Annotated in this window: 45 protein-coding genes, 6 tRNA genes and 3 rRNA genes (2 of these 54 only partly in view); 16 read left to right on the top strand and 38 right to left on the bottom strand. The window is 46.6% G+C overall.

Features of this window, described 5'->3' with window-relative positions; translation table 11 throughout:
• From pheT to ACHZA1_RS13375, 3 genes are all read left to right on the top strand, one after another.
• Positions 1–563, top strand: partial view of a phenylalanine--tRNA ligase subunit beta gene (pheT, locus tag ACHZA1_RS13385; protein ID WP_320052366.1) — the 3' portion only. Its footprint begins 1894 nt before the window's first position; only the last 563 of its 2457 coding nucleotides appear in the window; its start codon lies off the left edge, out of view; it ends in the stop codon at positions 561–563.
• Positions 564–765: 202 nt separating this feature from the next.
• Positions 766–1149, top strand: a complete 384-nt coding sequence (locus ACHZA1_RS13380; RefSeq protein WP_320052365.1) for a hypothetical protein — start codon at positions 766–768, stop codon at positions 1147–1149.
• Between the two features lie 96 nt (positions 1150–1245).
• The gene (locus tag ACHZA1_RS13375) at positions 1246–1881 is read left to right on the top strand and encodes an ATP-binding protein (RefSeq protein WP_320052364.1); all 636 of its coding nucleotides are present in this window, start codon (positions 1246–1248) and stop codon (positions 1879–1881) included.
• Between the two features lie 5 nt (positions 1882–1886).
• Here the strand turns inward: ACHZA1_RS13375 and ACHZA1_RS13370 are convergent, their stop codons facing one another.
• Both ACHZA1_RS13370 and ACHZA1_RS13365 read right to left on the bottom strand, forming a co-directional pair.
• Positions 1887–2222, bottom strand: a complete 336-nt coding sequence (locus ACHZA1_RS13370; RefSeq protein WP_394701036.1) for a hypothetical protein — start codon at positions 2220–2222, stop codon at positions 1887–1889.
• Positions 2223–2303: 81 nt separating this feature from the next.
• Positions 2304–2489 (bottom strand): hypothetical protein, encoded by a 186-nt coding sequence (locus tag ACHZA1_RS13365; RefSeq protein WP_320052362.1) that lies wholly within the window; start codon positions 2487–2489, stop codon positions 2304–2306.
• Between the two features lie 164 nt (positions 2490–2653).
• Between ACHZA1_RS13365 and serB the strand changes: the two genes are divergently transcribed.
• Entirely contained in the window at positions 2654–3895 is a 1242-nt protein-coding gene (gene serB, locus ACHZA1_RS13360) for a phosphoserine phosphatase SerB (protein WP_321426947.1), read from the top strand.
• Positions 3896–4040: 145 nt separating this feature from the next.
• On the opposite strand, the gene ACHZA1_RS13355 is transcribed toward serB, so the two are convergent.
• The 6 genes from ACHZA1_RS13355 to ACHZA1_RS13330 form a co-directional block, all read right to left on the bottom strand.
• Positions 4041–4114, bottom strand: a tRNA-Ala gene (locus tag ACHZA1_RS13355).
• A gap of 6 nt (positions 4115–4120) precedes the next feature.
• Positions 4121–4194: transfer RNA gene (locus tag ACHZA1_RS13350), tRNA-Ile, on the bottom strand.
• Between the two features lie 56 nt (positions 4195–4250).
• Positions 4251–4362 (bottom strand): 5S ribosomal RNA (gene rrf, locus ACHZA1_RS13345).
• A 163-nt stretch (positions 4363–4525) separates the two neighbouring features.
• Positions 4526–7403: ribosomal RNA gene (locus ACHZA1_RS13340) — 23S ribosomal RNA — on the bottom strand.
• 198 nt (positions 7404–7601) lie between these two features.
• A 16S ribosomal RNA gene (locus ACHZA1_RS13335) occupies positions 7602–9121 on the bottom strand.
• Together the 16S, 23S and 5S rRNA genes with 2 tRNA genes alongside form the textbook arrangement of a ribosomal RNA operon.
• 671 nt (positions 9122–9792) lie before the next feature.
• Complete coding sequence (locus ACHZA1_RS13330) at positions 9793–11250, bottom strand: aminoacyl-histidine dipeptidase (protein WP_320052360.1); 1458 nt, start codon at positions 11248–11250, stop codon at positions 9793–9795.
• Between the two features lie 156 nt (positions 11251–11406).
• Between ACHZA1_RS13330 and ACHZA1_RS13325 the strand changes: the two genes are divergently transcribed.
• Positions 11407–11961: a DUF255 domain-containing protein gene (locus ACHZA1_RS13325; RefSeq protein WP_320052359.1), complete on the top strand. Its 555-nt coding sequence runs from the start codon at positions 11407–11409 to the stop codon at positions 11959–11961.
• A 299-nt stretch (positions 11962–12260) separates the two neighbouring features.
• Positions 12261–12473 carry a hypothetical protein gene (locus tag ACHZA1_RS13320; RefSeq protein WP_320052358.1) on the top strand — a complete coding sequence of 71 codons (213 nt, stop codon included), beginning with the start codon at positions 12261–12263 and terminating at the stop codon, positions 12471–12473.
• 449 nt (positions 12474–12922) lie between these two features.
• Here ACHZA1_RS13320 and ACHZA1_RS13315 read toward each other — a convergent pair whose 3' ends face one another.
• The 19 genes from ACHZA1_RS13315 to ACHZA1_RS13225 form a co-directional block, all read right to left on the bottom strand.
• Positions 12923–13240, bottom strand: a complete 318-nt coding sequence (locus ACHZA1_RS13315; protein WP_320052357.1) for a DUF3467 domain-containing protein — start codon at positions 13238–13240, stop codon at positions 12923–12925.
• Between the two features lie 73 nt (positions 13241–13313).
• The gene (gene rpoC / locus ACHZA1_RS13310; RefSeq protein WP_320052356.1) at positions 13314–17594 is read right to left on the bottom strand and encodes a DNA-directed RNA polymerase subunit beta'; all 4281 of its coding nucleotides are present in this window, start codon (positions 17592–17594) and stop codon (positions 13314–13316) included.
• 66 nt (positions 17595–17660) lie between these two features.
• Complete coding sequence (rpoB, locus tag ACHZA1_RS13305; protein ID WP_320052355.1) at positions 17661–21473, bottom strand: DNA-directed RNA polymerase subunit beta; 3813 nt, start codon at positions 21471–21473, stop codon at positions 17661–17663.
• Positions 21474–21576: 103 nt separating this feature from the next.
• Complete coding sequence (rplL, locus tag ACHZA1_RS13300; protein ID WP_320052354.1) at positions 21577–21951, bottom strand: 50S ribosomal protein L7/L12; 375 nt, start codon at positions 21949–21951, stop codon at positions 21577–21579.
• Between the two features lie 35 nt (positions 21952–21986).
• Positions 21987–22514, bottom strand: coding sequence for a 50S ribosomal protein L10 (rplJ, locus tag ACHZA1_RS13295; protein ID WP_320052353.1), 528 nt, complete (start codon positions 22512–22514; stop codon positions 21987–21989).
• Between the two features lie 18 nt (positions 22515–22532).
• The gene (gene rplA / locus ACHZA1_RS13290) at positions 22533–23228 is read right to left on the bottom strand and encodes a 50S ribosomal protein L1 (RefSeq protein WP_320052352.1); all 696 of its coding nucleotides are present in this window, start codon (positions 23226–23228) and stop codon (positions 22533–22535) included.
• 21 nt (positions 23229–23249) lie between these two features.
• Entirely contained in the window at positions 23250–23690 is a 441-nt protein-coding gene (gene rplK / locus ACHZA1_RS13285; protein ID WP_320052351.1) for a 50S ribosomal protein L11, read from the bottom strand.
• Between the two features lie 21 nt (positions 23691–23711).
• A complete protein-coding gene (nusG, locus tag ACHZA1_RS13280; protein ID WP_320052350.1) occupies positions 23712–24263 on the bottom strand; it encodes a transcription termination/antitermination protein NusG in 552 nt (183 codons plus the stop codon).
• Positions 24264–24281: 18 nt separating this feature from the next.
• On the bottom strand, positions 24282–24470 hold the full coding sequence (secE, locus tag ACHZA1_RS13275) for a preprotein translocase subunit SecE (RefSeq protein WP_320052349.1): 189 nt from the start codon (positions 24468–24470) through the stop codon (positions 24282–24284).
• Between the two features lie 18 nt (positions 24471–24488).
• Positions 24489–24561 (bottom strand) — tRNA-Trp (locus ACHZA1_RS13270).
• A 44-nt stretch (positions 24562–24605) separates the two neighbouring features.
• A complete protein-coding gene (gene tuf / locus ACHZA1_RS13265; protein WP_320052348.1) occupies positions 24606–25793 on the bottom strand; it encodes an elongation factor Tu in 1188 nt (395 codons plus the stop codon).
• Between the two features lie 47 nt (positions 25794–25840).
• Positions 25841–25912 (bottom strand) — tRNA-Thr (locus ACHZA1_RS13260).
• A gap of 11 nt (positions 25913–25923) precedes the next feature.
• Positions 25924–25996, bottom strand: a tRNA-Arg gene (locus ACHZA1_RS13255).
• 8 nt (positions 25997–26004) lie between these two features.
• Positions 26005–26087 (bottom strand) — tRNA-Tyr (locus tag ACHZA1_RS13250).
• A gap of 249 nt (positions 26088–26336) precedes the next feature.
• Positions 26337–26636, bottom strand: a complete 300-nt coding sequence (gene hpf / locus ACHZA1_RS13245; protein ID WP_320052347.1) for a ribosome hibernation-promoting factor, HPF/YfiA family — start codon at positions 26634–26636, stop codon at positions 26337–26339.
• Positions 26637–26646: 10 nt separating this feature from the next.
• Complete coding sequence (locus ACHZA1_RS13240; RefSeq protein WP_320052346.1) at positions 26647–27534, bottom strand: tyrosine-type recombinase/integrase; 888 nt, start codon at positions 27532–27534, stop codon at positions 26647–26649.
• Between the two features lie 56 nt (positions 27535–27590).
• Complete coding sequence (gene rpsU, locus ACHZA1_RS13235; RefSeq protein ID WP_320052345.1) at positions 27591–27782, bottom strand: 30S ribosomal protein S21; 192 nt, start codon at positions 27780–27782, stop codon at positions 27591–27593.
• 75 nt (positions 27783–27857) lie between these two features.
• A complete protein-coding gene (locus ACHZA1_RS13230; protein ID WP_320052344.1) occupies positions 27858–28775 on the bottom strand; it encodes a helix-hairpin-helix domain-containing protein in 918 nt (305 codons plus the stop codon).
• Positions 28776–28777: 2 nt separating this feature from the next.
• Positions 28778–31126 (bottom strand): BamA/TamA family outer membrane protein, encoded by a 2349-nt coding sequence (locus ACHZA1_RS13225; protein ID WP_320052343.1) that lies wholly within the window; start codon positions 31124–31126, stop codon positions 28778–28780.
• A 397-nt stretch (positions 31127–31523) separates the two neighbouring features.
• On the opposite strand from ACHZA1_RS13225, the gene ACHZA1_RS13220 reads away from it, so the two are divergent.
• A complete protein-coding gene (locus tag ACHZA1_RS13220; RefSeq protein WP_320052342.1) occupies positions 31524–32261 on the top strand; it encodes an RNA methyltransferase in 738 nt (245 codons plus the stop codon).
• On the opposite strand, the gene ACHZA1_RS13215 is transcribed toward ACHZA1_RS13220, so the two are convergent.
• The 3 genes from ACHZA1_RS13215 to ubiE are packed head-to-tail and all read right to left on the bottom strand — an operon-like array spanning position 32258 to position 37214.
• Entirely contained in the window at positions 32258–33817 is a 1560-nt protein-coding gene (locus ACHZA1_RS13215; protein WP_320052341.1) for an FAD-dependent protein, read from the bottom strand. The genes ACHZA1_RS13220 and ACHZA1_RS13215 overlap by 4 nt on opposite strands.
• Positions 33818–33854: 37 nt before the next feature.
• Complete coding sequence (locus ACHZA1_RS13210) at positions 33855–34607, bottom strand: porin family protein (protein WP_320052340.1); 753 nt, start codon at positions 34605–34607, stop codon at positions 33855–33857.
• Positions 34608–34616: 9 nt separating this feature from the next.
• Positions 34617–37214 (bottom strand): bifunctional demethylmenaquinone methyltransferase/2-methoxy-6-polyprenyl-1,4-benzoquinol methylase UbiE, encoded by a 2598-nt coding sequence (gene ubiE, locus ACHZA1_RS13205; RefSeq protein WP_320052339.1) that lies wholly within the window; start codon positions 37212–37214, stop codon positions 34617–34619.
• Between the two features lie 1061 nt (positions 37215–38275).
• Between ubiE and ACHZA1_RS13200 the strand changes: the two genes are divergently transcribed.
• Complete coding sequence (locus tag ACHZA1_RS13200; protein ID WP_320052338.1) at positions 38276–39037, top strand: SDR family NAD(P)-dependent oxidoreductase; 762 nt, start codon at positions 38276–38278, stop codon at positions 39035–39037.
• Between the two features lie 125 nt (positions 39038–39162).
• Entirely contained in the window at positions 39163–39894 is a 732-nt protein-coding gene (locus ACHZA1_RS13195; RefSeq protein ID WP_320052337.1) for an MBL fold metallo-hydrolase, read from the top strand.
• 11 nt (positions 39895–39905) lie between these two features.
• On the opposite strand, the gene ACHZA1_RS13190 is transcribed toward ACHZA1_RS13195, so the two are convergent.
• Positions 39906–40916 carry a potassium channel protein gene (locus ACHZA1_RS13190; RefSeq protein WP_320052336.1) on the bottom strand — a complete coding sequence of 337 codons (1011 nt, stop codon included), beginning with the start codon at positions 40914–40916 and terminating at the stop codon, positions 39906–39908.
• A 519-nt stretch (positions 40917–41435) separates the two neighbouring features.
• On the opposite strand from ACHZA1_RS13190, the gene ACHZA1_RS13185 reads away from it, so the two are divergent.
• From ACHZA1_RS13185 to ACHZA1_RS13155, 7 genes are all read left to right on the top strand, one after another.
• Positions 41436–41957, top strand: a complete 522-nt coding sequence (locus tag ACHZA1_RS13185) for a nitroreductase family protein (protein WP_320052335.1) — start codon at positions 41436–41438, stop codon at positions 41955–41957.
• A 68-nt stretch (positions 41958–42025) separates the two neighbouring features.
• A complete protein-coding gene (locus ACHZA1_RS13180) occupies positions 42026–42574 on the top strand; it encodes a pseudouridine synthase (protein WP_320052334.1) in 549 nt (182 codons plus the stop codon).
• A gap of 140 nt (positions 42575–42714) precedes the next feature.
• On the top strand, positions 42715–43764 hold the full coding sequence (locus tag ACHZA1_RS13175) for an efflux RND transporter periplasmic adaptor subunit (RefSeq protein ID WP_320052333.1): 1050 nt from the start codon (positions 42715–42717) through the stop codon (positions 43762–43764).
• A gap of 28 nt (positions 43765–43792) precedes the next feature.
• The gene (locus tag ACHZA1_RS13170) at positions 43793–46888 is read left to right on the top strand and encodes an efflux RND transporter permease subunit (protein ID WP_320052332.1); all 3096 of its coding nucleotides are present in this window, start codon (positions 43793–43795) and stop codon (positions 46886–46888) included.
• Positions 46888–48204, top strand: coding sequence for a TolC family protein (locus ACHZA1_RS13165; protein WP_320052331.1), 1317 nt, complete (start codon positions 46888–46890; stop codon positions 48202–48204). The genes ACHZA1_RS13170 and ACHZA1_RS13165 overlap by 1 nt, the downstream gene beginning before the upstream one ends.
• 669 nt (positions 48205–48873) lie before the next feature.
• A complete protein-coding gene (locus ACHZA1_RS13160) occupies positions 48874–49491 on the top strand; it encodes an HAD family phosphatase (RefSeq protein WP_320052330.1) in 618 nt (205 codons plus the stop codon).
• A gap of 37 nt (positions 49492–49528) precedes the next feature.
• Complete coding sequence (locus tag ACHZA1_RS13155) at positions 49529–50401, top strand: TraB/GumN family protein (RefSeq protein ID WP_320052329.1); 873 nt, start codon at positions 49529–49531, stop codon at positions 50399–50401.
• A 72-nt stretch (positions 50402–50473) separates the two neighbouring features.
• On the opposite strand, the gene queC is transcribed toward ACHZA1_RS13155, so the two are convergent.
• The 7 genes from queC to nifJ form a co-directional block, all read right to left on the bottom strand.
• The gene (gene queC / locus ACHZA1_RS13150; RefSeq protein ID WP_320052328.1) at positions 50474–51184 is read right to left on the bottom strand and encodes a 7-cyano-7-deazaguanine synthase QueC; all 711 of its coding nucleotides are present in this window, start codon (positions 51182–51184) and stop codon (positions 50474–50476) included.
• A gap of 79 nt (positions 51185–51263) precedes the next feature.
• Entirely contained in the window at positions 51264–52604 is a 1341-nt protein-coding gene (trkA, locus tag ACHZA1_RS13145; protein WP_320052327.1) for a Trk system potassium transporter TrkA, read from the bottom strand.
• Positions 52605–52712: 108 nt separating this feature from the next.
• On the bottom strand, positions 52713–53264 hold the full coding sequence (def, locus tag ACHZA1_RS13140) for a peptide deformylase (protein WP_320052326.1): 552 nt from the start codon (positions 53262–53264) through the stop codon (positions 52713–52715).
• A 4-nt stretch (positions 53265–53268) separates the two neighbouring features.
• Positions 53269–53694 (bottom strand): Holliday junction resolvase RuvX, encoded by a 426-nt coding sequence (ruvX, locus tag ACHZA1_RS13135; RefSeq protein ID WP_320052325.1) that lies wholly within the window; start codon positions 53692–53694, stop codon positions 53269–53271.
• A 39-nt stretch (positions 53695–53733) separates the two neighbouring features.
• On the bottom strand, positions 53734–54483 hold the full coding sequence (locus ACHZA1_RS13130; protein ID WP_320052324.1) for a response regulator: 750 nt from the start codon (positions 54481–54483) through the stop codon (positions 53734–53736).
• Positions 54484–54485: 2 nt separating this feature from the next.
• Entirely contained in the window at positions 54486–57458 is a 2973-nt protein-coding gene (locus ACHZA1_RS13125) for a two-component regulator propeller domain-containing protein (protein ID WP_320052323.1), read from the bottom strand.
• 85 nt (positions 57459–57543) lie between these two features.
• Positions 57544–57671, bottom strand: partial view of a pyruvate:ferredoxin (flavodoxin) oxidoreductase gene (gene nifJ, locus ACHZA1_RS13120; RefSeq protein WP_320052322.1) — the end only. The gene runs 3406 nt beyond the window's last position; 128 of the gene's 3534 nt are visible here — the last part of the coding sequence; its start codon lies beyond the right edge, outside the window; the stop codon is at positions 57544–57546.

Below are 57671 nucleotides of genomic sequence, written 5' to 3'. Positions count from 1 at the left end.
CGCCTAGCGACTACTTTACGCTTCGCGCCTCGGTAGAACAGCTGCTATCGCGCTTCGGCATTAGCCTGTTCGACCTAAAGGTGGAGGAGAACAGCCTCGACTTTATCAGCGATGGCGTTACCTACCTGCTAAACGGCAAGAAGCTCATCGAGATGGGCGCCGTGGCCAAGAAGTTCCGCAACATGTTCGACGTGAAGAACGAGGTGTTCTTTGCCGAGATCCGCTTCGACCTGCTGATTGGCTTCGTTCGCAAGAACAAGACCACCTTCAAGGAGATATCCAAGTTCCAGGAGGTGCGCCGCGACCTAGCCCTACTGCTCGACAAGAAGGTAACCTTCGCCCAGCTGCGCGAGACCGCCCTTCAAACCGAGAAGAAGCTGCTTAAGAAGGTTGGCCTCTTCGACGTGTACGAGGGCAAGAACCTCCCCGAAGGCAAGAAGTCGTACGCGCTTAGCTTCATCCTACAGGACGAAACCAAGACGCTCACCGACCAGCAAATCGACCGCATCATGGACAACCTGGTGAAGGCCTTCGACCGCAGCTACGGGGCTCAGCTACGATAGGCTGGAGAGAAGTGGTGCGAAGCGACATCCAGCTAGGGCGGAATTATTCGGAAGAATATAGAAACCTAGGTTTCCCCTTAGCCTTGAGGCTTTGAGATAAAGAAACTCCACGAGACCTAACAGGATTTATCCCCCTGTTAGGTCTTTTTCGTTTGCGGCAAGGCCTCTCAAACCAGCCTGCCTACTTTTTGCAGCCTGCACCTTGCTTTTTGCAGCCTACACCCTGCTTTTTGCAGCCTATACCCTGCTTTTTGCAGCCTACACCCTGCTTTTTGCAGCCTACACCCTGCTTTTTGCAGCCTACACCCTGCAATTTGCAGCCTACACCCTGCAATTTGCAGCCTCTACCCTGCTTTTTGCAGCCTCTACCCTGCTATTTGCAGCCTACACCCTGCTATTTGCAGCCTGCACCCTGCTTTTTGCAGCCTACACCCTGCAATTTGCAGCCTCTACCCTGCTTTTTGCAGCCTATTACCCTGCTTTTTGCAGCCTCTACCCAAAGATCATTAACCAACCGCTGTATCCCTCCGTAAACACCCGAAGGGAAGTAGGGGTAAAAACGGCTGAGCCTTTCGGCAGCCCCTAAGAGAAAACTGCTAAAGCAAAATTTCTGGCGTAGGCACCCTCGTCCAAAGCCACATTTCTGCCATTCTGCTATCTTTACGCCAAATTTCAGGAAAGGGTGAGTACCATTTTGCAACATAGGATCGCCGAAGGAGAAGGGCAGCATCTCGACTTTAAGTATGCCGTTACCGATTCCAAGAAGATAGCCCGCTCGCTGGCCGCCTTTGCCAACACCACGGGCGGCTCGCTGCTGCTCGGCGTTAAGGATAACGGCCGGATTGCCGGCGTGAACTCCGACGAGGAGTACTACATGATCGAAACCGCCGCCCAGCTCTACTGCAAGCCCGAAGTGCCCTTTAGCGTTATCCGCTGGGATGTCGGCGGAAAGGTGGTGCTCGAAATCGTCATCGAGGAGAGCCGCAAGAAGCCCCACACCGCCCCCGACAAGGAGATGAAGCCCACCACCTACATCCGCGTAGCCGACGAAAACATGAAGGTGGGCCGCCTGCACTCGCTCTACCTGCGGCAGTCGTGCGGGAAACAGCGCCCCGTAAGCCTTGGCGACCGCCACCAAAAGGTAATCGACTTCGTCACCCAAAACGGCCCATCATCGTTTACCCGTATCTGGAAGAAGCTGCTCCTATCAACTAAAGAGGCCGAGCGCATTGTGCTCGACCTGCTCGCCATCGGGACGCTTACCATCGAGTCCACCCACGAAGGCTCGCTGATTTCCATCAGCCACGAGGAACTGTAGCGCCGCTACTGCTCCAGCTTTTTCATCACCACCACCCTAACAATGGCAGCGTAGGTTAGCGCAAAGTAGAAGGCCGCCGTTGCAGCAAGATGAACCAGCGAGGCCACAAACGTGCGCTCTACCCCGTAGAGGCCGAACACCACCTTGCTGTAGGTAAGCACGAATATCAGCGTGGCAATTACGGTACAAATCCTGATGTAGATAACATTGTTGGTTTTAGGGATCAAATGGGTGTGGCAGCGCTCGCACACGTGCCGCTTATCATCGGCAATGCGCATGGCGTAGCTAAAGGGCACCTTGGCGCCACAAACTGGACAGGAAAACTTCTTTTCTGCAGACATCTTTACAGCATTTCTAGTGTTAAGCAGGCTCAAAGCCACCCGCTTTTGTTGATTAAGCCGAGGACCAGCGGTACAAATTCGCTACTCCCCCCTGCGCCTGTTTCGTCGGATCACCCAAAAGTCCAGCCCGTAGGTTGCCACCGACAGCACCACAAGGGAACCCCACGCCAGGCTATTCTCCCTGCTGAAGCTGGCATCGGTAAGCACAAACAGGTATAGCAGGATAAGAACGCTCACCCCCACAAGGGCATATCGAAGGTATTTCATGCTTAGGTTGATTAACGCAGGGCAAAGTAAGCAAAAACTTTGCACACGGGCTCCCCCGCAAAATCCATCGGCCGATGAGTATGCTAAAAAAAGCGAAAAGGATGATGCCCCCAAACCGCCGCCCCGCATTTTTGGTATATTGTGAAATCAGAGAGTCAGAACTAATGAAACAGAGCATGCAGCAAAAGAAGAGAGAAATTATCCTTCTCAATATTTCAGGGGAAGACAAAGCGGGTCTAACCTCCTCGCTAACCCAAATCCTAAGCCAGTACAACGTACAAATCCTGGACATCGGGCAGGCCACCATCCACGACGACCTCGCGCTGGGCATCCTCTTCGAGGTGCCAGAAGAGTCCGAGTCGTCGCCCATCCTCAAAGACCTCCTATTTAAGAGCTACGAGATGGGCGTCAACGTAAAGTTCACCCCCATCTCCGAAGAGCGCTACAACGGCTGGGTAAACCACCAGGGCAAAGACCGCTACATCCTCACCCTGCTCGCCCGCAAGCTCACCGCCGAGCACCTAGCCCGAACCACCAGTATTATCGCCGAGCAGGGGCTCAACATCGACCTTATCACCCGCCTGTCGGGCCGCACCCCGCTCGATGGCGACACCAGCAAAACAAAGGCAGTGGTAGAGCTATCGATTCGTGGAACCCCCAAGGATATCGATAAGATGAAAAGCGAATTCGTAAAGATATCCGGCGAAACAGGCGTAGATGTAGCCTTTCAGGTCGACAACATCTTCCGCCGCAACCGCCGCCTGATATGCTTCGATATGGACTCAACCCTCATCCAAACCGAGGTGATCGACGAGCTGGCCGAACGCGCCGGCGTAGGCGACCAAGTAAGGGCCATCACCGAAGATGCCATGCAGGGAAAACTCGATTTTAAGGAAAGCTTCATCAAGCGCGTATCGCTCCTAAAAGGATTGGACGAAAGCGTAATGAAGGAGATCGCCGAAAACCTACCCCTAACCGAAGGCGCCGAACGGCTGATGAAAACGCTGAACCGCTACGGCTACCGTACGGCCATTCTTTCGGGAGGATTCACCTACTTCGGCAACCACCTCAAGAGCAAGCTCGGCGTCGACTACGTCTTTGCCAACGACCTCGAAATAAAAGACGGGAAGCTAACAGGAAAGCACCTTGGCGATATCGTCGACGGGCAAAAGAAGGCCGAACTGCTGAAGCTGCTAGCCTTTAAGGAAGACCTACGCCTCGATCAGGTTATTGCCGTTGGCGATGGCTCCAACGATCTCCCCATGATCCAGCTCGCAGGACTTGGCATAGCCTTCCACGCCAAGCCCAAGGTAAAGGAGAAGGCCAAGCATGCGCTATCCACCATTGGCTTAGACGGCATCCTTTACCTTCTAGGATTTAGGGATAGGGAGATGATGGTGGACTAAACGATCTGATTAGCATTAATTACCATAAACAAAAAAGGAGCGACCAAACATCGCTCCTTTTTATTAGACCTGATACATTCAACAATAATATGCACACATAGAATGCAAAAAGGGTTTGCCTATTCAGACAAACCCTTCCTACTTGTGGAGAATAACGGATTCGAACCGTTGACCCTCTGCGTGCAAGGCAGATGCTCTAGCCAACTGAGCTAATCCCCCATTTAGTAGTCTCGCGCGGATTTGAACCGCGGACCCCTACATTATCAGTGTAGTGCTCTAACCAACTGAGCTACGAGACTGTATAGTCATCAGTTTTTTAAAAAGTTCCGAAGTACAAGACTTCGGAACTCTATAGGTTTGGCGGCCACCTACTCTCCCGCTTGGTGTAGCAGTACCATCGGCGCTGGCGGGCTTAACGGCCCTGTTCGGAATGGGAAGGGGTGGAGCCCCGCCGCCTAGCCACCTAAGTCTTCTTTTAGATCCTAGTATTTAGCACCTAGATCTTAGACTTCATAGCATATGCCATTCAATCCTCATATAGCGTCTAATATCTAGCGTCTAAAATCTTATATCTTTTAGATTTTGACATTCTTCGGACGAAGCGGCGTCTGCCCGCTAAGGGCGCGGCCCTCTCGGAGCTCGTTCGGGCAATTAGTACCGCTCGGCTAAGCGCATTGCTGCGCGTACACCTGCGGCCTATCAACGTGGTAGTCTCCCACGGCCCTTAAGGGAAGTCTCATCTTGAGGCAGGCTTCGCGCTTAGATGCTTTCAGCGCTTATCCCAACCGAGCGCGGCTACCCAGCGGTGCTCCTGGCGGAACAACTGGTACACCGGAGGCTCGTCCAACCCGGTCCTCTCGTACTAGGGTCAGACCCCCTCAAACTTCCTACGCCCGCAACAGATAGGGACCGAACTGTCTCACGACGTTCTGAACCCAGCTCGCGTGCCACTTTAATCGGCGAACAGCCGAACCCTTGGGACCTTCTCCAGCCCCAGGATGTGACGAGCCGACATCGAGGTGCCAAACCGCCGCGTCGATGTGAGCTCTTGGCGGCGATCAGCCTGTTATCCCCGGCGTACCTTTTATCCTTTGAGCGATGGCCCTCCCATGCGGAACCACCGGATCACTATGCCCTGCTTTCGCACCTGCTCGGCTTGTCGGCCTCACAGTCAAGCGCCCTTGTGCCATTGCACTCCACGCGCGGTTGCCATTCGCGCTGAGGGCACCTTGGGAAGCCTCCGTTACTCTTTTGGAGGCGACCACCCCAGTCAAACTACCCGCCAAGCGGTGTCTCCCTATCAGGGATTAGGCCCCGAAGTGGCGAAGGGCTGTATTTCAACGTCGGCTCCAACGATACTAGCGTACCGCCTTCACAGCCTCCAGCCTATCCTACACATCGCCACCCCAGAACCAGCGCTAAGCTGCAGTGAAGGTGCACGGGGTCTTTCCGTCCCGTTGCGGGTAATCGGCATCTTCACCGATACTACAATTTCACCGAGCTCACGGCTGAGACAGCGTCCAGATCGTTACACCATTCGTGCAGGTCGGAACTTACCCGACAAGGAATTTCGCTACCTTAGGACCGTTATAGTTACGGCCGCCGTTTACCGGGGCTTCGATTCAAAGCTTCTCTTACGATGACCTCTCCTCTTAACCTTCCGGCACCGGGCAGGTGTCAGGCCCTATACTTCACCTTTCGGTTTCGCAGAGCCCTGTGTTTTTGGTAAACAGTCGCCTGGACCTCTTCGCTGCGCCCCACGTCACCGTGGGGGCCCCTTATCCCGAAGTTACGGGGCTAGTTTGCCGAGTTCCTTAGCCGTGATTCACTCGAGCACCTCAGGATTCTCTCCTTGACCACCTGTGTCGGTTTGCGGTACGGGTGCCCAGCGCCTGATGCTTAGGGGGTTTTCTTGGAAGTCGGATTAGGGACGCTATCCGCTTGCCCGTGGGCTCGCGGTACTATCAGGTTCGGCAGGATCCGGCTATTAACCTACACCCTATACCTACACCCTTCAACCCGGCATTCCGTCGCCGGGCGGTCCTTTCACTCCTTCGTCGCCCCATCGCAGCGCTGGCCAGGGACGGAATATTAACCGTCTGTCCATCGGCATCCCCCTTCGGGTTAGCCTTAGGCCCCGCCTTACCCTGATCCGATTAGCGTTGATCAGGAAACCTTGGTCTATCGGTGGGCGGGTTTCGCACCCGCCTTGTCGTTACTCATGCCTACATTTGCTTTTCCACCAGCTCCACCAGACCTTACGGCCCAGCTTCACCGCCGGTGGAATGCTCCCCTACCATAATTTCTTATCCGCAGCTTCGGCGGACGGCTTGATGCCCGATTATTATCCACGCGCAGCCGCTCGACTAGTGAGCTGTTACGCACTCTTTAAATGAATAGCTGCTTCCAAGCTAACATCCTAGCTGTCGCTGCAGCCGCACATCGTTTCATCAACTTAGCCGCCTCTTGGGGGCCTTAGCTGGCGGTCAGGGTTCTTTCCCTCTCGTCGACGGACATTAGCACCCGCCGGCTCACTCCTGGATATCGCACCACGGCATTCGGAGTTCGTCAGGATTTGATAGGCGGTGAGGCCCTCGCATCCAATCGGTAGCTCTACCTCCATGGTGGTAAGTCCAAGGCTGCCCCTAAAGGCATTTCGGGGAGTACGAGCTATTTCCCAGCTTGATTAGCCTTTCACCCCTACCCACAGCTCATCCAGAAGCTTTTCAACGCTTATTGGTTCGGACCTCCATTCCGTATTACCGGAACTTCATCCTGGCCATGGGTAGATCGCAAGGTTTCGCGTCTGCCCCGTCCGACTTATTCGCCCTATTCAGGCTCGCTTTCGCTTCGGCTCCGTACGTAACCGCACTTAACCTTGCCGGACAGGAGCAACTCGTAGGCTCATTATGCAAAAGGCACGCCGTCACCCCACTAAAGGGCTCCGACCGCTTGTAGGCGCACGGTTTCAGGGTCTTTTTCACCCCCCTATTCGGGGTACTTTTCACCTTTCCCTCACGGTACTGGTTCACTATCGGTGTCCTATGAGTATTTAGCCTTGGCAGATGGTCCTGCCAGATTCAGACGGGGTTTCTCGTGCCCCGCCCTACTCAGGGTTCCTCCCCCGCCCACTCGCCTACGCCTACGGGGCTGTCACCCGCTATGGCACCGCTTTCCAGCGGCTTCAGCTTCGCTCGTGGTTGGTAATGGAGGCCCTACAACCCCCACCCGGCCGTAACCGGATGGGTTTGGGCTAATCCCCTTTCGCTCGCCGCTACTCGGGGAATCACTATTGTTTTCTTCTCCTGGGGGTACTTAGATGTTTCAGTTCTCCCCGTTCGCCTCCGGATTGCTCCGGATACCTGGCCTTCAGCCAGGTGGGTTGCCCCATTCGGGTATCCGCGGATCGATTCGTGCTTGCCGATCCCCGCGGCTTTTCGCAGCTTGCCACGCCCTTCGTCGCCTATAGGACCCAAGGCATCCCCCGTGCGCCCTTTTCTTACTCCTTTCCGCGCACCCGCCGGAGATCAACTCCGTCGCATGCGCCGCTTCGTCCTCAAACGTCAAAGATCTTCTGGTGCCTCCGGGTTTTAAAGCCGGATTTACCGTTTGCGCGCCACCCGCATCCGATGCGGCCGTCTGCCTCGTGGCGCTCAATATCTTTTGGGAAGTGCAGCTCTCAGATTTCGCCCTGATGGCGCTCCAGAAAGGAGGTGTTCCAGCCGCACCTTCCGGTACGGCTACCTTGTTACGACTTAACCCCAGTCACCGGTTTTACCCTAGGGCGCTCCTTGCGGTCACGCACTTCAGGTCCCCCCAGCTCCCATGGTTTGACGGGCGGTGTGTACAAGGCCCGGGAACGTATTCACCGCGCCATGGCTGATGCGCGATTACTAGCGAATCCAGCTTCACGGAGGCGGGTTGCAGCCTCCGATCCGAACTACGACCGGCTTTCGAGATTCGCGCCCCATCGCTGGGTGGCTGCCCTCTGTACCGGCCATTGTAACACGTGTGTCGCCCCAGACGTAAGGGCCGTGCTGATTTGACGTCATCCCCGCCTTCCTCGCAGCTTGCGCTGGCAGTCTCGGTAGAGTTCCCGGCTTAACCCGCTGGCAACTACCGATAGGGGTTGCGCTCGTTATGGCACTTAAGCCGACACCTCACGGCACGAGCTGACGACAACCATGCAGCACCTCGCCGACCGCCATTGCTGGCTATGAAGTTTCCCCCATATTCGTTCGGCGTTCGAGCCTGGGTAAGGTTCCTCGCGTATCATCGAATTAAACCACATGTTCCTCCGCTTGTGCGGGCCCCCGTCAATTCCTTTGAGTTTCACCGTTGCCGGCGTACTCCCCAGGTGGATGGCTTAACGCTTTCGCTAAGCCCCTGACCCTTGCAGGCCAAGAGCGAGCCATCATCGTTTACGGCGTGGACTACCAGGGTATCTAATCCTGTTTGATCCCCACGCTTTCGTGCCTCAGCGTCAATACTCAGCTGGCGAGCTGGCTCCCCAATCGGCGTTCTGCGCGATATCTATGCATTTCACCGCTACACCGCGCATTCCGCCCGCCTCGCTAAGATTCTAGCCCAGCAGTATCAACGGCAGCTCTCCTGTGGAGCAGGAGCCTTTCACCGCTGACTGACCGGGCCGCCTACGCACCCTTTAAACCCAATGAATCCGGATAACGCTCGGGTCCTCCGTATTACCGCGGCTGCTGGCACGGAGTTAGCCGACCCTTATTCGTCTGGTACTTGCAGGCAGGGACACGTCCCTGCGGTTACCCCCAGACAAAAGCGGTTTACGACGCGTAGCGCCTTCTTCCCGCACGCGGCATGGCTGGTTCAGGCTTGCGCCCATTGACCAATATTCCTCACTGCTGCCTCCCGTAGGAGTCTGGGCCGTGTCTCAGTCCCAGTGTGGGGGGCCTTCCTCTCAGAACCCCTAGCCATCGTAGCCATGGTAGGCCGTTACCCTACCATCAAGCTAATGGCACGCATGCCCATCCTTTACCGATAAATCTTTACCCCAAATCCGATGCCGGACCTGGGAGCCATGGGGCATTAATCCGCCTTTCGACGGGCTATTCCCCTGTAAAGGGTAGGTTGCATACGCGTTACGCACCCGTGCGCCGCTCTCAAGGACCCGAAGGTCCTCTACCGCTCGACTTGCATGTGTTAGGCCTGCCGCTAGCGTTCATCCTGAGCCAGGATCAAACTCTCCATAGTAGAAGATGTTGATTTCGGGGAATTGCTTCCCCTGTTGTTTCCTTAGCCCATCAGGATTACGTTAGTCTAATAAATCATCCTAATCGTTTTCTATCTTTTCACTGCACTTCCTCAAAGAACCTATTACTTTTTGCCGCTTCTCAGCGACCCGCTCCCTCATTTGCGGGCTGCAAAGGTAGGCTTTATTTCGAAACTTCCAAGCGGTTGGCCAACTTTTTTTTCGGTTGCCCCTTCGCGGCTTTCCGTCCTAAAACCCTTCTGGGCGGCCGGTGCTCTCGCTACTCCCTCGTCCGTTCCGGCTTACCTCCTAAGCCGCTTATGTTAAAGAGCCTCGCTCCCGTTCCCGCTAGCCCTCCCTGCGAAGGCGCCGTTGTTCCCGATTGCGGATGCAAAAGTACGCCTATTTTCCGATTCCGCAACCCCTACACCATACCTTAACGCGTTAACGAACGTTGCTTGCCTTTGTAAGAGGCCGTTGAAGGGAATGTTTTTTTGAAAAAAGAACCGGAGACAGGTGCTGGTGCAGCACCTAGTTCCGCCTCCGGCAGGCTCGCCCTGCCCCAAAATGGCTCCTTACTATCAGCCGAACCGACTACCTCCTCTTGATACTACTAAAAACTAAAGGCCCGCTTTCGCGAGCCTTTATATCTATTAGAGACATATTTTCTCCACTATTTTACGGGGACATTCTTTAGTGTTTCTACCAAGAAGTTCCAGAATTTATCCACAGTATCGATCTTTACCTTCTCATCTGGTGAATGAGGGTAGCGAATGGTTGGCCCAAACGAAATCATATCCCAGCTTGGATATACGCCTCCTAGTAGACCACACTCCAACCCGGCATGAATAGCCTTGATGGTTGGTACTTTCCCGTACATCTTCTGGTAAACATTCTGCATGGTAGTGAGGATTGGAGAACTTAGATTTGGCTTCCATCCGGGATACTGCCCATCCATCCAAACTTCGAAACCTGCTAAGGTAAACACGCTGGAGATTTGACGCTCAAGGTCGAGCTTTGCGCTATCAACCGAACTACGGAGCAAACAAAGCACCTGCCCTGCCCCACTCTTCACCTCTACACGAGCAAGGTTATTGGATGTTTCTACCAGGCCTACCATCGAATCGCTCATGCGAACAACCCCATTTGGACATGCATAAATGGCATAGGTTAGCTTGTTCTGCGTTTCAGCATCCATCACTTTTGCAGGAACATCGCCTTTGCTTGCCTTAAAGGTTAAGTTTTCGTCAACCAAAGCGTATTCGGCAAGGTAAATTGCTTCAAACTCCTTCACCTTTGCCTCGAACTCTGCGGCCTTTGCTGTAGGTACTGCAACCTTAACGAAGCACTCGCGAGGGATGGCATTGCGCAAGCTACCTCCATCAACGCTGCTTACGCGAACGCCCATGCCCATAACTTCGTAAAGGAAGCGGAACATTAGCTTATTGGAGTTTCCACGCTGAAGGATAATCTCCATGCCGGAGTGCCCACCTTTTAGACCACGGATTTCGAGGTCGTAGCCAACCATTCCGGCAGGTGCAGCCTCTTCCTTATACTCGAACTTTACATTTGCATTGGTGCCACCAGCACAACCTACGTAAAGTTCGCCTTCGTCCTCCGAATCGAGGTTAAGCAGAATATCGCCCTTTAGCACGCCACCTTTTAGCCCAAAAGCGCCGGTCATTCCGGTTTCCTCATCAATAGTCATAAGAACTTCGACTGGACCGTGTGCGATATCTTTAGACTCGAGCACAGCCAACGATGCAGCAACGCCCATTCCGTTGTCGGCTCCGAGGGTGGTCCCGTTGGCGGTAACCCAATCGCCATCGATGTAAGCCTCGATAGGGTCTTTCTCGAAGTCGTGAGCCTTGTCGCTATTCTTTTGGGGAACCATGTCGAGGTGCCCCTGAAGCACAACCCCCTTGCGGTTTTCCATTCCAGCGGTCGCTGGCTTACGAACGATAACATTGCCCACCTCATCGCGGAATGCCTCGAGCCCTTGCTCCTTGGCGAAGTTCATAACGTATTGTGCGGAGGCTTCTTCGTGTCCCGATGGACGAGGAATCTGGGTGAGCGCATAAAAATGCTTCCAAATCAGCTGTGGGTTTAATCCCTTTATGTCTTTATTCATAGTAATTGGATTTCTTGATGCGTAAATATACACTCTTTTTTCAGTTTAGGCCCCAATTAAATTAACATTTATTAGCGGCGCCCTTGCTTAATAAGGCCCCTCAAAATAGTTGTCTTGCCGATAGTTCCTATATTCGCAGAAAACTTGAACCGACTTATGAGGCTAACAAAGTACCTATTTGCCGCACTTATGCTGCTAGCATTCGCGTCAAAAGCGCAGGAGCCATCTCCAATTCGATGGATGACCATTGAGGAGGCGCTGAGCGCTTCGGAGAAGAATCCGAAGAAAATCATCGTTGATATCTACACCGATTGGTGCGGCTGGTGCAAGGTTATGGACAGGGAGACTTTCAGCACCCCTGCGGTGGCGAGCTACATCACCGAAAACTACTACGCGGTGAAGCTGAATGCCGAGAAGCAAGGCTCCTTTACCTACAAGGGCAAGGTTTACTCCCTCGAAACAACCAACGGAAGATCGATAAATACATTTGTGCTTGCCATCTCGAATGGTAGCATTGGATATCCGACAACCGCCTACCTTGATGAGTCGCAGAACGTGCTAACGCTGCTATCCGGCTACCAAAAGCCCCAGCAGCTGCTGCCCATCCTTAAGTACCTCAAAGCCGACCTTTATAAAAGCATGAGCTTCGAAGATTTCATGAAGCAAGAGCAGGCAAAAGCAACGGCACCTCAGGAAACACCGGCACCTTAACATCGGCAGAACGAAAGCAGACATAGCCTCTTGCCGGTAAATGCTCGATGATGGGCTGCTGTGTACCATGACTTTTTTGGGAAGGGAATGTGGTTAGAAATCATGGTTTGACCTGACAGCTTACATGCCCAATGGTATGCAGCCATTTGAGTTGGCCTCGTATCCCAGCACCTCACCGGCTCCTACTACGGCATCGTTGGCGATATGAGTCTCAAATACGGGGCGCCGCAACTTACCGGAGTAGTCAGATAGCAGTTTAAGAGGTGCAATTTACAGCTGCTACCAGCAACCGCTCGCTTATGGCACTTGGATTTACCGTAAGCGCTATCCCCCGACACGCCATCGTAGGCACTACCGCCACCCAACGCCCAAAGGCCCGTGCACAGCCCAAACTTACGCTGCACAGCGGCAAACTGGCAATACGGAACGCAAAACTATCGCAAACTACGTCAAACTGGCAGTACACAACAGCAAACTGGCCCAACATACGCCAAACCGGCAGTGCAGAATAACAAACTGGCGTAACATACGCCAAACTGGCGGTGTAAAACCATAAACCAACACTACATACGCCAAACTGGCAGCACACAGCATCTCGCGCGCCCAACCAAATAAACGGCCATCCCGCTAAGCTCAGCATCGACACATTAGCGAGATGCAGAACAATAGAGTTCCCGCATAAATCAACAAAGGGAAATACCAGCACTCCAACTTTGCGTTGACCTATTTTCAACCAACCCCATCTGGCGAAGCAATAGATACATCACAACGTATTCCCAGCACATTGCCCAGAAGTTCACCCCTCCTTGAAAAAAGAAAACCGCACAGCTATAGGCTAACCCGATAGCTGTGCGATTCCATATTCTTTCGCTTTCTTGGACAATCAACATAAGTACAAAGAGAAATTAAGAACGGCATGGCAATCAGAAGATGCCATACCCGTCTTTACCCGCCCCTGCTGCTAAGCCTGCCCGTTGCTGCTACTCGAAAAAGGCATTGGAATAATAGGTTCCATCTCCTTAATCTTAATTTCGCCGAAATGCTGCTCGTATTTCTGAATATTGTCCTGAAGGGCCATTAGCAAACGCTTGGCATGTTCGGCAGTTAAAATCGTACGAGATTTTACCTGAGCCTTGGGCATCCCAGGCATAATTCTAATGAAATCGAGTACAAATTCAGAGGACGAGTGCGAAATAACGACAAGGTTCGAGTATACCCCTTGAGCCACTTCGTCGTTTAGCTCAATGTTTAGGTCTGGATGCTGATTGCTATCTTCCATTTCATGAATTTATTTCGGGTAAATGTATAAAAAAACCGGGGACAAGCCCCGGTTTCCTATAGTATATCAACGATTACTCTTCGGTAATATCGTCGTGCGATTTCGATCTCATCAGGCCCTGGTAGTCATCCATAGAGCCAACCACTAGCCTGTCAAACTGGCGAAGACCTGTACCTGCGGGGATTAACTTTCCGCAGATTACGTTCTCCTTCATGCCCTCTAGGTAGTCGATCTTACCGTGGATAGCGGCTTCGTTAAGCACCTTCGTCGTTTCCTGGAAGGATGCTGCCGACATGAAACTGCCGGTTTGAAGCGCAGCACGGGTAATACCTTGCATAATCTGGTTCGATGTTGCGGGAATTGCGTCGCGAGCCTCAATAAGCTTAAGGTCCTTACGCTTAAGGATGGAGTTCTCATCCCTAAGCTTACGAGCCGTGATGATCTGTCCTGCCTTAACATTCTTCGAATCGCCGGAATCAATAACAACCTTCTTGTCATAGATCCAGTCGTTTTCGGTCATGAAGTCCCACTTATCCGCAATTTGCTTTTCAAGGAACTTGGTATCCCCAGCATCAACGATTTCCACCTTGCGCATCATCTGACGAACGATAACCTCAAAGTGCTTGTCGTTAATTTTTACACCCTGCAGGCGGTACACTTCCTGAACCTCATTAACGATATACTCCTGAACCTTGGTTGGACCTTGGATGGCAAGGATGTCGCTTGGGGTAGTTGCACCATCAGAAAGCGGAATTCCGGCACGAACGTAGTCGTTCTCCTGAACAAGGATCTGACGTGAAAGTGGCACAAGGTACTTCTTCACTTCGCCAAGCTTCGAGGTTACCACAATCTCGCGGTTACCACGCTTGATCTTGCCAAGAGATACTTCACCGTCAATTTCCGAAACCACAGCAGGGTTCGAAGGATTACGTGCCTCGAAGAGCTCGGTTACACGAGGAAGACCTCCGGTGATGTCACCTGCCTTACCAACTGCACGAGGAATCTTAACCAGAATATCACCAGCCTTAACAGGATTGTCGTTTTCTACAACAATGTGCGCGCCAACTGGTAGGTTATACGATTTGTACTCTTCTCCAGCATCAGAAACAATCTTAATGCCTGGGTTCTTCGTCTTATCGCGCGATTCAGTGATCACCTTCTCGCGGTATCCGGTTTGCTCGTCAGACTCTTCGCGGTAGGTAATACCCTCCTGAACATTATCAAAGGCAATCTTACCAGTAAACTCCGAAATTATAACCGCGTTATATGGATCCCACTCAACTACTAGATCACCCTTTGTCACTTCATCACCATCCTTCATGTAAAGGATAGAACCGTATGGAATTGCGTGAGTGTAAAGAGTTATGCTGGTATTCTTGTCAACGATGCGCATTTCAGCCAAACGACCAATAACAACGTCAACATTTTTACCTTCGCCATCCACCTTTTGAACGGTACGAAGCTCATCGATTTCGATGCGACCATCGTAGCGAGCAATAACCTTAGAGTCTGTAGCAAGGTTACCTGCAGTACCACCCACGTGGAAGGTACGAAGGGTAAGCTGCGTACCGGGCTCTCCGATTGACTGTGCAGCAATTACACCAACAGCCTCTCCGATCTGAACCATTCGGCTAGTCGAAAGGTTACGCCCGTAGCACTTCGCACATACTCCCTTACGCGATTCGCAGGTAAGTACCGAACGAATTTCAACCTGTTCGATTGGTGATTCTTCAATTTCAGAAGCAATCTCCTCGGTTATCTCATCACCAGCAGCAACAATTAGCTTACCCGTGAGCGGATGGAATATATCATGAACGGTAGTACGTCCAAGAATTCTTTCATAAAGCGTCTCAACAACATCCTCGTTATTCTTGATTGCAGTTGCAACAAGACCACGAAGCGTTCCACAGTCTACTTCAGAGATAATTACGTCATGCGATACGTCAACCAGACGACGAGTTAGGTAACCCGCATCAGCCGTCTTAAGCGCGGTATCCGCAAGACCCTTACGAGCACCGTGGGTAGAAATAAAGTATTCAAGTACCGATAGCCCCTCCTTAAAGTTTGCAAGAATTGGGTTTTCGATAATCTGACCTCCTTCGGCACCAGATTTCTGAGGCTTCGCCATCAGACCACGCATACCCGAAAGCTGACGAATCTGCTCCTTAGATCCACGAGCCCCAGAGTCAAGCATCATGTAAACAGAGTTGAAGCCTTGACGGTCTTCCTTAAGCTGCTTTAGCAGAATCTGGGTAATCTTGGCGTTGGTATGTGTCCAGATGTCGATAATCTGGTTGTAGCGCTCGTTGTTGGTAATGAAACCCATGTTATAGTTGGCAACCACCTCATCAACCTGAGCATATCCATCGCGAATGAGTTCCTGCTTTTCCTTTGGAATAAGCACGTCGTCAAGATTAAACGATAGACCACCACGGAATGCCATCCCATAACCAAGGTCCTTGATATCATCGAGGAACTTAGCCGTTTTTGCAGTACCGCACTTCTTGAATACCTGCGAAATAGTATCTCTAAGCGACTTTTTAGTAGCCAACTCGTCGATAAAGCCCATTTCGTAAGGTACATTTTGGTTAAAGATCACCCTACCAACAGTAGTATCGATTAGCTCATGACCAATAACATTGCCATCAGCATCGTATTGTGGGTAGTTAACCTTAATTATTGCGTGAAGTTCTACAGCCTTTTCGTTATAGGCAATAATCACCTCTTCAGGGCTATAGAAAATAGTTCCTTCACCCTTTGCCCCCTTACGCTCCTTGGTAATGTAGTACAAACCAAGAACCATGTCCTGAGATGGTACGGTGATAGGTGCGCCATTAGCAGGGTTAAGGATATTGTGAGCACCCAACATTAGAATTTGGGCCTCAAGAATTGCAGCGTTGCCTAGAGGAAGGTGAACCGCCATCTGGTCACCATCGAAGTCCGCGTTGAATGCGGTACATGAAAGTGGGTGCAGCTGAATTGCTTTTCCTTCTATAAGCTTTGGCTGGAATGCCTGGATACCCAAACGGTGAAGGGTTGGTGCACGGTTTAGCATTATAGGATGCCCCTTGATAACATTTTCAAGAATATCCCAAACAACCGGATCCTTACGGTCAACAATCTTTTTAGCAGACTTAACGGTCTTTACAATACCACGCTCGATAAGCTTACGAATAACGAATGGCTTGTAAAGTTCAGCAGCCATGTCCTTAGGAATACCACATTCGTGCATCTTAAGTTCAGGACCGCCGACAATAACCGAACGAGCCGAATAATCGACACGCTTACCGAGCAAGTTCTGACGGAAACGTCCTTGTTTACCCTTTAGCGAATCAGAAAGCGACTTCAATGGACGGTTAGCTTCTGTCTTAACCGCATTCGACTTACGAGAGTTATCGAATAGAGAGTCAACAGCCTCTTGAAGCATACGCTTTTCGTTGCGAAGAATTACCTCAGGAGCCTTAATTTCTATCAATCTTTTCAGACGATTGTTACGGATAATAACACGTCTGTAAAGGTCGTTAAGGTCAGATGTTGCAAAGCGACCACCATCCAAGGGCACAAGCGGACGTAGTTCTGGAGGAATTACAGGAACCACCTTTAGAATCATCCATTCAGGACGATTGATGCCCTTTGATTCTCTAAAAGCTTCAACAACATTAAGACGCTTTAGTGCCTCACTCTTACGTTGCTGAGAAGTTTCTGTATTTGCCTTGTGTCGTAACGAGTATGATAAATCATCCAACTCAGTACGTTCAAGCAGTTGGTAAAGCGCCTCAGCACCCATCCCTGCAATGAACTTGTTTGGATCGCTATCATCAAGATACTGGTTTTCTTTTGGAAGCGTATCTAGAATATCTAGATATTCTTCTTCAGAAAGTTGGTCCATCTCTTTGATCCCGTCAACAGCCTTAATACCTGCCTGAATTACTACATAACGTTCGTAGTATACAACAGCATCAAGTTTCTTTGAAGGAATACCAAGAAGGTAACCAATTTTATTAGGAAGAGTACGGAAGTACCAAATATGAGCAACAGGAACCACCAACGAGATGTGTCCCATACGCTCACGGCGAACTTTCTTCTCGGTAACTTCAACCCCACATCTATCGCAAACAATACCCTTGTAGCGAATACGCTTGTACTTACCGCAGTGGCACTCGTAATCCTTTACAGGACCAAAAATGCGCTCGCAGAAAAGTCCGTCACGCTCAGGCTTATATGTACGGTAGTTGATTGTCTCAGGCTTCAAAACCTCGCCACTAGAGCGCTCGAGGATCTCTTCCGGAGAGGCTAGTCCAATAGAGATTTTGGTGAAGTTGGTTTTAACCTTATTCTCTCTTCTGAATGACATATTTTGAGCTTATTATATTCGATAAAAATGAGCCAACCCTACAAAAGTAGGGAGGCTCTATGTTTGTTACTCAAGGTTAACGCTCAATCCTAAGCCGCGAAGCTCGTGAAGAAGCACATTAAGCGATTCTGGAATACCAGCAGCTGGCATCGGCTCACCCTTAACGATTGCTTCGTAAGCTTTAGCACGCCCCATAACGTCGTCAGATTTAATGGTAAGAATTTCTTGGAGGATGTTCGACGCACCGAATGCTTCAAGTGCCCAAACTTCCATTTCCCCGAAACGTTGACCACCAAACTGTGCTTTACCTCCAAGTGGCTGCTGAGTGATAAGCGAGTATGGTCCAATAGAACGCGCGTGCATCTTATCGTCAACCATGTGACCAAGTTTCAGCATGTAAATGATACCTACAGTTGCAGGTTGGTCAAAGCGATCACCAGTACCTCCATCATAAAGGTATGACTTACCGTTACGAGGAACGCCTGCCTTATCGGTATACTCGCCAATTTGATCGAGTTCAGCACCATCAAAAATTGGAGTTGCAAACTTAACACCAAGTTCTCTACCTGCCCAAGCTAATACGGTTTCGTATATCTGACCAAGGTTCATACGAGATGGTACACCAAGAGGGTTAAGAATAATATCAACAATTGTTCCGTCCTCTAGGAATGGCATATCCTCGTCACGTACAACTTTGGCAACAATACCCTTGTTACCGTGTCTACCTGCCATCTTGTCCCCTACTCGAATCTTACGCTTCTTGGCAATATAAACCTTAGCAAGTTGAACAATTCCTGTTGGAAGTTCATCCCCAATAGAGATGTTGAACTTCTTTCTCTTTGCTTCTGCATCAAGTTCCTTGAATTTAACAATATAGTTATTAATCAGGTTCTTGATTATATTATTCTTATCCTTATCTGTTGTCCACTTATTCGGATTTACGCTTAGGTAATCGAGTTCAACAAGTACCTTTTGGGTAAACTTAACCCCCTTACCAACAAGTTCAGTTCCGTAATAATCCTGAACTCCCTGAGAAGTTTTACCATTAACAAGATTGAACAACTTATCGACAAGTTTTACCTTAAGGTTGTTAGTCTTCTTTTCGAACTCATCATCAACCTTTTGCAGAAGTACCTTTTCGCTGACTTTTCCCTTCTTGTCCTTAAGAGAACGAGAGAACAGTTTCTTATCTATTACTACACCACGCAAAGATGGAGATGCCTTTAGCGAAGCATCCTTCACATCTCCTGCTTTATCGCCGAAAATTGCACGTAGCAGTTTCTCTTCAGGAGTGGGATCAGATTCACCCTTTGGCGTAATTTTACCAATAAGAATATCACCAGGCTCAACGGTTGCTCCAATACGGATCATACCGTTTTCGTCAAGGTTACGTGTTGCTTCTTCACTTACATTAGGAATATCAGAAGTAAGTTCTTCCAATCCGCGCTTGGTATCACGAACCTCCATAATATATTCATCAACATGAACAGAAGTAAAGATATCCTCACGAACAAGCCTTTCAGAGATTACAATACCGTCCTCAAAGTTATACCCCTTCCATGGCATGAACGCCACCTTAAGGTTTCGACCAAGAGCCAAATCTCCATTTTCGGTAGAATAACCGTCTGTTAGAATTTCTCCCTTTACAACCCTTTGCCCCTTTTCTACAATCGGACGAAGGTTGACAGAGGTACTCTGGTTGGTCTTAAGATACTTTGGAAGTTTGTAAACTTTAATCTCGGGATCGAAACTCACATAACGTTCTTCCTCGGTCATATCGTAGCGCAGATGTATTTCAGCAGCATCTACGTATTCAATAACACCATCTGCTTCTGCCACAATTTGCGTACGGCTATCGCGCACAACTTCGCCTTCCAAACCAGTTCCTACAATAGGAGCATCAGGCTGAAGAAGTGGCACAGCCTGACGCATCATGTTAGATCCCATCAACGCACGGTTTGCGTCATCATGCTCAAGGAACGGAATAAGCGATGCAGCAATCGAAGCAATCTGATTTGGAGCAACATCCATCAGTTTCACCTGCTCTGGTTCAGCGATTGGAAAGTCGCCTTCCATACGCGATTTAATGCGATTGGTAGCAAACGTACCATCTTCATTCAATGGAACACTTGCCTGCGCAATAATCTTTCCAGCTTCCTCTTCTGCAGAGAGGTATACAAGGCCTTCGGTTTCAAAGTCAACCTTCCCTTCTACAACCTTATGATAAGGAGTTTCTATGAATCCAAGATGGTTGATCTTTGCAAAAACGCAAAGCGAAGAAATAAGTCCGATATTTGGACCTTCAGGAGTTTCGATAGGACACAAACGCCCGTAGTGCGTGTAGTGTACGTCACGAACCTCGAATCCAGCACGCTCACGCGAAAGACCTCCAGGTCCTAACGCCGAAAGACGGCGTTTATGAGTCATCTCCGCAAGAGGATTGGTTTGATCCATGAACTGAGATAACTGGTTTGTTCCAAAGAACGAGTTAATAACGCTAGATAGCGTTTTAGCATTAATCAGATCGACTGGCGTAAATACCTCATTATCGCGTACGTTCATACGCTCACGAATTGTACGAGCCATACGAGCTAAACCAACACTAAACTGATTAGCCAGCTGTTCTCCTACAGTTCTCACGCGGCGATTCGACAAATGGTCAATATCATCAACGTCAGTCTTTGAGTTAATAAGCTGGATAAGATATTTAATAATGTTGATAATATCTTCTTTAGTCAACACCTTAGTATCCGAGTCGATGTTAAGATTAAGCTTTTTGTTGATACGGTAACGTCCAACCTCTCCCAAGTCATAGCGCTTATCGGAGAAGAACAACTTGTCAATAACATCACGAGCAGTAGCTTCATCTGGTGGCTCAGAATTTCTAAGTTGCCTATAGATATACACCACTGCCTCTTTTTCGGAATTACAAGGATCCTTTTGAAGGGTATTATTGATGATCGAGAAATCGGCATTTATACCCTCGTCCTTGTGAAGGAGGATAGTCTTTGCTCCCGACTCAAGAATTTCATCAATATGATCGTTCTCTAAAACAACGTCACGGTCGATAATTACCTCGTTACGCTCAATCGATACAACTTCTCCAGTATCTTCATCAACGAAGTCCTCAATCCACGATTTAAGCACACGAGCAGCCAGCTTTCGACCAATAAACTTTTTCAGATTTACTTTAGAAACCTTGATTTCATCAGCGAGATCAAAGATTTCAAGAATATCGCGATCCGTTTCGTAGCCAATCGCACGAAGAAGAGTCGTTACAGGCAACTTCTTCTTACGGTCGATATAGGCGTACATCACGCTATTAATATCAGTAGCAAATTCAATCCACGATCCTTTGAAAGGGATTACACGGGCAGAATATAGTTTTGTTCCATTTGCGTGTACGCTTTGCCCAAAGAACACGCCTGGTGAGCGGTGAAGCTGAGATACTACAACGCGCTCGGCACCGTTGATAACGAATGTTCCCTTAGGAGTCATGTAAGGAACGGTACCCAGATAGACATCCTGAATCACGGTATCAAAGTCTTCGTGTTCAGGGTCTGTACAATACAACTTTAGCTTAGCTTTTAGCGGAACGCTATAAGTTAAGCCCCTTTCAAGACACTCATCCAACGCATAGCGTGGTGGGTCAATGAAATAGTCGATAAACTCTAAAACGAAGTTATTTCGGGTATCTGTAATAGGGAAATTTTCCATGAAAACCTTGTAGAGCCCTTCATTTTTTCTATTTTCGGGCGTGGTTTCCATTTGAAAGAAATCCCTGAATGATTGAAGCTGTATCTCAAGAAAATCAGGGTATGATAGCTGATGTTTCGTTGATGAAAAGCTGATTCGCTGGCTGTTTTTGTTTAGAGACATCGTTTCAAGATTTGTTGAACTAAAGTTAGAAAAAACAACAAAAAGGCTTAGAATCTAATAAAATTAGATTCTAAACCCAAATTACCTACTTACTAGGTAAATGCTATTTAACTTCAACTTCAGCTCCAGCCTCTTCAAGTTGTGCTTTAATTGATTCTGCTTCTTCCTTAGAAACTTTTTCCTTAACTGCCTTAGGAGCGCCGTCAACTAGGTCTTTTGCTTCTTTAAGACCAAGACCAGTCATTTCCTTAACAACCTTCACTACTTGAAGTTTAGCACCACCGGCTGACTTCAAGATAACGTCAAATTGAGTTTTTTCAGCAGCAGCGGCTTCTCCAGCAGCAGGTGCAGCAGCTACAGCAACTGCAGCAGCAGCAGGCTCGATGCCGTACTCGTCCTTGAGAATCTTAGCTAATTCGTTAACTTCCTTTACAGATAAATTAACCAATTCTTCTGCAAATTTCTTAAGATCTGCCATTTTACTTCGTTTTAAAAAAAATTTTGACTAAACTACTATTCTTCTCTCTCAGATAGGGTCTTAACAACACCCGATAAAATATTTCCGCCCGATTGCAGCGCAGATATAACGTTCTTCGCTGGAGATTGCAATAGGCTGATGATATCGCCGATAAGCTCTTCCTTAGACTTGATGTTAACAAGTTCTTCTAGGCTTGCTTCACCGATATAAGCGGTATCCTCTACGAATGCACCTTTAAGAACTGGCTTTTGAAGCTTATTCTTCTTACTAAACTCTTTAATTAGTTTAGCAGGAACATTGTTCTTTTCGGTTAGCATAATCGAAGTGGACCCCTTAAGCACGTCGAACAACTCAGTGCCTTGAAATTCGATTTGCTCGAGCGCCTTACGAAGTAAAGTGTTCTTTACAACGATAAGGGTAATCTCTTTCTCAAAGCATTGTCTTCTTAGTGCTGCGGTGTCTTCCGCATTTAAACCTGAAATATCAGTTAGGTAAAAATGAGGAGAATTCTTGAGTTGCTCGGCTAAACCATTGATAATAACGTTTTTCTCTTCCCTTCTCATAGTAACAAGGTTAAAAAATTACTCGTTAATTGATCTAGGATCAATTTGTAAGCCGGGGCTCATTGTCGAAGAAAGGTAAATACTCTTCATATAAGTACCCTTCGCAGCAGAAGGCTTAAGTTTGATAATTGTGTTCAAGAACTCGTGCGCATTGTCAACAAGCTTATTAGGCTCGAAAGACAACTTACCTACTGAGGTATGAACAATACCAAACTTATCTACCTTGAAATCGATCTTACCGCTCTTAACTTCCTTCACTGCTTTTCCCACTTCCATGGTAACAGTTCCGGTCTTAGGGTTGGGCATCAGACCACGAGGACCAAGGATACGACCAAGAGCACCCACCTTAGCCATTACGCTAGGCATAGTGATGATCACGTCAACATCGGTCCATCCCCCCTTGATCTTGTCGATGTATTCGTCAAGACCTACATAATCGGCTCCAGCCTCAGTGGCTTCTTGCTCCTTATCAGGGGTGCAGAGTACTAATACGCGGGTCTGCTTACCGGTACCATGAGGTAGGGTCACAACGCCTCTAACCATCTGGTTAGCTTTGCGAGGATCTACACCAAGGCGTACGTCGATATCTACTGAAGCATCGAACTTGGTAAAGGATAGTTCCTTTAGCAATTCTGCAGCTTCCGATAACTTGTAAACCTTGCCTGGCTCAACCTTCGATAAAGCTAGCTTCCTATTTTTGGTAAGTTTACTCATTTCTGCACGCAGTATTTATTATTACAATTGAGGGAATTCGCCTTGTACGGTAATTCCCATGCTTCTTGCTGTACCAGCAACCATTTTCATTGCCGATTCCAAGGTAAAGCAGTTCATATCAGGCATCTTGTCTTGTGCAATAGCCCTTACTTGCTCCCATGTAATGGTGGCAACTTTCTTACGGTTTGGTTCAGCAGAACCAGATTGAATTTTGGCTGCCTCTTTAAGTTGAACAGCTACTGGTGGTTGTTTTACGATAAAGTCAAACGACTTATCGCTATAAACAGTAATAATGACAGGAAGAACCTTTCCGGCCTTGTCTTGTGTCCTGGCATTGAACTGTTTGCAGAACTCCATAATATTCACACCCTTAGAACCTAAAGCAGGTCCTACTGGTGGTGATGGATTTGCTGCGCCACCTTTAATCTGCAACTTAATAAGTCCAGCGACTTCTTTAGCCATAGCAGTTTTTACTTAGTTTAACTACTCTTTTTCAACTTGCATAAAGCTCAACTCCAGAGGAGTCTTTCTGCCAAAAATTTTAACCATTACCTTGAGCTTTTTCTTATCCTCATTTACTTCTTCAATGACACCATTGAATCCGTTGAATGGTCCATCGATTACTTTAACCGATTCGCCAACCACATAAGGAATAGAAATTTCCTCTTCGCCTTCTGTAAGCTCATCAATACGACCAAGAATCCTGTTAACCTCCGCATTCCTGAGAGGGATAGGAGCGTTTTGGTTTCTAGGATCTCCTAAAAAGCCGATGATATTAGTAATGTTGGTCAAAATATGAGGAATTTCACCTACTAGCGCCGCTTCAATAAGAATATAACCGGGATAGTGTATCCTCTCCTTGCTGATCTTTTTACCATTTCTAATCTGGTAAACCTTCTCAGTAGGAATAAGCACTTGGGAAACAAAATCAGAAAGGCCTCGGTTACGTATCTCGTTTTCGATATACTCCTTTGCCTTTTTTTCCTTGCCACCAATTGCTCTTAGGACATACCACTTTTTTTCGGTTTCGCTCATCGCTCTTTCCTATTTTTATTACAGCATGCTGTAGATTAACTCCATAAGATTCCTGAAGGTGATGTCCATTGCAAAAACTACAATAGCGAATAGTAGGGAAGCAATCATAACAACTATTGCGCTATTTTGCAACGTACTCCATGAAGGCCAGGAAACCTTATTTTTGAGTTCGTTATAAGACTCTTTGAAATATTCTTTAATTCTCATAGGTCTAATTTTCTGAAGCACGGGAGGAGCGACTCGAACGCCCGACACTCGGTTTTGGAGACCGATGCTCTACCAACTGAGCTACACCCGTAAAAATAGGATTGGTCAGCAAAGACCAATCCTAGAAGTTATAAATTACTCAACAATTTCAATAATCTGTCCAGCACCTACAGTTCTACCACCTTCGCGGATAGCAAAACGTAGACCTTGGTTAAGAGCAACTGGAGTGATAAGCTCAACAGTGATAGTTACGTTATCACCAGGCATTACCATTTCTACACCTTCTGGAAGGGTAATTTCACCAGTTACGTCCAAAGTACGTAGGTAGAATTGAGGACGGTACTTGTTGTGGAATGGGGTGTGACGTCCACCTTCTTCTTTCTTAAGTACATAAATCTCAGCTTTAAACTTAGTGTGAGGAGTGATCGACCCTGGCTTAGCGATAACCATACCACGACGAATATCCTTCTTGTCAATACCACGAAGAAGTAGACCTACGTTGTCACCAGCTTCACCTTGATCAAGAAGTTTACGGAACATTTCAACGCCAGTACATACTGACTTCTTTGGCTCTTCACCAAGACCGATGATCTGAACTTCTTCACCAACCTTAACAACACCAGTTTCAATTCTACCAGTAGCAACAGTACCACGACCAGTAATCGAGAATACATCTTCAACTGGCATAAGGAATGGCTTTTCGTTGTCACGTGGAGGAATTGGGATGTACTCATCAACAGCGTTCATAAGTTCCATAATCTTATCTTCCCACTTAGCTTCGCCGTTAAGGCCACCAAGAGCAGAACCGCGGATTACAGGAGCGTTGTCACCATCGAATTGGTAGAAACTAAGAAGTTCACGAACTTCCATTTCAACAAGTTCAAGCATTTCTTCGTCTTCAACCATGTCAACCTTATTAAGGAAAACAACGATTTTAGGAACGTTTACCTGACGAGCAAGAAGAATGTGCTCACGAGTTTGTGGCATAGGACCGTCAGTAGCAGCAACTACTAGGATAGCACCGTCCATCTGAGCAGCACCAGTTACCATGTTCTTTACATAGTCGGCGTGACCTGGACAGTCCACGTGCGCGTAGTGACGATTCTCAGTTGAGTACTCAACGTGAGCAGTATTAATGGTAATACCACGCTCCTTTTCTTCAGGTGCATTGTCAATTGAGTCAAAGCTTCTCAACTCTGACAACCCTCTCTTTGCAAGTACAGTAGTAATTGCAGCAGTAAGGGTAGTCTTACCATGGTCTACGTGACCGATGGTACCTATGTTTACGTGAGGCTTCGATCTGTCAAATTTTTCTTTAGCCATAACTCCAAATTGTTAAACTGTTAGATAAATTTTATTAAACTCCAAAGAGCCGATGACGAGAATTGAACTCGTGACCCCTTCCTTACCAAGGAAGTACTCTACCACTGAGCTACATCGGCAAATCTTTTCGAGCGGAATACAAGATTTGAACTCGCAACCCTCAGTTTAGAAAACTGATGCTCTACCAACTGAGCTACTTCCGCATTTTTTGTGGGGAGAGCAGGATTCGAACCTACGAAGACATAAGTCAGCAGATTTACAGTCTGCCCCAGTTGGCCGCTTTGGTATCTCCCCTTGCTTAAACATCGCCTGTACAAACTACACTACAGGCTAAATGCCTCCAAATTCGGAGGACAAATGTACGAATAATTTACTTCACCGCAAAGACCTCTCCAGCTTTATTTTATTTTTTCATAAAGCAACCTTTCTTTTCGGAAACAGCCGCAAAAGTACAAAAGAAAAATGTAAGTTTTGGCTTATGAATCAACTAATTTAAAAAAAGGAGGAAGCCCCCTTCCTCCTTTACCGAAAAATCTTACAAGACTAAATATTTCTTGCCCTTTCCTTACTTTTAGTTAGTGATATTTTTAAAGCATCGACACATAGATCGACAGCCTCTTCAAATCTTTTTCCTTGACGCTCAACAAAAATGTCGCTACCCGATAAAGGTATCATCACTTCAACTTTTTTATTCCCCTCTGTGTAGTTTGTGTCCAACTTTAAGTATACTTCAATTGTGGTTATCTCTTCGTTGTACTTGTTCAACTTAGATAGTTTAGCCTCAACGTAATCAACAAGCTTCTTGTCGGCGTCGAATTTGATGGATTGAATCTTGATGTTCATAAAAAACCTCCTAACTGTTTTTGTGGACTCTAGGGTGAGCCTTCATATATGAAGTCTTTATCTTTTCCAACGTGTTGTGAGTGTATATTTGCGTTGTCCCTAACGACGAGTGCCCCAACATTTCCTTTATGCTAAGCAAATCAGCTCCATTATCTAAAAGATGCGTCGCGAAGGTATGCCTTAACACGTGCGGGCTTCTTTTCCCATTAACACCAGCATTTTTCAACATTTCTTTTACAACTCTTTCAACGAGTTTAGGGTATATTTGTTCACCCTTTGCAGTTAAAAAGAGATAAGGTGTCGGACGCTCGCTAAAGAACTCCTCCCTTTGGCTAATATAGCATTTTAAAAGCGAATTAGTACTTGGAATGAGTGGAATTATTCGTTCTTTTTTTCCTTTCCCAAACACTCGCAAAGTTAACGTCTGGCCATCAACATCATCAACCTTTATGCCAACCAGTTCGGCACGTCGAATTCCACAGGTGTAAAGTAGTTCTACAATTAGAAGATTTCGAAAAGATACAAAGTCAGAACCCTCATTACGCGCAATCTGTTCGATAGCATCGTAACCTACAAATGCAGGAAGGCGTTTAGGCTCTTTAGGATGCATAACCTTTGCTGCCGGATTTTTACTTACGACTCCCGACCGCTTGAGGTATATATAAAAGGTATTTACGGATGCAATTTTTCGATTTACAGAGCAAGATGCCAACCTCGATTTTACAAGATTAACGACCCATCCTCTCACAAGTTGAGAGGTAACATCACTTGGAAGAAAGTTCTCAGGGGTATAACCCAAAAAATCCACAAACTGTAAAAGATCCGTTTTATAGGCTTTTACAGTATGTGGAGAATATCTTTTTTCCGCAAGAAGGTACTGTTCAAACTGAGTTATCATACTTTCTAAGATAGCCCTTTTCGACAATCTTGTAAAGGATTCTCAGTTAATTTTCACTACTCCTCTATACGCTGCAGTTGCTGGATGTAGATAGCCTTCTTAATCTGCTCACGACGCTCGATAGATGGCTTAGTAAAATACTGGCGATTTCTTAACTCCTTAAGAATGCCAGTCTTTTCAAATTTTCTCTTAAACTTTTTAAGAGCTTTCTCAATGTTTTCTCCTTCTTTGATTGGAACGATTATCATGGTTACAGTTTTTGTTTTCGAGCCGCAAAGTTACTAAATTTTCAATGTGAAAAACAAGCGTATTGATTTTTTTAATCAATTTGAGTAGTCTACATACTCACCTAACTTTTCCGAAGTAGATTTTGAGATGATTCTATCAGACACAAGCTGCTGTAAATTCCGTATTGAACCTCTCTTCGTCCGAAAATATACAATATTTCGTGCTTCATAAGGAGATATGTACGGATGGCGCTTAAGTGTCTCTACATCTGCAGTGTTTATACATATTTTTGTCCATTTTGAAGGTCTTTTGAGTTGATTCTGTAGAAGGGAGTATTTGGAAGAGTCAATTCCATAAACTTCTAAGAGTTGTTCATTCCTAGCAAAACCTCCTAATCTCCTCCTATAATCGACAATTCTTTTAGCAATAGCAGAACCAATTCCTTTTAGTGTTTTTAAACTGGTAGTATCAGCATCATTAAGGTCGACGAGCTGAAAAACCACAGGCTGATAAACATGCCAGGGTACCGTGTCTTTAGTACTGTTTTGTATAACGATATAAGCAGCAAGCCGCTTGTAATGCTCTCCCGATACTACAAATGATCTCTTAAAATCTTCGGGTTTTCTAAATCGTCCTCCTTTAGCACGATAATTTAGAAGTGACTGTGATTGCTTTAACGAGAAGCCTAGTGCCTGATATTCTTCCAATGTTGCCGTATTGGGGTCGAATTTAAACGGAGTGAAGTTGTTACGAGAATTGGAATACGAAGAAAAATTACTCCAGCCCATTTCTGCGCTACCAATTCTACTTTTTTTCTCAGACAACATCACCTGCCGTTCAAAATCTTTAATCTTTCTCGAAATATCTGGTGTAACTAATACTTTTTGCTTAGGATTGTACGATATAGTAAAAATCATTAGGGCAACAAACACTGCCGATAAGAGGATTATTCCCCTCTGCTCCCATTTGGCGAATGTCAAGAATTCCTTGATATATCGTTTAATTGTTATCACTGTTAAAATGGATAACCAATACCTATGTGATACGAAAAGTTATCACTTTTAGGCATTCGACTAAGCAGAAAACGATTTCCGTATGGTTTTGTAGGATCAATCATCTTAATCCCTACATCAAACCGCACTATAAGATAACCTAGATTCAATCTTAAGCCAAGACCTGTATTTGTCGCTATTTGGCTCAAAAAAGTATCTATCTTAAACGTTTCATTCGATTGCCTATGGTCTCGCGGGAGGAACCAAACATTACCTGCATCAAGAAATACCCCCCCCTCAAGCGACCAAAAAAGTTTATATCGATACTCAAGATTCCCTTCAAGTTTAAAATCCCCCAAGCCTCTCATTACTGAATCAGAAGCAGCACCTGGTCCGAGCATACGAACCTGCCAACCTCGCATACTATTCGCGCCTCCCACATAATAATACTTTTCGTAAGGCAATGCTGAAGAATTACCGTACGGAAAAGAGGCTCCTATCTGAAATCGATACACCACCCTATTTTTAGAGTCAAGACGTTGATTGTAAACTACGGTATAATCAGTTCCAACAAATTGAGCATAGGGCATTCCCCAAATAGAACTCACCGATGAGTTATCTGCACTTTTAATCTTTTTTAAAATCGGATTAAACAAACTAACAACATTTCCACCTGCCTCTATATTTAAAATCGAATAAAAATAACTAGACTGGCTATTAAGTTGTTGCGTATTATAAACTATAGAAAATATACCTGAAGAAATAAAGTGGTTGGAAAAAGTAGCTGCTAACAAAGGCTTGTTTCCCAAATATTTTTTAAGGCTATCATCATTAGACATTTTAATAATACTCAAATTAATAGGAGTATAAGAAATAGCAAACTTTTTTTTAGTCATCCAGCTATATCCAAAACCAAAATTAACTAGGTTTCTAGTGTAATATGGCCGACTTTGAAAATTATAACTTCCAGAAAATTGTGTTTTTGGAGCCTGCAACTTCAGTTTTTTCTGGAGATTAAATGGCATAAGAAATCGAGGAACATATATTGAAGATGACACTCCATATTCTGTAGATTTATTAATCTGGTTGATAACATCCTCTTGTTGATTTCCTCTTAGGAAGTCAATAGTTCCATTAAAATTAAGGTTTAGTTGCTCAGCACCTTTAAATAAATTTAAATGAGAGTAACCTAAATTCCCTGCTACTCCCCAAATTTGAGAAGCTAAATACAGTTCCCCCTCTACCTTATAACCTTGCAGCAACATAGGAGTAAGAAAGATATTGCATACAAGTTCTTTAGCATTTTCAAAGTTTACAGTATTTTTCACATTACTATTAGCAGTCGTATTTTTTTCAGACTCATTGAACTGTATAGTTATTGTTCTAAACATCTTTAAACCCGAAAAATTATTATAGGTAGCATTAACTTGAGAGTTATCGTAAAGTTCGTCAGGTTTTATTTGTACTGCTCTATTTACTAATTCTGAGGTAACATTTTGCCTATTCAAATACTTTATATTTAAACCATTGTAAACGTATGTAGAGAACCTACTCGTATACTCTTTGTCTGTCAAAGCCATTGTTGGCTCATAGTTAGTGTAAACATTCACTTCTTTAACAATGTATTTTTCGTGTTGACTTTCTTCAACAACCCCACTATCAGCATTGTAATTTGAACTATTCTTAACAAGAAGGTTTAACGCCACCCCTTTCCCACCAACAGTAGAATCTGCCTCATAAACGATATAACTCTTATTAAAAGAGTAGTATCCCTCATTTTTAAGGGATGATACGATTCTGTCTCGCTCTTTTTCAAGCACATCAGAGTCAAAAATCATCCCGCGTTTTAACATCGATGACGTAGAATTTTTCCTTACGATAGCGATTAAAGATGAATCAGACCCGCTTATATGATAATTCAATAGCCTATAAGGAGTATTGGTTTGAACATTAATCTTTGCTGTTACGAATTTGTTTTTGCGATATACTAAAGAATCTCGAACAATTGCATTGTAGTATCCCTTTGAATTCAGGTACTGAGTTATACCTTCTAATGAACTAGTGTACAAAGAAGAATCAAATACTGCAGGAGGTGTCCCTATTTTTTGAAGCGTTTTGTTAATCCAACGTTTAAAATGAGTTTTACCAATACTATCCGACAAGTCGTAAATCCACAATTCAAACGGAATACCTAAGAATTTTCTAACTGGTTTCTGCTGAATAACACCAGACAAAGCACTTTTGCTAACCTTCTTATTATCCACTTTCAAGTCAACATCTGTAAGCAAGTAACTTCCCTTGGGAACAAACTTTGTTTGGGAGCATCCAACCAGAATTGCAGCGCACAGCAAGATATAAATTAGTCTTTTCACAAAAGGCAGAGTTACGTTATTAGAACAAATATAGTTGGAATGCGGATAATACTTGGTAGAATATAAAAAAAATGCTCGATTCACATCGAGCACTTTCAACCTCTAAACACCATTGCTACTTTATAGTAGCGAAGTTAACCACTTATCTATTTGTCTTAAGCAATTTAACCGAATTGCTTAATCTTCTCTAGGAACTTTAGCCTATAAGAATTTAGGTGCAAAACTATGAAATTATTTCAATTTTCAACTTTTCAAATACAAAAAAATGCATTCAGTGAGAATTATTGCATGATTCATTGTCCTCCATAGATGTAAATACACATAAAAGTTGATTTAACAACTTATGAATTACCTTCCAAAGAATTAAACATATAGTTTTGCAAGATAATTGCGACAGATGACAAAAAAAGAGATTGCCGAGATTAGAAAGTTAGCCCAGAAAAAATTCAGATACGAGCAGGGCTTATTCGTTGTCGAGGGACAAAAAGCAATAAAGGAGATTATTGATGCTGGATTCCACATAGAAATGTTATATGCTAGTAATCAAAATGAACTTCCCGTAAAGGATGTCATCATGATTAGCACAACTGAAATGGAGCGGATATCCTTTCTACAAACCCCAACCAACTATTTTGCATTAGTGAGAATCCCCCAAAGTATTAATACGTATAGGGTAATCGAAGATGAATTTACGCTAGTACTTGACGAGGTTCAGGATCCTGGAAATCTAGGGACTATCATAAGACTTGCCGATTGGTTTGGAATAAGCACAATTGTGTGCAGTACAAATACAGCCGATTGCTTCAATCCTAAAGTAGTACAGGCAACAATGGGCGCTATAGCGCGACTAAAAATAATTTACTGCAACTTGCAGGAAGTCTTGAAAGATGCAAGAAGTAAAAATATCCCCATATTTGGCACATTTATGAATGGTGATAACATTTACACCATCAATCTACCTCGTTATGGGGTATTAGTTATGGGTAACGAAGGTTCCGGCATAAGCAAAGAGATTGAGCCTCTCGTCACCCAAAGGCTGACTATACCATCGTTTAAAACAGAGAATGTAGAATCGCTGAATGTAGCAATTGCAACAGCCATATGCTGCTCTGAATTTAAGCGACGTATCCTTTAGTGTTTTGCCCAATCGGCGAATTTCTCAGCAACCTTTTCACCATCGATTGCTGCAGAAACAATTCCTCCAGCATAGCCAGCACCTTCGGCACAAGGGTACAGCCCCTCAATTTGAGGATGCTGAAAGGTGTTGCTATCACGAGGAATGCGAACAGGCGAAGATGTTCGTGATTCTACACCCAGAATTAGCGCCTCGTTGGTTACAAAACCACGCATCTTCCCATTGAATGCTTTAAATCCCTCCTGGAGTCGCTTAGAAAAAAACTCTGGAAGCCAGTGATGCATTGACGAAGACTGAACACCTGGATGGTATGATGTTTTAGGTAGATCTTGAGAGAATTTGCCTTGCACAAAATCGGCTAAACGCTGGGCTGGCGAAACAACTCCATTCCCTCCATTTTCAAACGCCAACCTTTCTAGTTCCATCTGCATATGCAAGCCCGCTAAAACGCCATACTTGGAATAAGCAGCAGTATCTTCAATTCGTGTTTCGACAACAATTCCTGAATTGGCAAACCTAGAATTACGCTCCGAAGGAGACATGCCGTTTACAACAACCTCGCTTGCCCCTGTTGATGCAGGAACTATAAAACCTCCTGGACACATACAAAACGAATAAACGCCTCGACCAGCAACCTGATTTACGAGGCTGTAAGCAGCTGCAGGAAGATATTCCCCTCTGCTTGGCATGTGGTATTGTATGGAATCTATCATTGCTTGAGGATGCTCTACACGTACCCCCATTGCAAACGATTTTGCTTCGAGCAAAATACCCTTTTGATATAGCAGATGGTATATGTCGCGAGCAGAATGACCTGTAGCCAAGATTACAGCACGACCTGTTATGGTATCCCCATTGGCAATTGTAACGCCTGTAGCCTTGCCGTCCTTTATAATAATATCGGTAACACGTGCATCAAAGTGTACTTCTCCTCCCGCTGCCATTATTGTGTTTCGAATATTAGCAATAATACGGGGAAGCACATTGGTACCTATGTGAGGATGAGCATCTGAAAGGATGTTTTCGTTAGCACCATGAAAGCAAAGTGTTTCTAGGGCTTTGCGATAGTCGCCGCGTTTCTTAGAACGTGTGTACAGTTTACCATCCGAGAATGTACCTGCCCCACCCTCGCCAAATGCGTAGTTTGAATCAAGATTGATGGACTGATTTCTGTTTAACGAAGCCACATCGCGCTTTCGTGAGGACACATCTTTACCTCTCTCTAGTACAATTGGCTTATAGCCTAATTCAATTAAGCGAAGAGCAGCAAAGAGCCCGGCAGGACCTGAACCAACAATAACTACCTCATCCTTTTTAGATACATCGCCATATTCGAAGTGGTAACTTAGCGTTTGAGGCGCCGCTTCATCAACAAAAACGCGAACCCCCATATTTACCTTAACCTCTCGACTACGAGCATCAATGGAACGTCGAGTAACCATAACATAGGCTATTTGGCTGGGGTCTATATTTAGCTGCTTTGCTATTATGGGCAGGTAGTATTGCTTGTCCGACGCCTGTTTTGGCGTAAGTAACAGATTTAAATCCTGTGGCATTGACTTTATTTTGCCACAAAAGTAACCATTAAAATTGCTATTCGAAGTTAAAAGATATTACTACCATATCGGTGATTATCCCCTCAATTGACTCAGGGAAATACTCATACACCTCTTGCTTTCGGGTTGATAGCATATCCTTTAAGCCTCTTGAGTACTTTATTTCAGTAGCAAACTTGAAGTAGGGCAGATAAAAATCAACGCCAACACCCAACTCAACGTAATAGTTTAACTGATTTAATCCCATATAAACCCCTTCGCTGAATCGCTTACGGGCAGCCAAGTCGTAACGAGGCGTAAAGCCGCCTATAAAGTACGGCCTGATGTCGCTGTGCCGAACGGCACTGTACTTGAAAAGTATAGGCACCTCGATCATTGCAGACTCCACCTTCATACTGTGGTACAGAGAGTCCTTTTCACCAGTATTATGAGCGATTGCATAGAACGAGAAGGCTCGCTGCCCAAACGACATACCCGGCAACACACGAAGAGACCAGCTGCGATTTAGCCTCAACTCCGATATTATATTCACATTAAAGCCGGGAGAAACTTGCGACACATCAGTCCAAAGCAAAACCGTTTTGCCGTTCTCGTCGGTAGCGAAGAATCTTTTGCAATTCACCTCCGCATCCATATTGTTTATGCCTAACGAAAATCCAAAATGAATGCGATGACCTAAATCGTAAGCAGGGTTGGTTAGCGGGCGACTTTTTTTCAGCTGACCACAAGAATGGTTCGCCAAAAATATGGAAACACCCACTAGAAGAGCAATCTTCAACCCTATATTCATACAACTAGCCTATTTCTCGCCAATATAGATATTTGCAACCCCAAAAGTTAACGGTATGATTCTAGCTTTTGTAAAGCCAGCCTCCTTAAGTAAGGCTATAAAATCGGCACCACTTGGAAATGCCTCTACCGATTCGGGCAAATAGGTATAGGCTGAACTATCTTTAGAAAAGAATCGCCCTACAAAGGGTAGTATTTTAAAGAAGTAGAACTTATAGAGCTGCTTAATCGGGAATTTTGTTGGCATAGCAAACTCCAAGACTGCTACTCCCCCACCCGATTTCAGGACACGGTGCATCTCCCGAAGGCCTAACAACGGATTTTCGAAATTGCGAACACCAAAAGCTACTGTGGCAAAATCGAAGGTGTTGCTATCGAAGTTGATGGTTTCCGAATCACCTTGCTGAAGATATATTACATTGTCCAATCCTCGCTCCTTTACCTTGTCGATGCCCACCTCTACCATCTTAACGGCAATGTCGATACCAACGATGTTTTGAGGGTTAAGCTTAGACAGCGCGATGGCAAGATCGCCGGTGCCAGTTGCAACGTCGAGAATTCGAGATGGCTTGTACTTACCAACCTCTTTTACCAACCTTTTACGCCAAAGCTTATCGATTCCTAATGAAAGGAAGTGGTTTAGAAAATCGTACTTAGGTGCAATATTATCAAACATGCTTGCGACCTGCTCCTTCTTTGTCGACTGTGAGTCTTCGTAGGGTTTTACAACCTTTTTTGATGCCATTTTCTTTATGTTATTCTGGAATGCAAAGGAAACCTTCTTTTTTAAATCGGCAATAAAACCGTATGAAACATCATCAATTCTAATTTCACCTTTAGTTACATGTCCCAGCAAAGTAGCTGATACACCACTCTCCCCTACATAGTCAAGAAATTGCACCTCGCGATCGTCAGAAACAACCAGAACGGCACGCCCAATAGAATCATCGAATAAAAAACACTCTGGCGTTTGTTCGGAATCGCTGGTTATATCGAACCCGAGATTCTGGCTTTCGCCCATTGAGAATAGCGAGTAGAAAAGCCCTCCTTTCGAAATTGGAGCGATCGCACTCACCAGCTTTAGGCTAACCAAATGGGGAATGATGCCGCTCGAAAAAAGCAGTTCCGGATCTTGTGCAGCCCCTCCCGAACGAAGGTTTAGCATGTAGATAACATCACCCTTTTGCTTGAAGCCCGACATCAACTCGCCCACCTTCTGATCTAGCCTGGAGACCAGCCCCAAGGACAGCACGTAGGCGCTCGACAGGCAGGCGATCTCTTCCCGCTCAATGCGGCATTGGATGGAAAAGATATCGAAGAACCGGGTCAGTTCGTCAACCACCCGTTGCCCTTCTCCCGCATTCCGAGGTCGCTCGAGGAGCCGGACTAGCGCCAACGCGGGTTTCGCGCCGTATGCTTGATGCTCAAAAATCACCCTTAATGTTGAGTCCAGGTCGCCATCGCCACCGGGCACCAGCGTATTCAACGAAACGAGGAAGCGGCCAACATCCTTTACCGCAAAATACGAGGCATACGGCGAACGGGCAAAGCTGGCCTGATGCGTATTCATGCAGGGATCAAATCGAGCGGCGAGCTGGCTGCCCGATACGTACTCCATGTTTTCGAGCACATCCTGAATTGTGCGCTCGGCTGGCCGACGGGATGGTGCAGCGGCGGTATCGAATTGGGCGAACCCCACCGCCGAGTTGCCGTAGAACTGGTACTGAATGGCGGCAAGGATGATCTCGTCGAGGAGGATGGACGAGAAATGGAGCGTTTCGCCCTTCCGTACAAGAATGCTTTCGCCCACCCCCTCGGAGAGAACCCCGCAGGAGGTGAGGCTAAAGGAGCTGCAGGCCTCCTCGAACCTTTCGGCATCGGAGAATGGGACGATGCACAAAAAGGCCTTCGGCTGGATGGCTGCCGCCAACAAATCGGCATTCAACGAGAGCTTGTAGCCGAAGTGGCTCGCCATTCGGACGACGTACCCAAAGTCGGCCTCATCCCTTACCTGACAGTAGGCAATAGCGGCCCCCTCTGTGCCGAACGAGCTTAAGATACGGAGGAAATCATACTCCCCCTCTAAGCGAATGGCCGACTCCTCGCCTACGGTAACGGCATATACGTGGTACTTCGGCTGCGTAAGCGCCGAGGCCTGCGCATCGTAGGCTGGCTCGACATCCAACGAAAAAAGAATCGGCTTGGTGAGGTTATCGGCCAAGGCCAGCTTCGAGTCCACCACTGCGCATCCGCTCAAGGCGTAGTACTTCGCGGTAAGGTCTATCAGCTTTTCGATATGGAAGGTCGCCCGGTTGTGCGATGGCACCACCCCCGAAAGCAGCGAGAACAGGGGCCTGGGGTTGCTCAGCACGATGGAGGGGAACTCTACCCCATGGGCCGCAATCGTGCTGTGGCGGATTCGGAAGCCAAGGGGCAGCCCAGCGAGCAGGCTATCGGAGGGCGAGTGGGCAACGCAGTAGGTAAACAGCGCCCGAAGGGCGCCCTGCTCGGCCTGGGTAAGCCGGCCAAAATCGTCAACCTTTTCGGCCAAAAAGCGGCTGTACTGGTCGACCTCGTGTCGTGTACTATTCTCTCTGATTGTTGGCATAGGTAGCGCTTTACCTCCAAATATAAGAAATACCTACGAGTTATGTGGCTCTACGCTAATTTATTGGTTTCTGATGTAAAAAAAGCAATCCACGCAGCGCGCCACCTATCGCTCGCGGGTAGCCACGCCAGCGCTGCACCGCCTTAGGCCTTCACCGGCATGGCGCAGCCCGATGGAGCAGCTTCGCGGGCCTTGCATGGCCATTTCTCCGCCTTGCATCCCTACTCGCAGGCCTCCGATGGGGGAATTTCCACCAGCAATTGCTGAAATTAGTCATCCATTAGTGGAATTTGCACAACGAAGTGAGCAAATTAGTCAATCGCTAGCTGAATTTAGTCATTGCGATGAGTAATTTCATCATTAGCTAGTTGAATTTAGTCGAAGTGATGATGAATTTAGTCATCTGCTGGTGGAATTTAGTCATTCATTGGTGGAATTTAGTCGAAGCATTGAGTAATTTAGTCATCTATTGGTGGAATTTAGTCGAAGCTTCGTGGAATTTAATCATCCGTTGGTGGAATTTAGTCAAAGCTTCGTGCAAATTAGTCATTCACTAGTGGAATTTAGTCAAGGCGTCGAGCAATTTAATCATCTACTGGTGGAATTTAGTCAAATCAATGAGGAATTTAGTCATTTGTTGCTGGAATTTAGTCCAAGCATTGAGTACTTCTAGGCTACGACGGTGCAATTTCAGCAGTCCATGGTACTTTTTCGGGAGCTACAGACCTTTGAAGGGACGTAGCAGGGGGAGGCTTACCCAATGCAGCCTCCAAGAGCGCCGATTACGGAAGGGGATCTACCAATACAGCGCCCTCCGAGGTCCAACAGGCCAAGTCAGAAGCAGGTAGCGCGCAGGCAGGGGGCGAGCATCAGCCTGCGATGGAGGGTGGAATTTCTGAGCTAGCCGAGTAATTAACATTTCATACATCTGCCTAGCAGGCAAGCACTTTATGTGGAACGCTGGCAAAATTGCATCACCCCCCAGCAGCGCTATCAAAAACCTTTTCGTACATTTGCCCCACTTATATATACAACCGCTCAATAACACACAAACAGACCAAATGAAAAAAATAGCACTTGTTACTGGTGCGACTTCTGGAATTGGCCGGGCCACTGCTCTTCTTCTCGCAGAGAACGGCTACAATCTTATAATCACCGGACGGCGTACTGAGCTTTTAGACAACTTAAAGAAGGAAATTGAGGTAAAGTTCAAGGCAGATGTTCTTCCGCTTTGCTTCGACATCAGGGATAAGGAGCAGGTGGATAACGCCATTAGCACCCTCCACGAACGCTGGAAAAAAATTGATGTTCTGATTAACAACGCAGGGCTGGCCGCCGGGCTTAGCCACCTCCAGGATGGCCTAGAGGACGACTGGGAACGCATGGTGGACACCAACATTAAGGGGCTGCTGTACATCACCCGTAGGGTTGCCCCCATCATGGTCGAGCATAAGTCGGGCCACATCGTTAACATTGGCTCGATTGCCGGCACCGAGGTTTACGAGAATGGAAACGTGTACTGCGCCACCAAGCATGCCGTAAACGCGCTCACCAAGGCCATGCGCATCGACCTCCTGAAATCGAACGTTAAGGTAACGCAGATACGCCCTGGGATGGTGGAGACGGAGTTTTCCATCGTACGGTTCCATGGCGACGAGGAGATGGCCAAGGGCGTTTACGCGGGCATCACGCCGCTATTTGCCGAGGATATCGCGCAAACCATCATGTTTGTGCTAACTAGGCCTGCCCACGTTAGCATCAACGACATCGAGGTTACCCCTACGCAGCAAGCTAGCGCCATGTATGTAACCCGAAACCTATAGCAAAGCATACCACCAAACAGGAAGAGGCCGCCACGTGCGGCCTCTTCCTGTTTGGGCACCATCTGCATATTATTCGCTATATTGCCGCTCTACAATAACTATTGTTTCACTACACATCAGCTACCATGCTTACAAAAGTTCAATTGGCCATCGCAATGGCCGTTGTTTTGCTAGGAGCCTCGTCGTTTAAGCCCGAGGGTGCCGACACCTTTCCAACAAGCGCAGGCAAGCTCACCGTAACCCTACTGGGGCATGCCAGCCTGCTGTTTCAGGTTGATGGCAAGAACATCTACGTAGATCCCTGCAAGGCATTTATGAAGCAGGAGAACCTTCCGAAGGCCGACATCGTCATCGTAACCCACAACCACTTCGACCATCTCGATGCAAAGGAGATTGAGCAGCTTTCCTCCAGCACCACAGTCGTAGTGGCACCAGAGCAGTGCAGCGCCATAAAGCCGACGGTTATCCTAAAGAATGGGCAGAAAAAAACGATTAGCGGCATAGTTGTAGAGGCAGTGCCCGCCTACAACATACAGCACAAGAACGAAAAGGGAGAGCTCTTTCACCCCAAGGGCGACGGAAATGGCTACGTGATAACCATAGGTGGTAAACGGTTCTACGTTGCCGGAGATACCGAGGATATCCCCGAAATGGCGAGCTTAAAGAAGATTGATGTCGCCTTTCTCCCCGTTAACCTCCCCTACACCATGGATGCTACCATGTTCGAGCATGCCGTAAAGATGGTAAAGCCCACAATCGTATATCCCTACCACTATAAGGGGACGGATCTTACCGAGGTTAAAAAGAGGCTGAAAGGCATAAAAGGCGTAGAGGTCAGAATTAGGAATATCTACTAACCTTCTCGACCCTACTTCTTGGCAAATACCTTATAGAACGCTTCTAATTGCTCCTTCGTTCCAAGCACGAAAAGCTTTCCGTGGGGTTCGAGAGGGATGTCGAGCGTAGGGTTGATTAGAATTTCGCCGGCTGCAGTCTTGTAGCCAATAATGCTCACCCCAGTAGCCCTTCGGATATGCAAATCGTGGATAGGCTTACCCCAGGTCTCCTTCGAGAATATAGAGCCAAGTATCTCCCTGTAGTTGCCCGAGGCGCTATCGTTAAAGGAAAGCAGCCTCCAGAATGCCGAGATGTCGGGTTTTACAACCAGGTTTGCCATAAGGTTGCCCCCAATCTCCTCGGGTCGAATAACCGCATCGGCTCCAGCTTTTAGCATTTTATCGTACGCACTTTCCTGAGAAGCTCTACTAATTACTCGAATAGCAGGGTTAAGCCCCTTGGCGGTAAGAATAACAAAGACATTATCGGCGTCGGAAGGGAGGGTGCATATAATTGCCTTGGCATTCATAATACCAGCCTCGATAAGGCTCTTTTCGTCGGTTGCATCGCCAGCTACCATAACTAGGTCGTCCAGTTTAGGAGATTTCCGCTCACCCTTCCTGTCAACCACCACAATGTCCGAATCGGTAGACATTAACTGATAGCAGGCCGAACGTCCTGTTCGCCCTAATCCACAAATAATAACATGATTTTTCATTTTCTTGATTTTTCTCCGTAGATACTTGTGCAAAAAATACCGCCGAGCATCACCCTCTACAAAAGAATGGCTAATGAGGGTAACAGAATAAGCAAAAACACCAAGTGTTGTAAGAATTAGGAGAGAAGTGAAGATTCGCCCCATGTCGGATAACGGATGGACCTCCGAAAAGCCAACGGTTCCTATTGTAATTATGGTCATGTAGATTGCGTCGAGCAGCCTGTAATTTTCGATGTAAACAAAACCAACGGTGCCGACTGAGATTATCCCTACAATAAGAAATATTGGACGATAAATCTTGGTAACCCTAAAGAAGTTAAACATTGTATGCCAATTTTGCCCCGTAAAGGTAATTAAATTAGCATATAGGCGATATACAAAAGAGAAGCAGCCCAACGTATTGGGCTGCTTCTCTTTTTTTAAGCGATCAATTTCCAACTAACATCTAAGCGATTTATGAACAAACTTTCAATACTCGCTTTTCGTAAACTTCATGGTGTTTTAACAAGTTGAAAGTCTCAAAATAAGCATCCGGTATCACAACGAAACCCTTTTTTGAGAAATTCTCATTCTCTCAGTCACAAATGTATGCTCTTTTTTAGCCTCCCAGCATGGCAAGTTCACCAATTACGACATGCACTAGTAAAAACAAAACAGCCTAAAACATCAAAACACTAAATTTAAACACTATACAAAGCGCAAGCGTTTGCATGTCGCTGTATTTTATGCATTTTAGCATTGCTTTTTTCACGTAACCTTCCATTCGCAATAACCATCCCTACTCTTTTTGAGGTTTACATGACGTTTTAGTACCTTTGAATGACGTCCTAAAAAGCATGAAACATGAACGAAACTATTAAATGCATCTTCGAAAGAAAGAGTGTGCGCCAGTACACTAAGCAACCTGTAGATCGCCAAACGATAGAATTACTCGTAAGGGCAGCAATGGCAGCACCATCGGCAAAGAATAGGCAGCCTTGGTCTTTTATTGCAATTACAGAGAAGGAAATGCTCAACCAACTTTCGGCAAGCCTTCCCTACGCAAAAATGGTAAAAGATGCTTCTTGCGCTATTGTGGTATGCGGAGATCTTTCCAAAGCCAAAGAGGAAGATAAAGACAAGTGGGTGGTAGATTGCTCAGCAGCAACCGAGAACCTACTTCTTGCGGCAGAGTCGCTTGGGTTAGGAGCCGTTTGGACGGGCGTTTACCCTGATATGGATAGGGTTGAACTTGTAAGCAAATGCTTGAATCTCCCAAAATATGTTATCCCCCTAAATGTAGTTCCTGTTGGGCATCCTGAAGGCGAAAACAAGCCGAAGGATAAGTATAAACCAGAGCGACTAAAGTGGGAACGATGGGAATAAAAGCGTCAAGACGAGAATCAGAGAATAATAAAAGACTCGTTTACTTTCTAGCTTATAAGCCATACGGTATGCTATCTCAGTTCAGCAGGGAGGGTGATAAGCACACCCTTGCTGATCTTGGCTTCAACTTTCCCAAAGACGCCTACCCTGTTGGAAGGCTAGATCACGATAGCGAGGGCTTGCTTCTTATCACCAACGACAAGAGCCTAAACAGTCGGCTTCTGAATCCAAAACATCACTACAAAAAAACGTACTTGGTGCAGGTAGATAGGGAGATTACAGATGATGCCATAGAGCAGCTACGCAAAGGAGTTACCATAAACGTTAATGGAGAATACAGAACTCGTCCTGCTATAGTTAATCGAGTTGCAGAGCCAGATCTTCCAGAAAGAGTTCCTCCAATCCGATTTAGGATAAACGTACCTACAAGTTGGATAGAGATAACCATTACAGAAGGGAAGAATAGGCAAATAAGAAAGATGACAGCGGCTGTTGAATTCCCTACTTTACGGCTAGTAAGAAGCGCTATTGGACCATTAGTCATTGACGGCATGAATCCGGGAAATATAAAAGTGCTTACCGAAAAGGAGGTATCAACTCTGATTGATATACAATAACAGGATTAATAATTTCAGCCTTTAAAGCATCTGTAATTTGCCATACAACCAACAATCGGTCAAGAAAACTGCGAAAAAGTAAAAGTTTTCAGGAAGTATCGTGTCTAAAGACCATTAAATAGTGTATAAATCAACAGTCCATGCAATCTACTAAGTTAGTCTACAAAACAACAATGCTAATTCTAGCATGTTCCATTCTACTTGCATCCTGCTCCGATAAAAAGGGAGGAAAAAAGGATAAAGACAAAGACAAGAAACCATTGGCAGTTAATGCGCTTGTTGTCAAACCATCGAAATTAGAGGATGAGGTATCGCTTAATGGTACTCTTTTGGCAAATGAGCAGGTAGAGCTAAAGGCAGAAGCACAAGGGAAAATTATCGTCCTTAATCTTGTAGAAGGATCCTCCGTTCGAAAAGGAGCCCTCCTCGCAAAGCTCAACGATGCAGATCTGCTAGCCACATTGAAACGCCAAAAAGCACAAGAGGCTCAGCAAAGCAACGATGAGAGAAGAAAAAAAGCCCTCCTAGCCGTAAACGGAATAAGCCAGCAAGATTACGAGCAGGCAAAAACTTCGCTCGATGCCATCCGTGCCGATATCCAGATGACCCAAGCCCAAATTGCAAAAACAGAAATACGAGCCCCATTCGATGGAACCGTAGGTCTGCGCGCAGTTAGCTTAGGTGCCTTCGTCAGCCAAAGTAATACAATAGCAAAGCTGATACAAACTCACCCCCTAAAAGTCGAGTTTAATCTACCAGAGCGTTATTCCATGGTAGTAAAGAAAGGTCAGACAATCGGCTTTACCGTGGAAGGGGACAACTCTGAATACAAGGCAAAGATCTACGCAATAGAACCCGAAATAGATCCCATGACTAGAGCCGTAAAGGTTAGAGGACTTGCATCGAATGCGAAGAATATACTTTTGCCAGGTTCATATATTAAGGTAAACATTCAGTTAGAAGGAGGAAATGCGCTTCTTGTTCCTGCTGAAGCAATAGTTCCTCAGCTAGGATCTCAGAACTTATACGTAGCAAAAGGTGGCAAAGCGATGCTCACCAAGGTTAAGACTGGTTACAGAACAGGAACCCAAGTTGAAATAATTGAAGGTATTGCTCAAGGCGATACGGTTATTACCACAGGTTTAATGATGCTCAAAGACGAAAAGCCTGTAAATGTTACTGTAAAATAACCGATTCTTAACCATTCAATTCTTTGCCATGAGCATTTACGCAACAAGTATAAAACGTCCAGTTTTAACAATGGTGTACTCCATTGTTATAGTCCTTTTCGGGTTTGTTGGATTCAAGTTTTTGGGAGTTCGTGAGTACCCCAGCATCGATCCGCCTGTTGTTACCGTAGCGACAACCTATACGGGAGCAAACGCCGATGTTATTGAAGCGCAAATAACCGAACCCCTCGAAGCATCAATCAACGGTATCCAAGGCATCAAGTCGCTTTCTTCGTCGTCTTCGGATGGAAGAAGCCGTATCACCGTAGAGTTTGAGCTTGGTAAGGATATGGAAAGTGCAACCAACGACGTACGCGACCGCGTTTCGCAGGCTATCCGCCTTCTTCCCAAAGATGTTGACCCTCCCGTCGTATCGAAAGCCGACGCCGACTCCGATCCTGTAATAGCATTCTCCATACAAAGCAACAATAGGGGCTTGCTCGAACTTTCCGACTTAGCCAATAACGTGCTCAAAGAAAGGCTCCAAACCATAAATGGGGTAAGCCAGGTTGGCGTTTGGGGTGAGAAGCGCTATGCGATGAAAATAGAGCTCGATCCCGAAAAAATGGCAACCTACAAGGTTACCCCAAGCGATATCAGAAACGCGCTTGCCAAGGAGAATATCGAGCTGCCAGCAGGACGAGTTGAGGGATATAACGTAGAGTTAAGCATCAGAACGTTAGGACGACTAACTAGCGTAGATGATTTTAACAACCTTATTATAAAGGATATTGAAGGCTCCAATATTAAGCTCCGAGATGTTGGCGTTGCCAGCCTAAAGCCCGAGAATGAGCGAAGCGTCAACCGTGGGAAAGGGCTCGTTCCTCAAGTTGCCGTTGCCCTGATACCTCAACCAGGATCGAATCAAATAGAAATAGCCGATGAGGCATACACGCGCATAGCCCAGCTAAAAAAGGAGCTACCAAAGGATATCAGCATTACCCCTGTTTGGGACGTCACCAAAAATATCCGAAAAGCCATATCGGAGGTAGAGGAAACCATACTACTCGCATTCCTGCTTGTGCTGCTGGTAATATTCTTCTTCCTGCGCAGCTGGCGAACAACGCTAATCCCAATAATCGCTATCCCGATCTCGCTTATCGGCAGCTTCTTTGTGATGTACCTTGCCGGATTCTCCATCAACATACTTACACTGCTGGGAATTGTGCTTACCACAGGGCTTGTGGTGGACGATGCCATTGTGGTGCTCGAGAATATCTTTAAGCGCATCGAACGCGGCGAGGACAACTACTCGTCGAGCATGGAAGGAACGAAGGAAATCTTCTTCGCCATTTTGTCGACGACCATCACCCTTATTGCCGTTTTCTTCCCGATTATCTTCCTCCAAGGCGTCACAGGGCGACTATTCCGCGAATTTGGTATTGTGGTGGCATCTTCGATTCTTATATCGTGCTTCGTATCGCTAACCCTAACGCCTATGATGTGCGCCCGGGTTCTTAAACACAAGAAAAGCGAGAGCAAGTTCTACCAGTTTTCGGAGCGATTCTTCGAATGGCTAAGCAGCAGCTACCGCCGGGGGCTCACCCGATTCGTGAGTATCAGGTGGGTTGCCATCGTCATCATGGTTGTTTCGTTCGTGATTATTGTTGTTATTGGGAAAATGCTCCCATCGGAGCTTGCCCCACTCGAGGATAAAGGTCGTGTATCGATAATGGCAACTGCCCCCGAAGGTACCGGATTCGAAAAGATGGATAGCTACATGCTGGATCTGGCCCAAGTTGTTGATACAATACCCGAAGTAGAAAGCATTATAGCCCTAACAGCTCCTGGAAGTGGTAGCGCAAACTCGGGCTTTATCAGAATATCGCTGGTATCGGCATCAGAGCGCTCGCGAAGCCAGCAGCAAATTGCCGACGCGCTATCGGAGGTTACCAAAAAGAACAACTTTGCCAAGTCGTTTGCCATTCAAGACCAGACCATCAGCACAGGACGTGGCGGTGGAATGCCCGTTAGCTTTGTAATACAGGCACCCAACTTTGAGAAGTTGAAGGAGTACCTCCCAAAGTTCATGGATAAGGCGCAGGCAAGCTCGGTATTCCAAACCGTCGACGTCAACCTGAAGTTCAACAAGCCAGAGCTGCAGATTAAAATCAACAGGGATAAGGCTCGCTCGGTTGGCGTAACGGTAGCCGACATTTCGGAAGCGCTACAGCTATACTTTAGCGGCCAGCGCTACGGCTACTTCATCATGAACGGCAAGCAGTACCAGGTGATTGGGCAGGCCTCGCGCGACCTACGCGACGACCCCAACGATATCAAGAGCATATTCATCCGCAGCGATTCTGGTGAGCTGATCCAGCTAGGCGAGCTCGTTTCGACCATCGAGGAGAGCACTCCTCCACAACGCTACCGCTACAACCGCTACATCTCGGCAACCGTATCGGCAAACCCAGCCCCTGGAAAAACCATGGGGCAAGGAATCGACGAGATGCGTAGCATTGCGAAGGAGACGCTTGACGACTCCTTCTCCACCACCCTGTCGGGCATCTCGCAGCAGTTCGAGGAGAGTTCCAACAGCCTTTACTTTGCGTTTATACTTGCAATAGTGCTGATCTATCTGGTTCTGGCGGCCCAGTTCGAGAGCTTCCGCGATCCGCTCATCATCATGTTCACCGTTCCGCTGGCGCTGGCAGGTGCGCTGCTCTCGCTCTGGATATTCGGGCAAACGATGAACATCTTCAGCGAAATCGGCATCATCATTTTGGTGGGTATTGTAACCAAAAACGGCATCCTGATCGTAGAGTTCGCCAACCAAAAGAAGCAGCTAGGCATCAACATTCGCACGGCGGTTATCGAAGCTGCGGCACTCCGCCTTCGCCCCATCCTGATGACCAGCCTTGCTACAGTATTCGGAGCAGTGCCTATTGCGCTTGCCCTTGGTGCCGCCTCTACCAGCCGTATTCCGCTGGGGATTGTCGTAATCGGCGGCCTACTCTTCTCGCTTATCCTAACGCTTTTCGTGATTCCGGCCCTATACACCTACATGTCGAGGAAAACGGCGAACATTAGGCACGACCAGGATCAGGATCATGAGAAATTTGGTGAACAAACATCCATAGAATAATGAAAAAAACGCTACTCATACTCCTTGCTACCGCAGCACTCGGCGGGACTAGCGCCTCGGCTCAAGAGGTGCTTACCCTAAAGGATGCGGTAAGGCTGGGGCTCGAAAACGGGTACTCGATACAAATAGCCAAGAACAGCAGCAGCATTGCAGCCAACAACAACACCTACGGCAATGCCGGCTTCCTGCCCCGCGTTGACGCCACCGTTGGCGGCAACATCAAGGCATCGTCCGACAAGACCACCCGCCTCGATGGCTCCACCACATCGGCAAGCCCCCGCACGCTTAATGCCAACGCTGGGGTATCGCTCTCGTGGACGCTCTTCGACGGCATGGGCATGTTCATCGCCAAGGAGAAGCTCGACCTCCTGCAGAAGCAGGGCGAAACCACCCTCCGGGTAAACATGGAGAACTCTGCGGCGCAGATCATATCTACCTACAACGCCATCGTTCAGCAGAAGCAGCTGATAAAGGTTTTCACCGAAACCATGAGCATCTCGGAGCAGCGGGTGAGGATCGCCCAAACCGCCAAGCGGGTTGGCTCGGGGTCGGATGTTGCCCTGCTGAAAGCCGAGGTGGACTACAAGAGCGACAGCTCGAACCTCGTTCAGCAAAGCCTCGCCCTACGCAACCTGAAGGCCGACCTCAACCAGCTGCTGAGCAGAGCACCAGAAACCGCATTTGAGGTAGAGGAGCAGCAGCCAACGGCTGGCCCCATCGCCTACCCGGATATCGCCGCTAAGGCAATGGAGCAAAACCCCAGCCTGATAGAGGCACGCCAGGAGCTGAGCATCCAGCAGCTGGGCGTAAAGGAGGTAAAGTCGATGGCGATGCCCTACGTGACACTCAACTCCAGCTACACCTTCAACAAGTACAGCTACACCAACGGAAGCTACGACGCGCTCCGTTCGCACGGGCCCTACGTTGGCGTTACGGCAGGCGTAACGCTCTTCGACGGGTTTAACATCCGCCGCAACGAGCGCAACGCGCAGCTGCAGGTAAGCAGCATGGAGGTACGGGTTCAGCAGCTCGAGCAGGAGCTGCGCACCAGCATCCTAAAGACCTACAACGCCTACACCACCGCGCAGTCGGTTGTGGAGATCGAGCAAAAGTCGCTGGAGCTGGCGCAGAAGAACCTCACCATCGCCCTAAAGGCCTACGAGCAGGGGTCGATCAGCGACATCGACATGCGCGAAACCCAGCGCAGCTTCGTGGATGTATCGTACCGGCTGATCAACGCGCAGGTTAACCTGAAGAATACTGAGGTGGAGCTCCGCCGGATATCGGGCACCCTCACCCTCCCCGACCAGCAGTAGAAAGCATACGAAAAGGCGAACCGGATATCGGGTTCGCCTTTTTTATTCCCCAACCGACACCGATTTTCCCGTTCCGCCATAAGGCAGCATGCCAATTCGAAGTCCGTTTTCCCCTTTGCAGCACGACGGAAGCCCACCTGCTCCTGCGTTTATCCTTCTGGCGCCCTTCGGAACCCCAACGGCTCTTCGTTTCTGGGCTTTGTCAAATTTGTATTTTTCATCACATAAAGCGCAATAAATTTTGCAAGTGTATTTTTAATGCATAAAGTAGCATCGCAAAATTTACAAATGTATTTTACATCACCAATACTGTTATACATAAAATGCAAATGTATTTTTCAAGGCACAGTTCTCATCACAAAGAATACACTTGTATTTTTCATGCCGCAACTATCTTCACTAAGAATACAGCTGCATTTTTCACATCAACTATTGTCTTGAAAAATACATAATGATCGAAGGGGCTAAACCACGAGTAGTTGCCCTGCTGCAGCCGTACGATACCCCCAAACGGGTACAGCTTGCCCTTTCGGCGATTGGCAGAGGACTGTCGGCAAAAGCAGTTAACCTCCTGTAGCTTTTCGAAAACACATTAACGCTTTCGGATGCCCCTCTGCGGCGAGCCAAAGGCAACATTTGCTACATTTGCGGCTCACCAAAACTCAATTCATGAGCAACATCAAAACAATTATCTTCGACCTCGGCGGGGTGCTTGTCGACTGGAATCCGGAGTACGTGTACCGCAAGATATTCGACAACGACGAGCAGAAGATGAAGTGGTTTCTCACCGAGATCTGCCCCTACAGATGGAACGAGCCCCAGGATGCCGGCAAGCTGTGCCAGGTGGCTACCGCAGAGAAGGTGGCCGAGTTCCCCCAGTACAAGGAGTGGATTGAGGCCTACTACGGCCGCTGGGAGGAGATGCTGGGCGGACCGCTCCACCAAACGGTGGAAATCCTGAAGACGCTGAAGGAGAACCAGGAGTACCAGCTGCTGGCCCTTACCAACTGGAGCGCCGAAACGTTTCCAACGGCCCAAAAGCACTTCGACTTCCTCGGCTGGTTCGACGGGGTGGTGGTGTCGGGCGAGGAGAAGACGCGCAAGCCCTTCGACGACTTCTACCAGATCCTCTTCGACCGCTACTCGGTAACCCCATCGGAGGCCGTATTCATCGACGACAACAAGGCCAACGTAGAGGCAGGGCAGCGCCTCGGGCTCAACGCCATCAACTTCCGCGATGCCGAGCAGCTAAAGAAGGAGCTGGCCGCCTTCGGGGTAAACCTCTAGCAAAACCTGCACTAGCCAACCATTCGACAATACCACTATGACAAAGAAGATACACCTACGCAAGGCGCTACTAGCAGCAGGGCTGCTGCTCCTGGCAGGCGGCGCTGGCGCACAGCAGAGCTCGCTGCTCTGGAAGGTTACCGCCAAAGGTGCCGCTAAGCCAACGTTCATATTTGGGACCATCCACGCGCTGCCCCAGTCCAAGTTCTTCTTCCCCAAGGCAGCCGCCGAGGCGCTGAACGCATCCGACCGGCTGGTGCTCGAAATCGACATGGACGACGCCCAAGAGCTCTCCTCGCTTCCCGCGCTGATTGCGGCCAAGGGAAAATCCATCAAGGATTTCATGACGCCAGAAGAGCTAGAGAAGGTATCGCGCTACATGGCCGATTCGGCAGGCATCCCCTTCGAGCAGGTGGCCGCGCTTAAGCCGTTCGTGTTTACCAGCCTGCTGCTATCGAAGGTGGTGGGCTCTACCCCCGCCAGCTACGAGGAGTACCTGCTGGCGCAGGCAAAGCAGGCCAACAAACCCATTGACGGCATCGAAACGGTTGCCGAACAGGTGGAAGCCTTCGACCGCCTGCCGTTCGACAAGCAGGTGAAGCAGCTGGTGGAAATGATCTCCGACATGAGCAAAACCAGGCAGCAGTACCAGCAAATGGTGGCGGCCTACACCTCGCAGCAGCTCGACCAGATTGCAAAAATGTCGAAAGAGGAAAACAAGGAGTACCCAGAGTTCGATCAGGTACTTATCACGGATAGGAACACCAAGTGGATTCCCCGACTAAAAAAGAAAATTGATGCCGGAAGCTGCTTTATTGCCGTTGGCGCGGGGCACCTTCCCGGCAGCAACGGCATCCTGGAGCTGCTGAAGAAAAAAGGCTATACGGTAGAACCCGTTGCCATTAAGTAAGCAGGCATGATAAACAAAAAAGCGCAGGGGATAACCTCTGCGCTTTTTTGATTTATGGTAGAAACAAGTTCACTACTCGCTGCATTTCACCATTTCAACGTACTCGTCGTACCCCCTCGCCCTTAGCAGGCAGGCGTTGCACTTGCCGCACCCGTAGCCGTAGCGGTTCATGGTTAGCTCAGCATTGTAGCAGGTAAGGGTTTTATTAATGATGATATTGATATCCCCGCAGAGATCGGCAAGCATAAAGGTCTCCGCCTTGTTAAGCCACATGATTGGGGTTTCGATCTCGATGTCCACCTCGCTAGCCATATTCATGGTAGCCTTTGCCGACTGGATGAAGTCGTAGCGGCAGTCGGGATAGCCCGAGTAGTCGGTTTGGCAAACGCCAGTAACAAGCGTGTCGAAGCCTATCTTTTGGGCAAAAGTATGGGCATAAATCAGGAAGATAAGGTTTCGGTTGGGGACAAACGAGGCGGGAAGGCCACGGGTGGTCTCCGCATTCACATCGTCGCCTTTCGTCAGCAGGGCCGACTCGTTTAGCTCGGCAAATTGCACCGACAGGTCAACCACCGTTTGCGCTACGCCCAACTGGGAGCAGATGTCGGCCGCCAGCGTCAGTTCCACGCTGTGGCGCTGCCCGTAGCTAAAGCTGATAGCACGAACCTCGTCATACTTCTTCAGGGCCCAAAGCAGGCAGGTGGTGCTATCCTGTCCACCCGAGAAGATCACCAAAGCCTTCTTTCCCGTTACCTGCTTCTCGAATATTTCTAATGCTGTCATTCTAATTTCTTCTTAAGCGTACGCCGCACAAATTTAGCGCAAAAAAAAGAGGACCTGCGAAATCCTCTTTTCCGATATTCTAGTTAAAGTATCGTCCTATCTTGTTGATGGCCGACGGTAGCGCAAACACCACCACCCTATCGTAGGGAAGAATGACGGTGTCGCCGGTAACAATCAGGCTTAAATCGCCACGAACCAAACCACCAATCATTGCATCTTTAGGGAAGTTAATAGTTTTAACAGGCCCGCGAACCGCAGGGCTACCCGGCTTTACGATAAACTCCATCACCTCGGCATCCGATCCCGAAAGAACCTTTATGGACTGCACATCAGTGCTCATGGTAAAGCGGTAGATGCGACCAGCCGTAATCAGTTTCTTGTTGATTACCGTATCAACACCAACACTCTCCGCTAGCTTAATGTAGTCGAGGTTCTCGATTTCGGCAATTGTTTTATTAACGCCTAGTCGCTTGGCAAGCATGCAGGCTAGGATGTTGGTTTCCGAGTTTCCGGTAACCGCAATAAAGGCGTCAACATGCTCGAGCCCCTCCTCAATAAGGAAGTCAGAGTTACGGCCATCGCCATTCAGCACCAAGGTATTTGGCAGCTCGTCTACAAGCTTTTGGCAGCGCTCGCGGTTAATTTCCACCATCTTAACGCCTACCTTATTCTCCAAATCACGGGCAATCCATATCCCGATACGGCTTCCTCCAAGAATCATCACGCTCCGAACCTCGATTGGCGACTTACCCGTATACTTTACCAGCTCAGGAGCCCCCTTTTCGTTGGTAATAACGTAAATAATATCGCCAACCTTAAATCGTTCGGTAGCCGTTGGTATTATGGTTTCACCATTACGCGAGATGGCAACCGCCCGATAGTTTAAATCGATACGAGAAGCCGATGCCTGCAGCAACGTTTTATTAATAATTGGGGATGATTCTTCGAGCTTAAATACGACTAGTTTCAGCTTCTTATTGGCGAAATCGACGAATTCGGTAGAGAACGACTGGCTAAGAAGATCAACCACCTCGCGACCCGCAATTTTCTCTGGATAGTAAAGGTAGTCGATACCCATATCCACAAACACCTCCTTGTTGCTGGGCAACAGGTATTCGTTCTTATCGATACGCGCAATTACCTTCCGGGCGCCAAGCCTTTTGGCTAGCGATGCCGAAATGATATTTGTCTCCTCCGAAGGAGTAACCGCAATAAACAGATCCGCCTTTTCGACCCCAGCCTGCGAAAGCATTTCGAACGAAGATGGGCTTCCAGCAATGCAGGGCACATCGACATTAGCAGCAAGCTGCTTGCGCCGCTGATCGTCGTCATCAATCACCACTAAGTCGTGATACTCGTTACTCAGCATCTTTGCAAGGTGGGTTCCCACCTCTCCTGCTCCTGCAATTATTATTTTCATCCGATAATTATTTATTTCTCAGAGGTCGGATGGAACTCGAATATTGGCATTTCAAGGGTGCTTGTGCGTTCTGCCAACATGCTCGTTTCATTGCTGCGAAATTACGTCCTATCCTTGCTTACTCTTGTAATCGGCGCTATACTTACCCTTTGCCATTGCGGCAAGCTTACCTTTCACAAGCTTCTTTCTTAACGGAGAAAGCCGATCAACAAAGAGCAAACCGTCCAAATGGTCGTACTCGTGCTGAATTATTCTTGCAGCGATACCGCCGTATACTTCGGTGTACTCTACAAAGTTCTCGTCCTGATATTTAATCTTTACGGTTGCTTCACGGTAAACATCTTCGCGCACCCCAGGAAGGCTTAAGCATCCCTCATTAAATGGCCATGGTTCACCGCTACGCTCCAATATTTGAGGATTTATAAAGGCCTTCTTAAAATTTTCCAGTTTGGGATCATCTTCCGCAAAACCACTTCCATCAATTACAAATACACGAACTGATTTCCCGACCTGAGGAGCTGCAAGACCAACTCCATCGGCATGGTACATCGTTTCCCACAGGTCCTTTAAAAATGTATCTAGTCCCTCATAGCTTGGATCGATATTCTCTGCTACTTTCTTTAGAACAGGCGATCCGTAAACAAAAATTGGCAGTATCATTGGTCTAAAATTTTCGTAACTCTTTGCTCTGCATGTACGACTGCAAGATAATTGTAGCGCTAACCATATCCACCAGCGACTTATCGCGCCTATCCATCTTCTTTACGCCACCATCCAAAATAGCCTGATGCGCAATCTTCGAAGTAAAACGCTCGTCGTATGCTTCAACCTTAATCTGTGGAAAATGTTTAGCCAGCTGCTTAAGAAAGGGTTTTATGTACACCATCGACTCCGATTCACTATTGTCCATCTGCTTGGGCAGCCCTATAACAATACAATCGACGCTTTCTTTACCCAAATACTCCTTTAAAAAGGTAATAACCTGATTAGATGCGACAGTACAAAGTCCTGTTGCAATAAGCTGCATCGGGTCTGTAACCGCAATGCCAACCCGTTTCTTTCCATAATCAATAGCTAGTAGTCGTCCCAATGCTGTTTAAATAAGCTGCAAAGTTAAAAAACTAGCCAATTAATAAGGCGGATTGCCAAATCTTATTTTGAACTCGTTAATTTGCTCGGCAGATAGATTAAAAGTCTTTCCACCATGCATGAAGATTTCTCCCTTTGAGATGATCTCTACTTTTTTCAGATTTAGCAAGAGGTCGTTGGCAATCCTAGAAAATTTGCTGTCCAATAGTGTATCCTCAAGGGTATCTATGTCTTTTTCAGAAACAATACTTCGCCCCTCGATGGTATAAGCAATAACACCACCATCCTTCGACTCAAAAGCCAACACCTCTCCCAAATCCACCACTTCTAGCCCCCTCTCAGTTGGCAAACAAAGCTTATTAGGAAGCTCATTCCCTAAGTTTTCAAACAAAACGGTGTACTGAAGAGATGAATTCCGTACTATTCCCCTATTGTTTTTCACCTTATCAATAGCCTTGGTTAAATCATCCTTGCAAACTGGCTTTTGAATAAACTCAATTGCACAGTACTTTAGCGCCTTTATCGCCAAGTGATTGTATGCGGTAACAAAAACGAGCTCAAAATTACGATCAGGAAGTGCTTCTAGGATATCAAAACCGGTACCATCAGGCATCATAATGTCAAGGAATACAACATCAGGGTTATGTTCAACAATCACCTTCTTAGCTTCATTTATTGACATTGCTGTTGCTACGATATTCAAATCTTCGCAATACTTATTAAGCATAATACTTAGCGATTCCACGGCGGCTCGCTCGTCATCTACAACAATCGCCTTTATTACATCCATTGCTATTCAACAATTTGGGTTACATGTTTAACAGACACAAAATCACGAGGGAATATTAGAATCACCTCTGTTCCAAAAGCATTGCCTTCGTCGTCGTACTTATCAACGTACTCGAAACTAAATTCCTTGTTGTACAGAGATCTTAGTATCTCTATCCGTTGTCCTGTAATCTTTGTTGCAAAAGACTTATGCTTTCGAACCAAGCTCATATTCTGAATCTCTTGAGACTTAACTCGTCCAATCCCATCATCGACAATACTACACTTAACAAATGTTCCTGCATTTTGAATTTTAACCTGAATATGCCCATTGCTTGCTTTGGGCATTACACCATGCCAGATTGCATTCTCTACATAGGGCTGTATTAGAAGAGTTGGAATGTAGCTATCAGAAAGAGAAATACTCGGATCGCATTCAATGCTATATGTAAATTTTCCCTCGCAACGAAGAGATTCCAATTCTAAATAAAGTTCAAGGGATTCCAGTTCCTCCTTAAGCGTAACATTCATCCTGTTGGAGTTCTCAAGTGTCTTCCTCATCAAACTTGAGAATTTCGACAGGTAATGCAACGAAGAGTCCACATCACACTTAAGAATGTACAGCTGAATTGAGTTCAGCGTATTAAAGATAAAATGTGGATTCATTTGCAAGCTAAGGCTCTGATTTTTCCACAAGTTTTCCTTCTGCTCATGCATGCCAATTTTTCGAACAATACGCAAACGCGCACGGAAAAAAGCGAAGACGATTGCAGCTGCAGCAATTAAGCATAAACCAATAAACCAATAGGTAGCCCAAAAGGGATTTGCAATTGAGAGACTAACAACTGCCGGTTTATTCGACCATACATGGTCATTGTTTTCTGCAGCAATGGTTATCCTATAATCACCTGCTGGGAGTTTGTATAGCCTAATTGTACCTTCTGACGTATAAAACCACTTATTGCTCAGCCCATCTACTCTATAACGGTATCTTACATCACCTGCACACTTGTAGGTTAAGCCATTAAAAGAGATATCAATAAAGTTCTGATCGTGATTTAACCTCAAAAGTTGATCAAGCCCTACTTCCTTATCGTTTACCTTTACAGAAGAAATCATTACTGGAGGAGGAACATTGTTATCAGCCCCTTTCGAAACACTAAAGCGAGATAATCCTGAAATAGTAGCAAAATACACGTAGTCACCCGATACGCAAACATCCTTTACGTCATTACAAATAAGCCCATGTGATGTGTTATAGTGCTTGATGCTATATTTAAGCGGAGAGGTTTGATTAATTGCTATGCGATCTACTCCACGATTAGAACCAACCCATACCTGATTCCCCGAGAAATCAAAACTTGAGATATTGTCAGACTGTAACCCATTTCTAGTACAAATCTGGATTATTTTGCCCCTATTAAGCACTAAAATTCCATTACTTTTCGTGCCTAACCAAAGTCGGTGATCATACTTATTAATAGCACTCTTTACGATGCTCGTATTTAGCAACGAGTTCGACGCTCCTATTTGTCGAACCTTACCCCTCGAATAAAGGAATAGCGAATTAGAAGCAATCCACAAGTCCCCGTTTTGCTCTTCTGCCAACGAGTAAACAATACCGACAAAATCACCAGTCTCATACGAGTCGTAAACGACCTTGCCTTTTAATATCTTTTTAAATCCCCTATTTGATGCAACCCAAATACCTCCATCTCTCGACTTCTCTACTGCGCGTGGAAGCAATGCATAATTTGGATTTTTGTTATGCTTCACCAACGTCTTTTCTACAGGATCAATTCTGTCATTATCTATACGATAAAGAATGTCGGAACAAATCCAAACTGACTTGTTGTACCCTAGGCAACCAAGCCCCTTAACAGAAGTCGTATGATTCTTACCATCTACAAAGTGTCTAATTTCCCCATCCTTATTAATCTTCGAAACAAAGCCATCAGCATAGCCAACCCACACTTCATTGTTGTTACAGGTAACTTTCGACACCTTGTCGGAAAAAAGTCCATTCTTCGTGGTATAGTTTACAAATGATAGTGAAGGGGTGAAAAAAACACCTGAATTTAAAGTAGAAAACCAATAAGAACCTTCCCTATCCTGAAGTATTGACGTAACAATCTCTTTGTCGAGAATTTTAAATGAAGGAGCATGACTGAAATTTTCGTTTGGATAGCAGTAAGCGCCATGTCCATTTATGGATAGCCATATTTGCGAATCTCGATCCTGATAGATTCCCGTTATAGCATCAACCATTTCGTACTTTTTACACCAGCCATTCCCTGCTACGTAGACTATCCTATCCAAAGAAAATATCTTATTCCCATTCTTCAGTTTTGCAGCATAGAGATGAGTTGGAAATATCTTCGAATTATAAATAAAGGAAGTTTTTTTAGAATCACGCACTTCAATAGGTCCTGAAGGAACAAATTGAAAAGAGATAAATGGGTTACTCTTAGAAAAATCAAAAAGTACTACACTCTTTTGATTCGGATATTTAAAGCTGACGATGCCATTCTGCCTAACAACAACTGCCCCTTTTTCTTTAAATGAGATCATCACCGAAGAATCGGAAAGAGGAACAAATGAATCGCGTATATGCCCCTTATTTGTATATAAATTATCCTGAATCTGTGAATTATATATGAAAGGAACTAATTTCGAGGATCTAAAATGGTATAAGTTACCCTTTAGCGAAACAAACCAGAGCTGCTTCTTACTATCTTCTTTAATTTCGAGAATCGATGAATTTCTGAATTCTTTAGGTCTTTCAATTTGAACAAAGTGTTTCCCATCAAATTTACACACCCCATATGCTGTTGCAAACCAAATATAACCCTTAGAATCTTGATAAACCTGAAAGATTTCATTAGTTAGTAAGCCATCGGAAACGGTGTACTGCTTTAAATTCGGAACCTGGGATGTTGCACTAAAAATCAGAAGATTCAAAGTCCCGAAAAGTAATACCCTAAAAAAAAGTTTCATTAACTAACAAGGCTGAAGGTTTGACCGACAATATATAAAAAAAGGCAGGATTTTATCCTGCCTTTTCATTTATTCTAGGATTACGCTATTCTGCGGAATAATCCATATTAGCCAATCTCTTATACGAGTTATACCTCCACTTTGCATTCTCCTCAGAAGCTGCAAATAACTCATCGGCAACTTCAGGGAATCCTTTCTTAAGCGAAGTATAGC

The organism is uncultured Acetobacteroides sp. (assembly GCF_963667355.2).
In the GTDB taxonomy this organism is placed as follows: Bacteria; Bacteroidota; Bacteroidia; order Bacteroidales; family ZOR0009; genus Acetobacteroides.
This window is presented reverse-complemented; position numbering and strand designations above follow the sequence as displayed.

Coding starts and splice junctions, on each gene's coding strand:
- ACHZA1_RS13185 (WP_320052335.1), top strand. CDS start 41,436: ATGAACGAAACTATTAAATGCATCTTCGAAAGAAAGAGTGTGCGCCAG.
- ACHZA1_RS13210 (WP_320052340.1), bottom strand. CDS start 34,607: ATGAATATAGGGTTGAAGATTGCTCTTCTAGTGGGTGTTTCCATATTT.
- rpoC (WP_320052356.1), bottom strand. CDS start 17,594: ATGTCATTCAGAAGAGAGAATAAGGTTAAAACCAACTTCACCAAAATC.
- rpsU (WP_320052345.1), bottom strand. CDS start 27,782: ATGATAATCGTTCCAATCAAAGAAGGAGAAAACATTGAGAAAGCTCTT.
- ACHZA1_RS13315 (WP_320052357.1), bottom strand. CDS start 13,240: ATGGAAGATAGCAATCAGCATCCAGACCTAAACATTGAGCTAAACGAC.
- ACHZA1_RS13160 (WP_320052330.1), top strand. CDS start 48,874: ATGAGCAACATCAAAACAATTATCTTCGACCTCGGCGGGGTGCTTGTC.
- ACHZA1_RS13215 (WP_320052341.1), bottom strand. CDS start 33,817: ATGCCACAGGATTTAAATCTGTTACTTACGCCAAAACAGGCGTCGGAC.
- ACHZA1_RS13130 (WP_320052324.1), bottom strand. CDS start 54,483: ATGGATGTAATAAAGGCGATTGTTGTAGATGACGAGCGAGCCGCCGTG.
- hpf (WP_320052347.1), bottom strand. CDS start 26,636: ATGAACATCAAGATTCAATCCATCAAATTCGACGCCGACAAGAAGCTT.
- ACHZA1_RS13190 (WP_320052336.1), bottom strand. CDS start 40,916: ATGTTTAACTTCTTTAGGGTTACCAAGATTTATCGTCCAATATTTCTT.
- ACHZA1_RS13200 (WP_320052338.1), top strand. CDS start 38,276: ATGAAAAAAATAGCACTTGTTACTGGTGCGACTTCTGGAATTGGCCGG.
- rplA (WP_320052352.1), bottom strand. CDS start 23,228: ATGAGTAAACTTACCAAAAATAGGAAGCTAGCTTTATCGAAGGTTGAG.
- rplL (WP_320052354.1), bottom strand. CDS start 21,951: ATGGCAGATCTTAAGAAATTTGCAGAAGAATTGGTTAATTTATCTGTA.
- secE (WP_320052349.1), bottom strand. CDS start 24,470: ATGAGAATTAAAGAATATTTCAAAGAGTCTTATAACGAACTCAAAAAT.
- ACHZA1_RS13175 (WP_320052333.1), top strand. CDS start 42,715: ATGCAATCTACTAAGTTAGTCTACAAAACAACAATGCTAATTCTAGCA.
- serB (WP_321426947.1), top strand. CDS start 2,654: ATGAAACAGAGCATGCAGCAAAAGAAGAGAGAAATTATCCTTCTCAAT.
- ACHZA1_RS13365 (WP_320052362.1), bottom strand. CDS start 2,489: ATGAAATACCTTCGATATGCCCTTGTGGGGGTGAGCGTTCTTATCCTG.
- queC (WP_320052328.1), bottom strand. CDS start 51,184: ATGACAGCATTAGAAATATTCGAGAAGCAGGTAACGGGAAAGAAGGCT.
- ACHZA1_RS13170 (WP_320052332.1), top strand. CDS start 43,793: ATGAGCATTTACGCAACAAGTATAAAACGTCCAGTTTTAACAATGGTG.
- ACHZA1_RS13240 (WP_320052346.1), bottom strand. CDS start 27,534: ATGATAACTCAGTTTGAACAGTACCTTCTTGCGGAAAAAAGATATTCT.
- trkA (WP_320052327.1), bottom strand. CDS start 52,604: ATGAAAATAATAATTGCAGGAGCAGGAGAGGTGGGAACCCACCTTGCA.
- nusG (WP_320052350.1), bottom strand. CDS start 24,263: ATGAGCGAAACCGAAAAAAAGTGGTATGTCCTAAGAGCAATTGGTGGC.
- ACHZA1_RS13330 (WP_320052360.1), bottom strand. CDS start 11,250: ATGAATAAAGACATAAAGGGATTAAACCCACAGCTGATTTGGAAGCAT.
- ACHZA1_RS13155 (WP_320052329.1), top strand. CDS start 49,529: ATGACAAAGAAGATACACCTACGCAAGGCGCTACTAGCAGCAGGGCTG.
- rplJ (WP_320052353.1), bottom strand. CDS start 22,514: ATGAGAAGGGAAGAGAAAAACGTTATTATCAATGGTTTAGCCGAGCAA.
- ACHZA1_RS13195 (WP_320052337.1), top strand. CDS start 39,163: ATGCTTACAAAAGTTCAATTGGCCATCGCAATGGCCGTTGTTTTGCTA.
- rplK (WP_320052351.1), bottom strand. CDS start 23,690: ATGGCTAAAGAAGTCGCTGGACTTATTAAGTTGCAGATTAAAGGTGGC.
- ACHZA1_RS13180 (WP_320052334.1), top strand. CDS start 42,026: ATGCTATCTCAGTTCAGCAGGGAGGGTGATAAGCACACCCTTGCTGAT.
- def (WP_320052326.1), bottom strand. CDS start 53,264: ATGATACTGCCAATTTTTGTTTACGGATCGCCTGTTCTAAAGAAAGTA.
- rpoB (WP_320052355.1), bottom strand. CDS start 21,473: ATGTCTCTAAACAAAAACAGCCAGCGAATCAGCTTTTCATCAACGAAA.
- tuf (WP_320052348.1), bottom strand. CDS start 25,793: ATGGCTAAAGAAAAATTTGACAGATCGAAGCCTCACGTAAACATAGGT.
- ACHZA1_RS13220 (WP_320052342.1), top strand. CDS start 31,524: ATGACAAAAAAAGAGATTGCCGAGATTAGAAAGTTAGCCCAGAAAAAA.
- ACHZA1_RS13325 (WP_320052359.1), top strand. CDS start 11,407: ATGAGGCTAACAAAGTACCTATTTGCCGCACTTATGCTGCTAGCATTC.
- ACHZA1_RS13320 (WP_320052358.1), top strand. CDS start 12,261: ATGGCACTTGGATTTACCGTAAGCGCTATCCCCCGACACGCCATCGTA.
- ACHZA1_RS13125 (WP_320052323.1), bottom strand. CDS start 57,458: ATGAAACTTTTTTTTAGGGTATTACTTTTCGGGACTTTGAATCTTCTG.
- ACHZA1_RS13165 (WP_320052331.1), top strand. CDS start 46,888: ATGAAAAAAACGCTACTCATACTCCTTGCTACCGCAGCACTCGGCGGG.
- ubiE (WP_320052339.1), bottom strand. CDS start 37,214: ATGCCAACAATCAGAGAGAATAGTACACGACACGAGGTCGACCAGTAC.
- ACHZA1_RS13370 (WP_394701036.1), bottom strand. CDS start 2,222: ATGTCTGCAGAAAAGAAGTTTTCCTGTCCAGTTTGTGGCGCCAAGGTG.